The sequence below is a fragment of the Salinisphaera orenii subsp. orenii MK-B5 genome (assembly GCF_003788635.1).
In the GTDB taxonomy this organism is placed as follows: domain Bacteria; phylum Pseudomonadota; class Gammaproteobacteria; order Nevskiales; family Salinisphaeraceae; genus Salinisphaera; species Salinisphaera orenii.
The window spans coordinates 56,301-111,988 of sequence record NZ_AYKH01000042.1; the positions used below are offsets into that span (position 1 = coordinate 56,301).

Sequence of the window (55,688 nt, forward strand, 5' to 3'; positions counted from 1 at the left end):
CTGCACGACGTCGCCCCGGGCGAAGCCGTCGATCAACAGATCGCGCACCGCGCGCATGCGCGCCACCCGGCGCAGGTCGGGGTGGATCAAAAGCCAGAGATCGGTCGCGAGCGCCGCGATGGGCGCGCCGATGCGCACCAGCGTCGGATCGGCGTCGCCCAGATAACAGGGCAGTACGGCGCGTGCATCGCTGTGTCGCAGGGCGGACTGCATGGCCTGCACGGTGTCGAGGCGATAATCGCAGCGCGCGTGGGCGCCCTGGGCCTGCATCCAGGCGCTCAACGCCGGAAAACTCACGCTGTCGTCCAGGCCGATCCATTGCGAGGCTGCGTTTTCGTCCGCATCGCGCGCCCGGTAGACCGCCAGCGCCACGCGGGCCAGGCGGTAAGCGATCAGCGCCTCGGGCGGCTCGGCGATCGGCCGGATCGCCATATCCGCATCGCGACGCGATAGATTGAAGGTCTCGTTGGAGATCGCGACTTCGAGCGCGATCTGCGGATACTCGGCCCGGCAACGCCCGAGCATCGGCGCGACCAGACCCTCGAAGAGCGTATCGGTCGTGGTCAGCCGCACGGTGCCCGACGGGCGCAGGTCCCGGCCGACGGCGCGGCGCTCCACGCCTAGCACCTCCTGCTCCATGCGCGCGCCGGCGGCGGCCATATCCTCGCCGGCGGGCGTGGGCGTATAGCCGCCGCGTACCCGCTCGAACAGCCGCGTGCCGGTTCGTTTCTCCAGTGCCTTGAGGCGCCGAAAGATCGTGGCATGACTCACGCCGAGCGCCCGGGCGGCACCAGCCAGCGAGCCGGCGCGCACGATGGCCAGCGTCAGCCGCAGATCGTCCCAGCCCAGACTATCTTGCATTTTTGCAAACCCGGTTTGCGCTCATAAGCCATTTCATTGCACTGATGACAAGCCCATCGTTGCGGTCCCACGCCAACCGAACATGAACCGCCATGCATGCCCTGATCGTTCACAGCCACCCCGAGCCGCGCTCGTTCAACGCCGCCCTCACCGCGACGGCAAGGCAGACGCTCGCCGACAACGGCGCCCGCGTGACTGTATCCGACCTGTACGCCGAAGGCTTCGACCCGCTCGAAAGCCCGCGCCACTACGGCCCACGCGCCGATCCGAACTACTTCTCGGCGCTGACCGAACAACGCTATGCCGGCACCAGTCACAGCCGCCCCGCCGACGTGCAGCGCGAGATCGACCGGCTCGAAGCAGCCGATCTGGTCATCCTGCAATTCCCGCTCTGGTGGCATGCCCAGCCCGCGATCCTCAAGGGCTGGTTCGACCGCGTGTTCATCTACGGCGAGCTCTACACCGGGCGCAAGCGCTACGACGAAGGCCACTTCCGCGGCAAACGCGCCCTGCTGTCGGTGACCACCGGCGGTCCGGCCGAGACGTTTTCGCCCTATGGGCGCGGCGGGCCGATCGAGCGCCTGCTATGGCCCATCCACTACTCGCTGCACTACATGGGCTTCGACGTGCTGCCGCCCTTCGTCGCTCACGCCGTTCAGGGCGGCGGCATCAGCTACGCACAACGCGACGTTTTCGAACGCCATCTCGAAGAGCGCAAGAACGCATGGGCCGAACGCCTGACCGCACTCGACGAGGCAAAACCAATACCGTTCACCGGCTGGCGGGACTGGGATGACGACGGCGTGCTGCGGGCGGATCATCCGCTGCGTTGGGGGCCGTGACTAGCAGCCGAGGCGACGCCGTATTCAGGCGTATACGCACAGAACTAACGTGTTGCCGGCCGACACGCAGTACGTATAATCGTACGGACAGTCCGTACATCTAAATTCGAGAATGGATTCAATCAGCGTCAACCGCTTTCGCGACAATCTCAAGTCGCTGGTCGATCGCGTGACGACCGAACACAACCCACTCAAGGTCACACGGCGCGGCGGCGAAAGCTTCGTGGTCATCAGTGCCGAGGACTGGGAGCGCGAGCAGGAAAGTCTCTACGTGCTTCAGAACAGCGACCTCATGCGTCAGATTGGCGAATCGCTTGAGACGCATACGCAAGGCAAGGGCTATACGCCCAGCGCGGACGAGATGCGTGAGATCACTGGTCTTTGAAGGCCGCACTTGGCTCGCCTATGAAACGATGCGCGCCGAGGACAAGCGCCTGCATCGCAGGCTGTGCCGTATTCTCAAGGAACTGAACCGAACCGACGATCCCACGACCGGTACGGGCAAACCGGAGGCGCTCAAACACAACTTGAGCGGCCTTTGGTCACGGCGGCTGTCGCAGCAAGATCGCCTGATCTATCGCTTCGATGATGAAGCGATCTATATCCTTGCGATCGGCGGCCATTACGACCGTATCGACGGATGATCGATGACGCTGACGAATACCCCGCCGCAGGGGAAACCGCCCCGGCTAACCGGGGCGGCAGCGCTACGATCCGACCTGCCCCCGCGACAGGTCTTTTCAGATCAGGCGGCCCTGTCGCGCAGCTCGCGGGCGGCGTCGACCATGTGCCGCAGCGCGGGCTCGACCTCGGCCCAGCCGCGGGTCTTGAGGCCGCAGTCGGGGTTCACCCACACCCGCTCGGCGGGCAGCACCTTGGTAGCCTTTTTAAGCAGGTCGATCATCTCCTGCTTTTCCGGCACGCGCGGGCTGTGGATATCGTAGACGCCCGGGCCGATTTCGTTCGGGTACTGGAAGGCCACGAACGCATCCAGCAGCTCCATCTGCGAGCGCGAGGTTTCGATGGAAATGCAGTCGGCATCCATGTCGGCGATCGCCTCGATGATGTCGTTGAACTCCGAGTAGCACATATGGGTATGGATCTGGGTGTCGTCGGCCACGCCGCAGGACGCAATCCGGAACGATTCCACCGCCCATTTCAGGTAGGCATCCCAGTCCGCGCGGCGTAGCGGCAGGCCTTCGCGGAACGCGGCCTCGTCGATCTGGATCGCGGCCAGCCCGGCGGCTTCCAGATCCACCACCTCGTCGCGGATCGCGAGTGCGACCTGCTTGACGGTCTCGGACCGTGGCTGGTCGTCGCGCACGAACGCCCACTGCACCATCGTCACCGGGCCGGTGAGCATGCCCTTCATGGGTTTATCCGTTAGCGACTGGGCATATTTCGACCATTTCACGGTCATCGGCTCGGGCCGCGACACGTCGCCGAAGATGATCGGCGGCTTCACGTAACGCGAGCCGTAGCTCTGCACCCAGCCGAACTTGGTAAACGCATAGCCGGCCAGCTGCTCGCCGAAGTACTCGACCATGTCGTTACGCTCGAATTCGCCGTGTACGAGCATGTCGAAGCCCATGTCTTCCTGCATTTTCACGGCTTCGGCGATCTTGGCTTCCAGGAAGGCGTCGTACTCGGCATCCGACATGCGCCCCTTCTTGTGGGCGGCGCGGGCCTTGCGCACTTCCTGGGTCTGAGGAAACGAGCCGATGGTGGTCGTGGGATAGGCCGGCAGGTTCATCTTGGCGTGCTGTTTCTTCGCGCGTTCGGCGTAGGGCGAGCCGCGCTGGCGGTCCTTGTCGGCGACCGCGGCGGCGCGGCGCTTGACCGCGGCGTCGTGGATGCGCGCGGAGTCCGCACGATCGGCCATCGCCTGCTTGTTGTCCGCCAGCATGGTCTTGTCGAGCTTGCTGTCGGCGGCGTTGGCCAGGAACACGATCTCGTCGAGTTTTTCTTCGGCGAAGGCGAGCCAGTTCTTGAACTCGTCGTCGAGCTTGGTTTCGCTGCGCAGGGTGACCGGCGAATGCAGCAACGAACAGCTCGGGCCCACGATCAGACGCCCCGCGCCAATCTCGCCCTTGATGGTCTCGATCGTGGCGAGCGCGCGTTCCAGATCGGTCTTCCAGATATTGCGACCATCGATGATGCCGACGGACAGATATTTCTCGTCGTCCAGCCGCGCAGCGACGACTTCGGCCTCCTTGATACCGCGCACCGCGTCGATATGCAGTGCTTCGACCGGCAGCGACGTGAACAGCTCCATGTTGTCGGCAAGCTCGCCGAAGTAGTTCGCGACCATGATCTTGATGCCGTCGACCTGCGCGAGCCGCGCATAAGCCTTCTCGATGACCGCGCGCTGGGCGTCGTTCAGGTCCAGCGAAAAGATCGGCTCGTCGATCTGCAGCCATTCGGCGCCGTCCGCGGCCAGTTTCTCGGCGATCTGGACATAGACCTCGATCAGCGAATCGGCCAGATCGAACTTGTCCAGATTCGAGCCGTCGGTGACCTTGCCCAGCGTGAGGTAGGTGGCCGGGCCGACCATCACCGGCTTGGTGACGATGCCCTGTGCCTTGGCCTCGGCAAACTCGTCGAAGATCTTGGAGCCGACAAGATTGAACGACGTGTTCTGGGTGAACTCGGGGACGATGTAGTGGTAGTTGGTATCGAACCACTTGGTCATCTCGCAGGCGATCGCGCCCTGAGTGCCGCGCGCCATGTCGAAGGCGACGTCGATATTCATGTCGCGGCCGTTCCAGCCGAAACGCTCGGGCACGTTGCCGATCAGACACGACAGGCCCAGGACCTGATCGTAGAAGGAGAAATCGTTGGACGGGATCAGATCGATGCCGGCCGCCTGCTGCTTGGCCCAGTTGGCGCGGCGCAGTTCCGCGCCCGCGGCCTCGAGCCCGGCGTAATCGAGATCGCCCTTCCAGTAGGCCTCGGTCGCCTTCTTGAGTTCGCGGCGTTCGCCGATACGGGGGAAGCCCAGGTTGTGAGATACGGTCATAAGACCCTCTGCAGCGTGGCGTATCGAGCGCGCCGCGGCCACGAGTGGAGCCGAGAGCGCTCAGCAATGGAAGCGAACAGCGTAGTCTGTGTCATACATGAATAAAAATGCTTTATAATACTAGTTCAATTATATTCGCTCATATTTTGCCCGGCCATGATCGAACGCATGCACCTCAACATCCTGCGCCAGATCGAACGCGAAGGTTCGATCACGGCCGCGGCCCGCCGACTGCATCTGACGCAGTCGGCGCTCAGCCACGCGATCAAGAAACTGGAGAATCAGTCCGGCACGCGGATCTGGATGCGGGAGGGACGCCGCGTGCGTCTCACCGCCGCCGGCGAATACCTGCTGGCGGAAGCCGGCCGCCTGGTGCCGCAGTTCGAGCGCCTGGACGCCACGCTCGCCGAGTACGCGGCCGGCAAGCAGGGCGCACTGCGCGTCGGGATGGAATGCCACCCCTGCTATCAGTGGCTCCTGAAGGTCGTCGAGCCGTATCTGAGAGACTGGCCGGGCGTCGATATCGACGTTTTCCAACAGTTCCGGTTCGGCGGCATGGACGCCCTGTCCAATCACGACATCGACATCCTCGTCACACCGGATCCGGTGGACACGGCCGGCGTGCTGTTCGAACCGGTCTTCGACTACGAGCAGGTGCTGGCGGTGGCCCGCGATCATCCACTGGCGCGGCGCGAATTCATCGATGCGGCCGATCTCACCGACCAGGTGCTGTTCGCCTATCCGGTGAACCCGGCGCGGCTGGACATCTACACCTATCTGCTCACGCCCGGTGGCAGCGGGCCGCGCGAGCACAAGACGGTCGAATCCACTGACATCATGCTGCAGCTGGTCGCGGCCGGACGCGGCGTGGCCGCACTGCCGAAGTGGCTGATCGACGAATACGCGAACCGGCTGTCGATCGCCACGGTGCCTCTCGGGCGGCACGGCATCCCCAAGCAGATCCATCTGGGCGTGCGTGCGGCGGACCGCAGCAACCAGCATGTGGACGCATTTCTGGAACTGGCCCGCGAGACCGCGTAGGGCCGGCTAACGCTTCATGCGAGCCCGCACCAAGCGCTTTCTGAAATTGACTATGGGGGCAAGGCTAGGCGTCCTGCGCGCCGCGCAGTCATTCTGCGTCAGGGTGCGACAACGCTGGATTGCCGCGACAGCGCTCGGCTCGCCGGGTTGGGCCGCAGATGAACGATCGACCATGGGCACGCTGCGGCGTTGCGGCTTTGCCGGCCTCGACGATCGTGGCGCGCCACGATCAGCGACTCGCGCCGTGCCGCACACGATGTGCGGTCGCCGACGCGGCGTCCGCACGACGCGTCAACAGTCGCGAGACGACTCGAACCCCGGCACAAGGCCACGACGCAGCGGAAACCGTACCGGGTTCAGGCGTTGCAGACGGCGCGAAGGCTCGCCGCCCGCCGTGACGGTGCCGACCGCTGGGCGGCTCACCTCGCCGGCGAGGATGCTCGCACGGCGCCACGACAGATTTACGCTACGCCATCAAAAAGGCACGGCCACCGGACACGGCGCCGCGCCCCAACGCCGGAAGGCGGGCTACTTCTTGCCGCCGCCCATGCCGTAACGGCGACGGAAGCGCTCCACCTTGCCGGTGGTGTCCATGATGTTCTGCTTGCCCGTGTAGAACGGGTGGGTCGCGCTCGTGACCTCCAGCTTGACCAGCGGATAGGTGTTGCCGTCCTCCCACTCGATGGTCTCGTCGGAGGCGATGGTGGAGCGCGTCAGGAAGGCGAAGTCGCCCCCCATGTCCTTGAACACCACGGGGCGGTAGTTGGGGTGAATGTTTTTCTGCATGGCCTGCTATCTCGACTGTCGTGTCGTTCGTTGAAACTCTGGAGCCCGGATCCGTCTGCCCGCGCCCGACGCGTGCTCAGGACAGACGCGTCAGGGCCAGCGTGATGGCGGCGCCGTCGATCTCGAAATGCTCGACCACTTCGCCCGCCGGTTCGTTCTCGGCCACATAGGCGGTGGCCAGCGTCTCCCGCGTCAGCGTCGCGTCGTGCGCGTCGATGGCACGGGCCAGCCCGGCGTCCGCGCTGTACTGCACGCGGATGCGGTCGGCAACGTGGAAATCCGCCTGCTTGCGCAGCCGCTGTACCCGGTTGATCACTTCCCGCGCAAGACCACGCTCGCGCAGCGAATCGTGAAGTGTACTATCAAGTGCCACGGTAACGCCATCCTCGCGGCCCACCAGCCAGCCCTCGACGCCCTCGGCGGACACCACCAGGTCGTCCGGACCGAGCTCGATCGGCTCGCCGTCGGCCTCGATCGTGATCGCGCCGTCGCGCATGTAGGCGGCGATCGCATCGTCGTCCAGCGCGGCGACCGCAGCCGCCACCGGCTTCATGCGCTTGCCCAGCCGCTTGCCCAGCCCCCGGAAGTCCGGCTTGGCGCTGCGCCGGACCAGATCGCCCGTGCCGGCGACGAACTCGATGGCGTCGACGTTGACCTCCTCGCGAACGATGGACGCCACCGCGTCGATATCCGCCCGCGCCACGCCCGGCTCCTCGACCACCAGGATGCGCGCCAGCGGCTGGCGCACGTTCACACCGGCCTCGTTGCGCAGCGCGAGCACGTTGGCCACCACCGCGCGCGCCAGCCGCATGCGCCGCTCCAGCGCCTCGTCGACCAGCGTCTCGTCCGCGGTCGGATAGTCGGTCAGATGCACCGAAGCCGGTTCGGAAGCGCCGGCGACGCGGGCGTAGAGCCAGTCCGAGAAGAACGGCGCGATCGGCGCCATCAGGGCCGCCACGTCGCGCAGGCAGGTGCGCGTGGTGTGATAGGCCGCCCGCTTGTCGGCGACCGCCGCATCGTCTTCGCCGGCGTCATCGTCGGCCCGGGCACCGGCCCAGAACCGCGCCCGCGAACGCCGGATGTACCAGTTGGACAGCGCGTCCACGAAGCGTTCGACCGCGCGCGCCGCGCGCGTGGGATTGTAGGCGTCGAGCGCGGCGACCGCCTCGCCCGCGGTCGACTGCAGACGCGACAGGATCCAGCGGTCCAGCTCGGGCCGCTCGGCCACGGCCGGCGCCGGCATCGCGGTGTCGAAGCCGTCGATGTTGGCGTAGGTGGCGAAGAACGCATAGACGTTCTCCAGGGTGCCGAACACCTTGGTGCGCGTCTCGCGCAGGCCGCGATCGGCGTATTTGGTGTTGTCCCACGGCGGGCTGTTGGACAGCATGTACCAGCGGATGACGTCCGCGCCGTGGGTATCCAGGGCCTCGAACGGATCGACGGTGTTGCCCTTGGACTTGGACATCTTCTCGCCGTTGGCATCCAGCAGCAGGCCGTTGACGATGACGTTCTTATAGGCCGGCGAATCCTGGATCAGCGTGCCGATGGCATGCAGCGAGTAGAACCAGCCGCGGGTCTGGTCCACGCCTTCGCAGATGAAGTCCGCCGGGAAATTGGCCTCGAAGGTGTCCTTGTTCTCGAACGGGTAGTGCCACTGGGCGAACGGCATCGCGCCCGAATCGAACCAGACGTCGATGATCTCGGGCACGCGCCGCATGGTGCCGCCGTCGGCCGCGGTCCAGGTGATCTCGTCCACCTGCGGCTTGTGCAGATCCAGCGACTCGTCATCGGCCACCTGATCGCCCGCCCCTGCTTTTTCAGTTATGGCGCGCAGCTCGGCGATCGAGCCGATGACCACGATATCGGCCGGGTCGTTGTCGTTGACCCAGATCGGCAGCGGCGTGCCCCAGTAGCGATGCCGGGACAGCGCCCAGTCGACGTTGTTTTCCAGCCAGTCGCCGAAACGGCCGGTGCCGACATGGGGCGGGAACCAGTTGATCGCCTTGTTGTATTCGACCAGCTTGTCCTTGTGCTGCTGGGTCGCCACGAACCAGGACTCGACCGGGTAGTTCATCAAGGGCGTGCCCTTGCGCCAGTCGTGCGGATAGTTGTGCACCGTGACGCTCTGGTCGAACAGCAGGCCGCGATCCTTGAGATCGCGCGCGATCGGCTTGTCGGCGTCCTTGAACCACTGCCCGCCGACCAGCGGGAAATCGGCACGAAAATGCCCGTCGCGCTCGATCGGGTTGAACACCGGCATGCCGGCTGCGCTGGTGACATTGAAGTCGTCCGCGCCGAAGGCCGGGGCCTCGTGGGCGATGCCGGTGCCGTCGTCGGTGGTGATGAAATCCGCCGCGATCACGTACCAAGCGTTGTGCGCCTCGGGATGGTCGGCAAAACAGTCGTAGGGCGGCTTGTAGCGCCTGCCGATCAGCGCCTCGGCGCCGAAGGTCTCCACGATTTCGGCGTCGTCACCCAGCGTCGCGGCCACGCAATCCCTGGCGACGATATAGAGCGAACCGTCGGCCGCGCGGACCCGGGCATACTCGATGTCCGGCCCGACCGCGAGCGCGACGTTCGACGGCATGGTCCAGGGCGTGGTCGTCCAGGCCAGGATCGCCACGTCCGGCTCGTCGGCCAGGAAGAACTTCACCGTGATCGACGGATCCTGCACTTCCTTGTAGCCGAGGCTGACCTCGTGCGAGGACAGCACCGTGCCCGAGCCCGGCGAATACCAGTGAATCTTGTGGCCCTTGTAGAGCAACCCCTGCTCATGGAGCTGCTTGAGCAGCCACCAGACCGACTCGATATATTCGTTGGAAAAGGTGACGTAGGGCGCATCGAGATCGACCCAGTAGCCGATCCGGCGGGTGAGTTCGTCCCACTGATCCTTGTAGCGCAGCACCGACTCGCGGCAGGCCGCGTTGTAGGCGGCGATGCCGTAGTTCTCGATATCCTCGCGCGACTGCAGGCCGAGCTCCTTCTCGACCTCGATCTCCACCGGCAGGCCATGGGTATCCCAGCCGGCCTTGCGATCCACGCGATAGCCGCGCATCGTCTTGTAGCGGCAGAATGCATCCTTGACCGTGCGCCCGAGCACGTGATGGATGCCCGGCCGACCGTTGGCCGTGGGCGGGCCTTCGTAGAACGTAAAGACCGGCGCATCGGCGCGTCGGGCCGTGCTGGCCTCGAACACGCCGTCCGCCTGCCACCGGCGGCGGATCTCAGCGTCGAGGGCGGGCAGATTCAGGGACTTGTGTTCAGCAAAACCGGTCATGGCGGCGGCGGGGTCGGTGCGCGGGACGAGAGCGTCGAGCGCGACACTATAAACCCTGGCGCGCGCGGCTGCATCGCCCGCGGCGCGGGGGTCGACGGCCTAGCGTTCGCGTTCGGGCGGAACCGGATCAAAGCCACCCTCGCGCAGCGGATGACAGCGCACGATCCGGCGCAGCGCCAGCCAGCCGCCGCGGATCGGCCCGTGGCGCTCGAGTGCTTCCAGCGCATAGGCCGAACAGCTGGGCACATAGCGACAGCGCGGGCCCAGCAGCGGCGAGAGCGTATAGCGATAGATCAGTACCGGGAGCTGAAGCAGCCGCACCAGCATCCACCGAGCGCCATCGAATACACGCCGAAACGAACCGGGAATCTCCATGTGGGCAGTCTAACGCCGGCTCACCGGCAGAGGACTAGACGCCTACGCTGCCGCAGGCCGGAATCGCCAGGCGTACGGCGAGTCCGCCGCTTCCGCCTCGAGCGAGGTCGAAGTCGCCGCCGAGGGCGGCGACCCGCTCCTGTAGACCGGTCAGGCCGAGCCCCAGCGACGCCCCTTCAGTCATGCCGACGCCGTCGTCGGCCACTTCGATCTCGAGCCAGAGCACGTCATCCCGGACGGTCGACGACACCGCCACGGTCACGGCTGTGGCCCCCGAATGCCGGGCAGCGTTGGTCAGGCACTCCTGGACCGCCCGATAGACCGTGACCTGGACGGCATCATCCAGATCGTCGTCGACCGACCGCAACCGGGCCCGCCATGCCATCTGTGGGCAGCGCTCTCGCCAGTCCTCGACCAGATACATCAACGACTCGCGGAGACCAAAATCGTCCAGCACCGCCGGCCGCAGGCGACCCAGCATGCGGCGAACACGTTGCTGGATCAGGTCCACATGCGCCTGCACGGAATCGATACGCGCTTCGACGCCGTCTCTATCGTCGCGCGCAAGCGACCACGACAGCGCCTGCATGTCGGTGCGGATACCGAACAGATAAGGCGCCATCTCGTCGTGCAGTTCACGCGCGATCGCGCGCCGCTCTTCTTCCTGCATGGTCACCAGCTTCTGGGTGAGCAACCGCCGCTGGCGCGTACTCTCGCGCAGGGCATCCACGACGTGGTTGAACTTGCTCTGCGTATCGGCGAGTTCAGGCACGGCCGGTACGCCCACGGGACGACTGAAGTCGCCGGCGGCCAGACGGGCGAAGCCGGCATGGAGATCGCGTAGCGGTTTCAGTCCGAACCACAGCCCCAACCATGTCAGCGCGGAAACCGACACCATGAGCCAGGCCGCGAGCCAGAACAGGTCGTAGACATCACGCCAGACTTCGGCGACCTCATCGTCCGTCAGAGCGGTGATGCGGATGCGCCCCAACGAGCCGCCGCGCGTGATGCGAATGGTATCGAATACCTGCGACGGCGGAACGATCAGATGCTGAAACCAGACAGGTGCCGGTTCGGCGTGCGCGCCCGAGGTCAAGCGCAGCCATTCGCCCGTATCGCTCTCGATCTCGACCTGGACGTGCCGCAGATCCTCGAACGCCGCGGACAGTGCCGCGAGCGCATCCGGCGCAAGCGGCCGGTCAACGTCGGCGACGAGGAAACGCACGAGCTCCTGACTGAAATCGAGATTGGCCTCGATCTCCTCGATGGTCGCCGCCCGCGCATTATGCAGGATGATCGCGGCCGCACCGGCCAACCCGAGGCCGAGGATGCCGACGACGATGAACAGCAAACGAAGCTTGAGCGACAGGCGCCCTAGACGCATCGATACCCCCTGTGGCCAGAACGGCGAAAACGATTCAATGGCGAATGAATCGTCCGAAGCCCCTTGGGCCGGCGCCCACCGCGATCACCGCCGTCTCGCAGGCGCAATCGAGGTCCACGAGCGAGACGGTGTCGTCGAACCAGTTCGCCACGATCGCATGTCGACCGTCGCGGTCCACGGCGACGCCGTCCGGCTGACCGCCCACCGTGATCTCGCCGAGCCGACGTCCGGTGGCGACCTCGAACCGGGCGAGCAGCCCGTGGCGCTGTTCGGTGACGAGCAGCGTGCGGCCATTATCGGCCGTCGCCAGACCATAAGGAAAGATCCCGGTCTGGATCGTTCGCGCACTGGCGCTGGCACTCAGGTCGATCACGTGCACGTCGTCGCTGCGCACGCTCGCCGCGAACGCATACCGGCCGTTCGGCCCAGCCAGCACCGCGAAAGGTGCCTCTCCCACATCGATCTCGGCAGCCACCGTGTTGTCGGTCGCGGCGACGACCGACACGCTGTCACTCTCCCGGTTGGCGACCAGCACGGCCGATTCGTCCGGCGTGATCGCCACGCCGGCCGGCGCGCCGCCCACACCGACACGCGCCAGCCGCCGGCCGCTGTCGACGTCGTAGACGTCCAGGCGATTGCCCGCCCAGTCGGTCACATAGGCCTGCTGCGACGCGTCGGCCAGCGCGATGCCGAACGGCTCGCCGCCGACGTCCCAGGTGTCGGTCACGGCGCGGCGCTCGACATCGACCACACTGATCCGGCCGATTTCGGGATGGGTGATATAGACCCGTCTTTGGCCGACCGCCACGCCGACCGGACCTTCGGCGACGTCGATGCGCTCGACGATCTCACCTCGGCCGGTATCGATCGCGGCGAGCTGCGCAGCGCCCTGCACCGTCATCCAGGCGGTGTCAGCCCGCGCGACCAACGTACCAGCGAGCACGCCCAGCAATATCCAAAGAATCCGACGCGCAGCACCTCGCATCAACCGCCCTCGACCCGAGTCTTCAATGCCTCGAGGCCATTTCTAAAGAAACCGTGGATGGCCGCCTGCGCGGCCTCGTCGGTCTGCCCTTCTTCCGGAAAATTACCGGTATCGCCGCGATAGAAACGCGCCTTCCACACCACCTCGCTGCCACCATCGGCGACCTTCACCTCGATCGTGGCGGTGTAGAAACTCACGGGGAAAACCGAAGGGTCTTCCCGAAGAAGTCGATAGCCCATGTAACGGCGTTCCGGATCGTATTCGTCGACGCTTTCGGTGATCTCGCCGCCGCCATCGGCGAACACGAGCACACGTTCGGCGCCGGTCTCGTCGGCGATTCCATCATGGTTTTTGCTGGGATGAACCGCTGACAAGGCCGGCTGCCAGTCGGCCAGCGCCGAGACGTCGCCGACGATCTGCCAGACCTCGGCCGGCGGCGCATCGATATGAATACTCTCCTGTGCTTTCTGGGGCGTGGGTCCGTGCGCCAGTGCAGCGGTGGAACAGACCAGCAAGGCGCCAACGGTGAGGCGGTGGACCAACGACGAACGTCGATTCATGAAACACTCCTTCGGCTTGGGTGATCGGGAAAAACGAAACGCGCGCGACGGCGCAGATCCGAAATGACGGTGCCGGCGTGCACAAGCACGACAAAGACGAGCGCGAGCGCGGCGAACAGCCATCGGATATCGGTAGGTCGCTCGCGGATTTCGGCCCAGGCGCGAGGCGTGACGGCGCGATAGAACGCGGCGTCGTCATCGAGATGGAGGTAATCGAAATCGGCGGCGTCCGCCATCGACTGCAGATGCGCTTCACGCACTGCGGACAGATGCTCGTTGCCAAGCTTTTCGCTGCGCCCCCACGGCGCATTGCGCGGCACGTAGCCGTCGATCTCCTCCGGGTTCGCCGGTTGCCCGAAGTTGGCCGCCTGCGGCACGTCGTCGGCTTCGTAGACGCCGATGCGCTCGCCCTCGGCGTTGTATTTCGGAATCTCGACCGGCGTGTAACCACCCACACCCACGAGCAGCCCGTGCAGCGGCGGCGCATCGGCGGCGGCCGCTCCGGGCGCGCCCGGTTTTTTGCCGGGCACGAGAATCGCCGGGTCGGGCTCGTAGCGAGGATTGACCGGCGGCGCCTCGTGGCCGTCGGTGAGAAATACCAGGCTCGTGTGTTCGTCCAGCGCGCCGCCGGCGCGGGCGAGCTCGATCTTTTCCATCGCATCGACCAGGCCGCGGTTGACGTTGCTGTCCGCGGCCCAGGCGGCACGCCAATCGATCATGTCCACGCTGGCCTGCAGCGCATTGAAGCTTGCGCAGACCTCGATGGGCATCAGCGTGATGTTGACCGTGCGCTCGGAGAACAGCGCGAGGCCCACTCGCGAACCACAAGGCAGACGCGCGATTGCCGATGCAACGGCCTGCTTCGCCCGCGCCACACGGGTCACCGGCTCGCCGCCCGCGCGGTAATCGGCGACATTCATGCTGCGCGTGATGTCGACGACGAACAGCGTGGCGTAGACCGGCCGAGCGAGTGGCCAACGCGGCACCACGAAGGTCGCCAGCGTCAGGATCAACGCCAACACCAGCCCCCAGAGCTTCGGATCCGAGCGCTTGACCCTTCGCCACAGGCGGGCATATCCGGCCGTCACGTCAACCCATCCGGCGACCGGCGCCCGACAGCGCTCGTGCACTCGCCCGCAGAGATGTATTGCGCACAATCGATCGACGTGTAACGCTGCATCCAACGCTTATCCATCGGGAGCAACTCATGACCGTCGACAAAATTCTCTATGAAGCTGAGGCCACCGCGACCGGCGGGCGCGACGGACGCGCCGTCAGCTCCGACGGCACGCTCGACATGCGTCTGGCCACGCCCAAGGCGCTCGGCGGCGCGGGCGGCGACGGCACCAATCCGGAGCAGCTGTTCGCGGCCGGCTACTCGGCCTGCTTCATCGGGGCCATGAAGGTGGTGGCCGGCAAGCAGAAGATCGACATGCCCGCCGACCACAGCGTGACCGGCACGGTCGGCATCGGCCCGTCCGGCGAGGCGTTCGGCATCGCGGTCACCCTCGATGTCTCCCTGCCCGGCCTGGACCGCGAGACGGCCGAAACGCTGGTCGACCAGGCCCATCAGGTCTGCCCCTACTCCAACGCGACGCGCGGCAATATCGACGTCACGCTCAACGTCAGCGTCTGAGGCCGAAACCGCGCTCACGGGGCACCCCGCGGAAAACCCGGCATCTGCGACCAGACCTCCTCGGCCGGTTTTTCGCCCTCCTGGGGCTCGCCTTCGTGGACGGGCAGATCCCGCACGAGGCGCTGGGCGGCCTCGAAGTTGTGCTTCGCCGCCCAGTACCCCGGATCGGCCCGTAGCGCATCGCGATAGGCCTGTTTGGCCAGTTCCGCCATGGTTCGCGCACCGTCGATGTCGTATTCGTCGGCGGCGGCCACGGCGCGCTGCACGTAGAGATTGCCGAGGTTGTAGCGCGTCTTGGCCGCCAGCCCCTCCGGATCGCCGCGCGTCCCGCCGTCGGTACGAATCCAGATCGTCTGATAGGCGGCGCCGGCCTCGCGATAGCGATCCAGCTTCGATTCGGCGTAACCCTGCGCGAACAGCACCGGCAGCGGCGATTGCGGCGTGACGTCCCCGCTTTCGTGGGCGAGCGCGTTACGGATGGCATCGTTATCGCGGCTGTGGCCATACCAGAGCGCGGCCTGCCAGACACTCACGCTCGTCGCCACCGCCGCTGCGGCGAGAACGAGCCAGCCGAGAATCCGGCGCCGACTCATACCACGAGCTCCCGCTCGGCCGCCTTCGACGCCACGCCGAGCACCAGCATCACCGCGGCGAACGCGTACACCCAACCGCTCAGATCCCGTCTCGGCAGACGCTGCTCGTAGACCAACGGACGACGCTCCAGCCGGCCGATGTCCGAGATGGCCTCGGCCAAAGCGGCCGGATTTTCCGCCTCGTAGGCCTTGTACGGCGTGGACAGGCTCTGGAAGAATCGATGCAGGTAGCGCTCGGGCATGGCCTTGGCGTTGTCGTTGCGCGGTTCGTCCGGCGCGTCGAAGATGCCGGGACTGCCCGCGGTACGCAGGAAGATCCAGTACAGCGATACGTCGTACTCGGCGAAGCGCGCACGCAGGTGTTCGGCGCTGCGGAAATCGATCTCGGCGGCGCCGTCGGAAATGAGCACGATGGCGCGCGACGCGCTGGCCCGCGTGTCCTTGAAATAGGACAGCGACATGAACAGCCCCGCCGCGACGTTGGTGAACGCCAGACCGCGCGTGGCCGCAGCGGCCACTGCGGCCTGCGCCGCTCGGCGGTCGTCGGACAGCGGCACCACCGCCATCGGCCGGGTGCTGAACGACACCACACCGAAGAGGTCGTGATCGCGCTCGCCGATGAACTCGGTGAGCAGGCGGCGCGCGGTCTCGCTCTTGGATTCCTCCCCGCCCTGCGGATTCCGGCCGGCAAAGGTCTGGTCCATGCTCAGGCTGCGATCGAGCGTGAGCACGACATGCGCCCCGCGCGCGATTTTCTCGACGGTCTGGGCGCCGATGTACGGTCGGGCGAGGCCGGCGATGAGTGCGGCAATCGCCAGCGAAGCCGCGATTCGCAACCCGATATCGATACCGGTCGACAGACCGTCCGGCGGCCACATCTCTAGCCAGGCGTGCTCGCCGACGCGCAGCGGCAGCCGCCACCAGGGCAGCAGCGCGAGCACCAGCGCCACGAGCAATACCGGTCGATCGAACGCGATATTCATGCGCGGGCCTCCCGGCGCCGGCATTGCTCGGCCAGCCGCTGCAACTCCGTCAGCGTGTGTCTACGGTCGCCGTTCGACTCGACTCCGACGAAGAAGAAGCGTCGCGAGAAAGCGAAGAAGGTGTCGATTTCGTCGCGCAGATCGGCGAAGGCGGGATGTGCCGCCACGAACCCATCCAGATCCTCGGCGAACACCGCGCGACCGGCGGTCGCATCGAAGGCGCGGTGGAGCACCCGCAATGCACTGGGCGTCGCGGGCTCCGTGCCGCGGCGCAGTCGCTTGAGTCGCGCGGCGGCGAGCGCGAATGGACCGCGCTTGTACCCGGGCAGACGATCGCTGATCCATGCCCAGGCGAGCACCGCCACCCATGCGATGACGACACTGATCAGGGCAGTCCGGCGGGGCGCGGCGACATCGCGCAGGCCCGGCCGTTCGTCCGGCAGCATGATGTCGTTGTCCTGACTGCCGAATTCGGCTTCGGACTGCAGCTCGATCAACGGCGACATCGTGAACGCAAAGCCCGGCACACGGGCCTCGATGACGTCATCGTCGGGCCCGACCGCGCGTACCGTAAACGACGGCAGTTCCCGGCGGCCCGCCTGCAGCGGCGCATAGAACAATTGATAGACGAAGGTGGCCTCGACCCGACCACCACGTTCGTCCAGGGCGTCGAACGAAAGCGCGACCAGATCCAGCCAATAATTCAACTTGCCTTGCCCGGGCAGCGACGTCCGTTCGAGCCGGTAGCCGTCCGGTAGCGTGAAGCGTACGCCGCGCGTGAGCCGGTCGCCGACGACATGGCCGTAGGCACGCGGGTTCTTGACGGCCACGTCGATATCCGCGGCTCGAGCCGGCGTGACACCGATGGCGAGCGCAAGCATGAGCCCCAACAGCCACGAGGAACCGACAATGGCGCTAGAGTGGGTCATGCCGTACGTAGGAAATGATCGGTCAGGACGCTGGCATCGAAGCGTGCGCCAGCGAACAACGGCCGCCGGCCCTGGCGCATGAACTGGCGCGCCAGATACGCACGGCGCTCGGCGTAGGCTCGCCGCAGGCGTTCGGCGAGCCGCGGACGCATATACAGCGTGCGCCGCCGTCCGGTCTCCGGATCCTGCAGGCTCATCAGGCCGCGCCGCGGCAGCGCCGAATACTCGCGCTCGTGCCAGACGACAACCGGCACCACGTCGTGGCGCGCCAAGCCGTCGAGCACGCCGTCGAGCTCACGCGTCGTCCAGTGGAAATCCGATACCAGAAAGACAAGCGCGCGCTCGCGCGGCAGGCGCGTGGCAAGCGCGCGCGGCTCGCCCAGGCGCCGCCCGAGCGACGGTCCCTCTTGCAGGCACTCGATCACGCCTTGCGCAGCGCCGCGCTTGAAAGTCGGCGGCAGGTGCAATGCGCGAGCCCCATCGTCGAGCGTCAGCAGACCAAAGGCATCGCCGGTAGCGGTCGCCGAGCGCGCAGTCGCATCCGCGAACGCCGCCGTGAAGGCCGCTTTGTCGCCGAAGCGCATGGAGGCGGAGCGATCCACCAGCAGCATGACCGGGATGGCCGCGCGCTGTCGGAAGACCCGCGTATACAGCATGCCGTACGGGTCTCGTACGCTCGCATTCAGATCGAGGCGCCGCGGGTCGGGATGATCCAGCAGCGACGCATAGCCGGAGAACAGCTGCCCCATACCCGAGCGCTGGCTCGTGTGCGCACCCGGGCGCATGCTCTGTGGGCGCCAGCGAATACGGTAGACGAATTCGCGCTGGGTTTCGGCGATCATACTCACGGCGCGGCGATACGGGCGAGCGCCGCGTCGAGCAACCGTCCGATGATCTCATCGCGCCGCAGCTCGTAGATCGGATTGAAGAAGAGGCGGTGGCCGGCGGTCTCGGCGAACACGGCGCGTATGTCCTCGGGCACCACCATGTCACGCTCGGCGAGCCAGGCGTTCACGCGGGCCGCACGGATCATCATGCTCATGCCGCGCGGACTGCCGCCACCGGCGATCAGCGTGTTGACGTCGACATCGTCGAGCTGGATGCCCGCGGCGGCCGGATCGCGCATGGCCTGCCAGAGGTCCAGGGCATAGTTCTGGAGGGTTTCGCTGACGCTGATCGCGTTCTGCAGTTCGCTCGCGAAGGCGTTGAGCGCGGTGTAATCGACCAGCCCCTCGTCGACACTTTCGATCAAGGCGTCCGCGTCGTGGAACTTCGGATCGAACATCAGCGCGCGCCGGGCCTCGCGCGTTTCCGGCGCGGCGATACCGATCTCCATGAAGAACCGGTCGCGGGCCGCCGCCGGCAGCTCGAACGTTTCCTCACGCTCGACACGATTGCGATCCGCGAATACCAGCAGGTGCGGAAAGTGGTGCTCCCGGTTGAACGCATTCATGGACCGCTCGGCCATCAACCGCAGCAGCAGCGAGTGCACCTGCGGCCGGGCACGGTTGATCTCGTTGAAGAAAAACGTGGCCAGCGATTCGCCGTGGCGTAATACCGGCCCGGGCTCGACGCGCGGCTTGCCGTCTTCGTCGATATAGGTGTGATACGCCAGATCGGACGGCATGAGATCGACGGTGCCTTCGAGGCGCTCGTAGCCGCCGCCGAGACCGCGCGCCATGGCCCGCAGCAGCGTGGTCTTGCCAACGCCAACGTCACCTTCGAGCAGTACGTGGCCGCGCGCGAAGACCGCGATCAGCATGCGGCGGACGGCGTACGCCTGGCTCACCATCACACTGTTGACCTGTTCCTCGAGGCGCAGCGCACGGGCGCGCCAGTCCGCGAGGCGACTATCCCCTTGCATAAGCGTAATCCGATGTCGCGGACCTTGTGCCCCGTCCCGCAAGCAACCCCGACGTTTGCGCGTCACACGACGCCGCTGGCGGCGTGGCGACAGCTCGCCATAGTCTTCGCTACGACTCGCTTTAGGGCCTTGCCAGCCACGCCGTTTCGCGCGCGTTTCCATACGAGATTGACGGGACAGCACCGTAGCCCGGAAGAAAACGGCCCCGATACGGGATCGGGGCCGCGCCGCACAGAGCGCGCGCTGCGTCAGCTGCTGCTCTGTTCTTCGTCCATGGCCTGTTGCAGCTCCAGCTCATCGGTGTCGTACACCCAGTCGCCGGTCTCCTTGAAGTGCTTCACGCGCATGGCGTTACGCTTCTCCATGCCGCGTATGGATTCCTGCTGCTTGTTGAGCTCGCTTTCGCTGTGTTTCGGGTCGTACTTGCTGCCCTCGATCTTTTCCGGGTAACCCGGTTTCGGCTCCCAGCACATTCCGGGCTCTTCGCAATTGGTGCCGTCGTAGCCCAGCGCCGTCCCCGTACCGAGCAGACCGCCAGCCGCGACCAGCGTCGCACCGATGATGATTCGACGGTTTCGCATGATTGACTCTCCTTCGTTCGCCTTGGTTTTTGTCGTTTATCAACGCATTCGAGCGATCTGAAACGCGTTAGGCGTCGCCCTCGCCCTCCGATTGATCGCGTTTCCGTTCCTTGATCAGGGCCTTCTTGCCCTCCAGGTCCAGCCATTCAGCCTTGGAGGCCTTGCCTTCATAGATGTCGCGGAGGAACGCCATCGTCTCCAGCATCTCGGTCTTGGTCATGGACATGTAGTGCGGTCCCATCTGCGCCCGGGCGCCGCCGAATATGGTGGAGAACAGACCCTTGTCCTCGGCATTCGCTGGATAGGTCCAGTAATCGTCGATGAGCGACGGACCGAGCTTGCCCTTGGCGTGATGGCCATGGCAGCCCGCACAGGCCACTAGAAATTCTTCCTTGCCTTTCTCGATCGACCCCTCATCGCCGTTCAACGGGTTCTTGCCCGTCTGTTCGAACGTCTCGACCGCATCCGGCTTTTCTCCGGCCTGGGCCTTGGACAGGTCGAGTTCGGAGCCATCGACCGTATTGCGGAACGTTTCCGCCGCGGCAGCGATGGTCGCGACGCCGACGAGAAACGTGGCCAGAACGAGGATCACTCGGGCCGATAGACGATACTGTCGATGAATCATCAAGATGAGGCTCCTGTCGCTTGCGCCGCGCCGGCCGCGGCACGACTGGCGGCATCGAGATCATTCAGAGGAATGCCTTCGTCTTCCAGCACCGCACGAATCTGGTCGTGCTTTTTCTTGAGTGCCTGGTTGAGCGCATCCCTCAGTTCGGTCTCGTCCTCCCGGACCGCCATGGCCTGCGCGTAGCTGAACCGCAGCGCTTCACCACGACGTGTCGTGGTATCGGGCACGGGCTCCATCGCCAGCGGCTGATCGGAGGCCTGAACGTAGCGCGCCACCTCCGGTGCCCAGAGAATAGCGACATCGGCGTTGCCGTCGACCACCTCGCCGAGCAGCGTCTGCGGGTCATAGCGGACGTACTCGTTGCGTCGCGACTTGAAGCCGATCAATGAATACATGTAGTTCAGGTTGTCGTCCCATTTGTTCATGTCCCGCAGCTTCGGCTCGACCGGGCTGTACGGCGAAATGGCGAAACGCGTCATCTGCTTGAGATCGGGGCTGTCCCAGGAGTCGATCTCGATGTCTTCGTTGCTCGGGTACACGAAGACGTAGCTCGACCGATAATAGGGGTCGGTTGTGGCCACGCGCGGATCGTCGGCATCGACGCCGGTGATGACGTCGCACTTGTCCTTCTTGAGATAGTTGGGCACCAGATAGATACCCGGCTCATCGACATAGACGAACCGGGCGTCCCGATCCATGCCGTCGGCGACTATCTTCGCGATCTCGTTCTCGAAACCGTCGCCGCCCTGCTTCGAGAAGGGCAGCTCATCGGCCGCCGCACAGATGCGCAGCGGCTCGCTATTGGCGGCATGCGCCCAGGATGGCCCGATCAGACAGGTCACAGCCACGAGGCCGGCGCCCAACGGCTTGGTTAACGCTTTCATTGCAAACTCCGGATGGTTGGGGAAGACGGCGGACGCGCGCCACGCCCGCCGTCCGTTCTCCGCTGACTCGCGCTAGCGGCTGGCCTGACGGTCGTCGTTTCCGCCATCGGCCGCAGCCGATCCGCTATCGCTGTCCCCAGAGCCTGGGTTCGCCTGGTATTCGCCGGTGTTGATGTCCTTGGTATACGGACTCTCACCGTCGAGCGAGAAGGCGACGAAGCCGCCGCCCATCTGCGTGTGGTTGGCGAGCTCCTTGAACGCCCCCACCGCACCGAGGCCCGCGGACGGGTCGTTCAGGTCGAAGACCAGACCCACGCCCGGCCAGCCGCCGACGCCGTAGTTGATGCCGACGTACTGGGTGCCGTCATGCATATAGGTCATCGGATGGCCGATCACGCCCGAAGGCAGCTTGAACTTCCACAGCAGCTCGCCGGTACGCGAATCGCGGGCCTTGATGAATCCATCCAGCGTTCCGTAGAACACCAGATTTCCGGCGGTGGCGGTGGTGCCACCCCAGACCGCGAAGCGCTCCATGACCGACCACTTGAAATCGCCGGTCTTGGCGTCGTACGCCTTGACCTGGCCGGAACCCGTGCCTTCCTCGCGGTTGCCCTTCGGCCCCGGATAGGTCCAGACGTTGGCGCCCACGAAGAACTGGCCCGCACGGTAGGGCAGCATGTAGGGCTCCCAGTCCATGCACAGGTGGTTCATGCCGATGAAGAACAACTGCTGGTTGGGATCGTAAGAGTCCACGCCCTGGTTGTGATAACCCATTGCCGACGGACAGATGCCCTTCGAGCGATGATCCATGCGCGTTCCGTATTCGGGGTCGCGCACCGGAATGCCGGTCTCCATGTCGACGTGCTTCACCCAGTTGACGGTGTCGTCCATCTTGTCGGCCCGCACGAGATCACCGTTGGTGCGATCCAGGCTGTAGAGGATGCCGTTGCGGTCGGGATGGGTGAGCAGCTTGCGTTTCTCACCGTCGATCTCCTGTTCGGAGAGCATCATTACGTTGACGCCGGCGTAGTCCCACTCGTCGTGCGGGGTCTTCTGGTAAGCGAACTTGGCCTCGCCCGTCTCCAGGTCGCGCCCCATGATAGACATGGTCCACTTGTTGTCGCCCGGACGCATGGTTTCGTTCCAAGGCGCCGGATTGCCGGAACCGTAGTATACGAGATCCTCTTCCGGATCGTAGGCATACCAACCCCAGTTGGTGCCCCCGCCGATCTTCCAGGCATCGCCTTCCCAGGTCTTCACGCCCAGATCCTCCTGGCCGTAATGCGGATTCGCGGCGTTGAAGTCGTCGGCGAGCAGCAGATCCTCGTCCGGCCCGGTGGCATAGGCCCGCCATTCCTGCTCGCCGGTCTTGACGTCGAAGGCGGTGACCACGCCGCGCACGCCGAGCTCGGCCCCCGACGAACCGACGATGACCTTGTCCTTGACCACGTACGGCGACTGCGTGAGCGTCTGCCCCACGGCGGGGTCCATGACCTCGAGCTTCCAGTACATCTCGCCGGTCTCGGCATTGAGTGCCAACAGATGGCCGTCGAGCAGCGTCTCGATCACGAGCGGCGGGGTCTCGCCGTCGCCCGGATAGTAAGCCAACCCACGATTGACGACGTCGCAGCAGGCGACCGAGCGTGCCGCGGGGTCCTGCTTGGGCTTGTACTGCCACACGATCTCGTTGGGATCGTCGAGATCGAGTGCGAAGACATTGTTTGGAAACGGCCCGTTGATATACATCATGCCGTCCACGACGATCGGCGATCCTTCGTGGCCGTTGAGCACGCCGGTCGAGAACGACCAGGCGGGCGCCAGATTCTCAACATTGTCGGCATTGATCTGGGTGGACTCGCTGAAATGATTGCAGTCGTAGTTCTTGCACTGCATCGGCCAGTTCTCCTGGCTGGCCGCGAGTTCCTGAAGCTTGTCGTTGGCCCCCGCCGGAGCGGCGAGCGCGTAAATGGCGGTGGCCGCCAGGGCTAGTGCGCCCCGACGCACCGGTATGCGCCTCGTTCGTGGCATCGCTTCTCTCCTCTCGTTCGCTTTGTTCTGTGATGTTGTCTGGCCTGCACCGGAATCGGCGCGTTGACGCCTATATAGGTATAAGACAGTCCGGCGCTCAGCGATATGGCGCGGCACCCTGCTTCTGTCCTCGCAAAGCACTCAGAACGAATACATTATTTCCCATCCGAATTGAGGTTTTTTCCCATCTGCGAAACCGGACATGACGCCGGCAGACATCGAAAGCGGCACGGCGTTTCCGCATACCCGGATCGGGGCTCGGATCGGGAAGATATCCCGGGGGTTCTTCGGTTATCGTCGCTGTCGATCGAACACAGCCCCGCCGATTCACGTCGCCGGGCCACGGGGCCGACATGAACCCATCACTACTGCTGGTCGATGATCACGAGATCGTGCGTCGCGGATGCCGCGAACTGCTCACACACGCCGGGTACCACGTGGGCCACGAAGCCGCCACGGGCGAGGAGGCCTGGCGATTGTTTCGAGCCCATGCACCGCGACTGGTGATACTCGACCTCTCCATGGAGCACATGGGCGGCCTGGAGATCATCCGCCGCGTGCGCGCACACCGCGGCCACACCGCCGTACTGGTGTTTACGATGCACGACGAGCCAACCTACGCCACACGTGCTCTGAAAGCCGGTGCGCTCGGCTACATCACCAAGACGAGCCCGCCGGAAAGTCTGATAGAGGGCATCGAGCGCGTTCTAGGAGGTTCCGTGTATCTCAGCCAAGATATCGCGCAGGCCATCGCGTTGAGCGAGCTCTCCATCGACGCCGGGCCGGTGGAAACGCTGTCGGCGCGGGAATTCGAAGTGTTCCAGCTGCTGGTGGAGGGTCACAGCAATCCGCGGATTGCGGCCACCCTCTCACTGTCGCACAAGTCGGTATCGAACTATGTCGTGCGCATCAAGCACAAGCTGGCCGCCGACAGCGTGGCGGATCTCGTCCGGCTGGCGATCAATCAGGGACTGACCAAGCAGAATGTCGGCCCGCTGGTCGACGGGCCGGAATCGACGCCCCGACCGCTTGACTGACCCCGCCGCTGCCCCAATGCTTCACCACACACTGGTTTCCCATCGCAGGCCCGGGTGTCATGGACCCACAGATCGAGCAACTCAAGACCACCTTCGAGATGCTGCCGGACTGGGAGGAGCGCTATCGCTTCATCATCGATCTTGGCCGCAAGCTCGAGCCGCTCGCCGACGAGGAGCGCACCGAGGCCACCCGCGTGCGTGGCTGCATGAGCCAGGTCTGGCTGGTCGCCGACGAGGCCGATGACAGCGGCGCGCTGCGGTTCCGCGGCGACTCGGATGCCCACATCGTGCGCGGCCTGATCGGCGTGCTGCTGATGATCTATTCCGACAAGACGCCGCGGCAGATCGTGGATACCGACATCAATGCGCTGTTCGCCGATCTCAATCTCGAGCAGCACATCACCATGAACCGCCGAAACGGCCTCTATTCCATGGTCGAGACCATCCAGCGGCATGCCAGTCAACGCCTCGACGCCTAGCATTACACCCCTAGAGCACGGCCCGGCACGGCCATTGCAATGCATTTTCGGTTGACAGTCCGGCATGGAAAAGCCAAATTGTCGGATTAGCCGCTAAAGTTTCGCATAGCAGAATAAAATGAAAGAACATCCCGACCAGCCGGCCGGTGCCGAGAAAGACCGGAAATTCGTCACCGCCCTGGCCCGCGGGCTGGACGTGCTGCGCGCGTTCGAGCCACGCGACAACCTGCTGGGCAATCAGGAGATCGCGCGCCGAACGGGCCTGCCGAAGCCGACGGTCACGCGGTTGACCTATACCCTGACCAAGCTCGGTTATCTGTCCTACAACAAGGAACTGGAGCGCTACCAGCTCGGCATGGGCGTGCTGGCGCTGGGCTACGCGACCCTGGCCAACTTCGGCATCCGCCAGATCGCCCGCCCCTACATGCAGGATCTGGCCGAGGAGGTGAACGCCTCGGTCGCGCTGGGGGCGCGCGAACGGCTGTCGATGATGTATCTCGACCATCGCCGCGCCAGCGGCGAAGTCACGCTGCGTCTCGATATCGGCTCTCGCATTCCGCTGGCCACCACGGCCATGGGACGCGCCTTTCTCGCCGCGCTTCCGGAAGTCGAGCGCGGCTATCTCATGACCCATCTGGAAAAACGCACGGGGCCGGAGAAATGGCCGGCAGTTCGGCGCGGTATCGAGACCGCCTGCGAGCAGTACGCCACCCACGGTTTCGTGACCACGGTCGGCGACTGGGAAAAGGAAGTGAACGCGGTCGGGGTTCCGTTGATTGAAACAACCAACGGCGACGTCTTCGCCTTCAACTGCGGTGCGCCCTCCTTCCTGCTCGCCCCCGATCGGCTGGAAAGCGAGGTCGGCCCGCGGCTGAAGTATCTGGTGCAGAACGTTCAGGCCGCCATCAGCCGGATCTGACGCGCCGTCGGCAGCCGTTCGCGGGGCGTCTACATCCCCGCGGGCAACGGCTGCTGCAGTGACCGACGGCTCATGTCGTCGAGACGCGCCACCCCGGACAGCGCCATGGAGAGGTCAGTGTCGGCCAGCAGACGCCGCAGCACTTCCTCGACACCGGCCGCGCCGTCACAGGCCAGCCCCCAGGCGTAGGGGCGCCCGACCAGCACCGCATCAGCGCCCAGCGCGATCGCCTTGAGGACGTCGGCGCCGCGGCGGATACCGCTGTCGAAGAGCACGTCGATCTGGTCACCGACCGCATCGACCACGCCCGCCAGCGCGTCGATCGCGGCGATGCTGCCGTCGACCTGGCGGCCGCCGTGATTGGACACGATCACGCCGTCCATGCCGGCCGCACGCGCGGCGAGCGCGTCCTCCGGATGGAGCACGCCCTTGAGCACCAGCGGCAGATCGGTGGCCGCGCGCAGGCGGGCGAGATCCTCCCAGGTGCGTGCGGGCGCGGCGAACACGTTCGACCAGTGCTTGACCGCCGCCCGCATATCGGCTTCCGGCGGCTGTTCCAGCCCGGCCCGGAAGACCGGATCACTGAAGTAGTTCGCCAGGCCCTGCCCCTGCAGGAACGGCAGATACGCGCCCTCGAGATCGCGTTCGCGCCAGGCCAGCATCTTGGTGTCGAGCGTGATCACGATCGCCTCGTAGCCCGCCGCCTCGGCGCGCTGGACCAGGCTGGTGGCCAGGGCGTCGTCGTTGGGCCAGTAGAGCTGGTACCAGCCGCTGGTCGCACCGAGCGCCGAACGGACCTCCTCCAGCGCGAACGAGGACACGGTGGACAGGATCATCGGCACGTCGACGGCCGCGGCGGCCTCGGCCACCGCCAGCTCGGCCCGCTCGTGGATGATCTCCTGCACGCCGAGCGGCGCGATCATCAGCGGCGTCGGCTGACGCTTGCCCAGCACGGTGCGGCCGAGATCGCGCACGCTGATGTCGGTGAGCATGCGCGGGACCAGCCGATAGCGGTCGAAGGCGTCCCGATTGGCAGTCATCGAAGATTCGCCGGCGCCCCCAGCGACGTACCAGTAGGCCTCGTCGGACAGCATCTGGCGGGCGCGCGCCTCGAGATCGACGTAGCGCAGCGGCAGATCGGGGCGACGGCCCTTCAGGCCGCCGGCGTAGATGCTCAGCTGATGGTTGCCATATGGGGTGGTCAAGACCGGTCTCCTCGCACGATGCCAAGTGCCCGCCGCCGGCCGACGGACGGGGCCGGCCGACGCGGGGCCGGCCGGAATCAGAACAGCATCGCGGCCCCGGCGCAACCCGGGCGGGGCCGCGCGGCGGCGATCATTCCAGACCGTAGCGCTTGCGACCGCCCTCCTTGTTCCAGGGACGATCGTTGGAGGAGTCGCTCTTCATGACCGCGTCCCGATTGGGCGCCCTGGCCTCGGTCTTGGGCCCGGCGTCCGACTGCGGCGCGTCGGTCGCCGCGCGGCTGTCGCCCGCGGCCGCCGCCGGCTTGTCCTCGCGTCCGGCGGCCGATTCCCCGGATGCCCCGCTGTCCTCGTCCCGGGTGATCGCCTCGGGCCGCGGCGGCGGCGTGACCTGACGCTCGGGATGGATGTCGGCCAGCTTCTCCGCACCCTCGGCCATGTGCTGATACATGTCGCGATAGTCCTCGACCATCCGCGACATGATCGCCGAGGTCTGTTCGAAGTGCTCGCGCACGTCGTTCTTGTAGCTGTCGTGCTTTTCCTGGGCCTCGCGCATGGCGACCGATTTCTTGCCGCCGAAACGGCTGCCCAGAAAATAACCGACCAGCAGGGCGACGACCGCGCAGGCGACGACGATCAGAACCAGTGCGACAGGACTCAGGTTGACCATGGATGCGTAACTCCGTCTCGAACAGGCGTGTGATTCCGGCCCATACTGTGCGGTCGGCCGCTGCGCGGCAAGTCGACCATCGACGCAGGCGCGCGCGGTCGCCGTGTCCGGTCGTACAAAGCCCGGCCGGGAACGGCTGGGACGCGATCGCGACTTTACGGCTCCGGCATGAATACGGTATACAGTCGACTCGCACACGCCGAGCCGCGCGATCCGTTCGCGCGCTCGCGCCCACCGAGAGCAAGGCAGACATCGCATGACACGAGAGGTAGTGATCGCCGGCATTTCCGAAGCCGGCCTCGACAAGGGCGTGTTCGCCGAGCCGGTCTCCGTACTCGACGTCCAGGCCCAATGCGCCACCCGCGCGGTCGCCGACGCCGGCCTGACCATGGCCGATGTGGACGGCGTACTGACCGCCGGCCTCTGGGGCATGCCCGGCGCGGGCACTTTGATGCCACTGTCGGTGGTCGAGCACCTGGGCATCAAGCCGCGGTTCATCGACGGCACCAACATCGGCGGCTCGGCCTTCGACGCCCATGTGGCCCATGCCGCCATGGCGATCGAACGCGGCTACTGCGACGTGGCCGTCATCACTTATGCCAGCGACCAGCGCAGCGCCTCCGGGCGCAATCTGGCCGGCAAGCCGCCGCATCTGAACATGCAGTTCGACTCGCCCTTCGGCCTGCTCACCCCCATCGGCAGCTACGCGCTGGCCGCGCATCGCCACATGCACGAATACGGCACGACCTCCGAGCAGCTCGCCGAGATCGCGGTGGCCGCGCGGCGCTGGGCCCAGCTCAACCCGGCCGCCACGAAGCGCGACGAGCTGAGCGTCGACGACGTGCTGGACAGCGCGATGATCAGCGACCCGCTGCACAAGCTCGACGCCTGTCTGGTCACCGACGGCGGCGGCGCCGTGGTCGTGACCACGCCCGAAAAACTCGGCACCGACGCCCGCAAGAAAGCGGTCTATGTGCGCGGCTACGGCGAATCGGTCTCGCACTGGACCATCAACAGCATGCCGGATCTGACCACCACGCCCGCGGCCCACAGCGGCCCCGCGGCGATGCGGATGGCCGGGGTGAGCCACGACGATTTCGACGTGGTCCAGATCTACGATTCGTTCACCATCACCGTGCTGCTCACGCTCGAGGCACTGGGTTTCTGCAAGCCCGGCGAAGGCGGCGAGTTCGTCTCCGGCGGCCGCATCGCACCCGGCGGCGCCTTCCCCATGAACACCAGCGGCGGCGGCCTGTCGTGCTCGCATCCCGGCATGTACGGCATGTTCCTGCTGTTCGAAGCGGTCCGTCAGCTGCGCGGCGATGCCGGCGAACGCCAGCTGGACAAAGCCACCACCGCGCTGGTCAACGGCACCGGCGGCGGCCTGTCGAGCACCGCGACCTGCGTGCTGAGCAACCGCTAAGGAGCATCGAGATGAGTCAGGACGCATCCACCCCGAGCCGCCCGGTCCCGATCACCGATCCGGCGACCGCGCCGTTCTGGAAGGCCGCCAGCCAGGGCGAGCTATCGCTGCCGCGCTGCGAGGACTGCCGGCGCGTGCACTATTATCCACGCGCCGTCTGCCCGCACTGCAGCAGCGAATCGCTGTCCTGGGAGACCCTCAGCGGGCGCGGCACCATCTATTCCTGGACCGTTTCGCGCCGCCCGGCGGGCGCCGGCTTCAAGCCGTACGTGCCCTACGTGGTCGCGCTGATCGACCTCGACGAGGGCGCGCGCATGCTCTCGAACGTCCGCACCGACGATGTCGACAGCGTGGCCATCGGCCAGGCCGTGCGCGTGGATTTCGAGGACATGGCCGAGGACATCGCACTCCCCGTCTTCCGCCCGGCCTGAGCGATCGACACGCGGCCGCCGCGTCGTGGCGTGCCACGACCCAGGCTTGCAACGCCGCCGGGCGCCCCTAGTCGTTTTTATGGGCGGCCCAACCCTTCGGGACAATCGCTGTTGTGCGGCAATCCAGCGTTGTAGCACGCTGGTGCAGAATGACTGCACGGCGCGCACTACGCCTCGTCTTGCCGCACAACAGCGATTGGCGCGGGCTCGCATGAAGTGCTAACAGGCCCTAGTCTTCGCGCGCCGGCCACTCGAACGCCGGCGGGCGTTTGTCCAGAAAGGCGTCGACCGCGTCGCCGTGTTCGGGCGTGGCGAAGGCCACGCTCTGGCTGGTCAGCTCCATGTCGAGCATGGTCCTGAAGTCGTTGAGCTGCGAGACGTTGAGCGCGCGCTTGCTGAGCATGAACGCGGTCGGCGAGGCCGCCGCCAGGCTCGTGGCGATGGCCCGGGCCCGATCCGGCAGCGCCTCGGCCTCGACCGCCTCCAGCGCGATCCCCAGCGACACCGCCTCGTCGGCCGCGACGGTGCGCGCCGAGTAGATGATCTCCTTGGCGCGCTGCAGGCCGACGATGCGCGGCAGGGTGTAGAGCGCGCCGAAGTCGGGCACCAGCCCGATCTTCATGAACGCCATCGAGAACTTCGCCCGGGTGCTCGCGATCACCAGGTCGGCGGCCAGGGCCAGACCGAAGCCGGCACCGAAGGCCGCACCGTCGACCGCGGCGATGACCGGCTTGTCGAGATGCACGAGCTGCTCCAGCCAGCGGTGATGAAAGCGCATTCGCGCCTGACGCGCGGCCGGATCGTCGCGGTTGGCCAGCATGGCCTTGATGTCGCCGCCGGCACAGAAGGCCCCGGCCGCGCCGGTGATCACCAGGGCGCGTATGTTGTCGTCGTCGCGTACCGTGGCCACGGCCTCGGCGAGCTCGCCGGTCATCGCGCCGTTGATGGCGTTCTTCTGCTGCGGCCGGTCGAGGGTGATCGTCGCCACGCCGGCTGCGACGTCGAATCGAATCGTCTCCATCGCTGTCTCCTTTTCGGATGCAGCGGGCGCGGCATTCCGCGCCCGCCGCGGGGGCTCACTCGGGGCGGATGTGGGCGGTCGCCTCGTCCTCGATCCGCTGCCAGATCTCCACGCCCATGGGATTTTCCGACTCCTCGAGGATGTGGCCGACCAGCCCGATGGCGCGCGCCATCACGCCGAAGCCGCGCACGATATGGCCGGGGAAACCGAATTCGCAGCAGATCGCCCCGATCGCGCCGGTGGCGTTGATCGGCAGCTGCTTGCCCGAGGCCGCTTCGGCCTCGACCTGGATCCTGCCCATGAGCTCGACATAGCGTCCGGCCATGCCGTTGTCCTCGGCAATGGCGAACAGCCGCGGGGTGCGCGGGTCCACCGGCTTGTGCAGCGGGTGCCCCAGACCGGGAATGATCTGCTTGCGCGCGCGGTAATCGGCCACCGTCTGCTTCGCGATCGCGTCCAGGTCGGCATCCGCCGGCGCATCCGTGGGCAGCACCTCGTAGAGCATCTTCGCGGCACCTTCCATGCTGCCCACGAAGACCGTGCCCAGCCCGCACAGGCCGGCGGCGACCGCGGCCTGCAGCGACTCCGGCGCGCCGGCATAGGTCAACCGCGCGGCCAGTGCGGAGGGGGTGATCCCATGCTCGACGAGCGTGATGACGATCGCGTTGAAGACACGCGACTCGGCCTCGGTCGGCGTCTTTCCGGTGAGCTGCAGGTAGGCCAGATCGCCCAGGTTGAAATGCCCGAGGATCTCGTCGGGCAGGCTCTTGCCGCGCACCTCGATGCGGTCGCGGGTGCTCCAGGCGATGTCGGAACGAATGGGTCTGGGTTCACGGCTCATGGGTTGTCCTCGATGTGAGCAAATGAAGGTTCCGGGGTTGGTCGAAACGTGTTGCGAACGCGGCGCCGGGCCCCGCGCATCGCGTGCCGCGAGACGCGAATCGTCGATCGTGGCGCGCCACGCTCAGGGCTGCACCGCCCTGGGCCGTTCACGGTCAATATCCATGGGCGGCCCCGCCGTCCGGGCCCTGCGCCGTTGTGCGGCGATCCAGCGTTGTCGCACGCTCGTGCCGTGTGACTGCGCGACGCGTACGACGGATCGTCTTCCGCCCACAGTCAATTTTCAGAAAGACCCTGGGGCGAGCTTGCATGACGTGTCGACGGGCCCTAGTCGGCGCGGTGACGCGGCTGATCGCGCAGGGCGAAAGAGCCGCGACCGGTGGCCAGCTGGCGCCGTTCGGCGTCGAACACGTCGGCGACGCCGACCACGATCTGGCGGCCCTTCTTGACGATGGACGCGCTCGAATAGATGCGGCCCTTGCCGGCCGGGCGCAGGAAGCTGACGTTGAGATCGATGGTCAGCGGGCCGATGTCGTGCTGATAGGCCGAACGCACGGCCGTGCCGAGCACCGTGTCGATGAGCGTGCAGTAGATGCCGCCGTGCACCATGCCGTAGGCCTGCACCAGGTTGTCGTTGATCTCGAGTGCGATCTCGCAGTCGCCGCTGCCGTCGGTGCTCACGCGTTCTATGGCCACGCCGAGATGCATGCGGAAGGGGTTGCGCTCGGTCCAGGCGATCTCGTCTTCCAGGGTCCAGGCCATGCGGGCTTATCCTTGTGCTCGTCGGGCGGTGTCGGGGGCCATCAGCGGCGCGTCGGTGACGTTCTGAACGGTGTCGAAGTCGTTGCCGGCCAGCAGTTCGATCACCTGCAGCCCGGCGTCGGTGACCGCGATCACGGCCAGATCCGTATAGATGCGGCTGACCACGCCCGCGCCGGTCAGCGGATAGCTGCAGCGCTCGACGATCTTGGGCGTGCCGTCCTTGAGCGTATGCCGGGTGATCGCGAACAGCTGCTTCGCGCCCACCACCAGATCCATGGCGCCGCCGACCGCCGGCGGATAGGTCTCGCTGCCGGTCGACCAGTTGGCCAGATCGCCGTTGGCCGCGACCTGATAGGCGCCAAGCACCGAGATGTCGATATGGCCGCCGCGCATCATCCCGAAGGAATCGGCGTGGTGGAAGAACGAACCGCCCGGGCGCATGGTGATGTGCTGCTTGCTGGCGTTGATCAGCTGCGGGTCCTCCTCGCCGGGCGCGGGGGCGGCGCCGAAGCCGAGCACGCCGTTCTCGCTGTGGTAGATGACCTCGCGATCCGCCGGCACGTGATTGGCCACCTCCGTGGGCATGCCGATGCCGAGATTGACGTAGGCGCCGTCGGGGATGTCGGCCGCGCAGCGGGCGGCGACCTGTTCGGGGGTGAGACGGTTCATGCGACGGCCTGTTCGGTTTCGATGACGTGGTCGACGAAGATGCCCGGCGTGACCACCTGCTCCGGGTCGATGTCGCCCAGCGCGACGACCGCCGAGACTTCGGCGATCACCGTGCGCGCGGCCGTGGCCATGATCGGATTGAAGTTGCGGGCGGTCTTGTAATAGACGAGATTGCCCCAGCGGTCGGCCCGTTCGGCCTTGAGCAGGGCGACATCGGCGGACAGCGGGGTCTCGAAGACGTGCCCGACGCCGTCGATGATCTCGGTGCGCTTGCCTTCGGCCAGGGCGGTGCCGTAGCCGGTGGGCGTGTAGAAGCCGCCGAGGCCGGCACCCGCGGCCCGGATGCGCTCGGCCAGCGTGCCCTGGGGCACCAGCTCCAGCTCGATGGCGTTCTCTTCGTAGCGGCGCTCGAACCAGACCGAGCCCGGCGAGCGCGGATAGGAGCAGATGACCTTCGCGACGCGATTCTCGGCGAGCAGCCGGGCGATGCCGGTCTCGCCCACGCCGGCGTTGTTGGCCACGATCGTCAGATCGCGCGCGCCGTGATCCAGCAGCGCATCCATCAGATTGAAGGCGACTCCGGAGCTGCCGAAGCCGCCACACATGAGGGTGTCGCCGTCGGCGACACATGCGATCGCCTCGGCGATCGAATCCCTGATTCGATTGATCATTCCGGGTTGTCCTGCAGAAGAGGGAAAAGTTGCCGGCGGATGCGGACGCACCCGCCGGCATCGGCATCAGAGCGCGTCGAGCGCGGCCTGACGCTTGTCCTCCCAGACGGCCTGGAAGTCCTCGCCGGTCTTGTCGCCGGCCTCTTCCTTGGTCTCCTGCCAGGCCGCCTGCAGGGCTTCCAGACGTGCGAGGCGCTTGTCGTTCCACTCCTGCATGTCGTCGGTCCAGATACCTTTTTCCTTCAGGTACTTGATTGCGCCCGGATGGAACGGCGCATCGATCGGCGGGGTACCCGATTCACTCAGCTTCCAGCGCGGCATCACCGAGGTGGCATCCTTGTACATGCCGAAGGTGTCGTCCATGGCCTTGGTGAAGTCGTAGACCGCCTGATCGGACATGTCGGCGCGCACGGTCAGCACCGGGTAGCGATAGGCCATCAGCGGCACCGGATTATCCTCGCTGATGCCCGCGCCCACCGTTTCTTTATACGGCTTGAAGAACGGCGCAACCTCGGTCACACGCTTCCAGCCCTTCTCGTCGGAAGCCGGCAGTGGCACCCAGTAGATCCCGCGCGGGGACTCGGCCAGTTCGTACATCTGGCTGGGCGTGGTCGTGGTGCAGGTCGCATCGGCCTGGCCCTGGGCGAGCGAGCTCATCGCCGCGCCGTAGGTCGGGAACATGCGCGCATCGACGTCGTCGCGGGTCAGCCCGGCGAAGGCCAACAGCGCATCGCACTTGACGTTGACCGACGGGTTGCCGGCCACATAGGCCACGCGCTTGCCTTCCACATCGGCGAGCTCGCGGATATCGGCGTCCTCGGCCGTGGGCATGCCGAATGAGGACGGCCGGCCGGCGACCACGCGCAGATCCTGCGGGCCCCAGCGCGGGTCGGCGAAGTCGTAGAGTCCTTCGGTGGCGAAGAAGGTCTCGGTGGCGAGGAAGCTGTAATCGGCCCGTTCCTGCAGCAGCGGCTGCAGCCGACCGATCGCCGACCCGGACGGCTGAATGCGTATGCGGGTGCCGTATTCCTTGCCGAAGGCGTCGGCCATCGCCGAAGCCTCGGCATAGCCGGCCGAGCCGACATCATACGACGACCAGGTCATGGTATCCGGCAGGTCCTGCGCCAGCGCGCCGGACGCGCCCAGCGCGCAGCCGGCCGCCAGGACCGCGCTCGCCGCAGCGGTTCGTGTCTTATTAAGCATGGTGCTCTCCTCCTCGTGGTGCGCTTGATGCGCTCTTGATTATCCGATCACTCGTTATCGTCGTCGCCGGACTCGAGCGCGGCGATCGTGTTCCGCCGGGCCTCGGCCCAGGCTTCGGCGAAGGCTTGGTCGTCGGCGTCTTCATTGGCCGCGAGCGCGTCCTTCCAGGCCGCACGCAGGGCCTCGAGCCGCTTCAGGCGTCGATCGTTCCAGGCCTGATCCGCCTCGGTCCAGATACCCTGCTCTTCAAGATACTTGATCGCACCGGGATGGAACGGCGCATCGACCGGCGGGTGGCCGGCGCGCTCCAGATCCCAGCGCGGCATCGACGCGGTGGCGTCGTTGTAGAGATCGAAGGTCTCGTCCAGCGCCTTGATGTAGTTGTAGACAGCCTCCTCGCTCTGGTCGGCGCGCACGACGATCATCGGATAGCGATAAGCCATCATCGGAACCGGCTCGTCCTCCGAGATGCCCGCGCCGACGGTCTCCTCGAACGGCGCGAAGAACGGTGCCAGCGCCTGCAGACGCTGCCAGCCCTGTTCGTTGTCGGGCGGCAGCGGCACCCAGTGAATGCCGCGCGGGGACTCGGCCAGCTCGTACATCTGGCTCGGCGTGGTCAGGGTGCAGGTCGCATCGGCCTGGCCCTGGGCGAGCGAACTCATCGCCGCACCGTAGGTCGGGAACATGCGCAGGTCGACGTCGTCGCGATCCAGCCCGGCGAAGGCCAGCACGGCGTCGCACTTGACGTTGATCGAGGGATTGCCGGCGACATAGGCCACGCGTTTGCCGGCCACGTCGGCGACCGTATCGATGTCCGCGTCCGCGGCCGTGGGCATGCCGAACGACGACGGCCGGCCGGCGACCACGCGCAGATCCTGCGGGCCCCAGCGGCGGCTGGCGAAATCGAACACGCCCTCGGTGGCGAAGAAGGTCTCGGTCGCGAGATAGCCGTAGTCGACGCGGCCCTGCAGCAAGGGCTGCAGCCGGCCGACCGCCGACCCGGAGGGCTGGATGCGCACGCGGGTGCCGTATTCCCGGCCGAAGGCATCCGCGATGGCCGACGCCTCGGCGTAGCCGGCCGAGCCGACGTCATAGGATGACCAGGTCATCGTGTCCGGCAGCGTCTGCGCACCGGCGGTGCCGAACGCCGCACTCAGCATGGCCGCAACGAGCGCCTGTGTTTTCTTTTTCATCTCCGCCCCTCCTTGTTTCACAACCCTATCAGTATTCCGTATTCCGTCGACGGCCTTGCCATGGACGCAAGTCGGCGGCTCCCGGCAATGCCGGGCCACAGACCCGTCGTAGCGGCCGGTCGCTCACCGGCCGCCGCGGCGCGTATCAGCGGATCTTGCCTTCCTTGCTCGCCACGTAGTCGTAGAGCGCGCGCCCGGCCGTGGCGATGTGCTCACGCATGGCCGAGCCGGCGGCATCGGCGTCGCGTTCGCGCAGTGCGCTCAGGATGCCGCGGTGCTCACGCGCCGCCTGCACCAGCCGATTGTCGATGGCCATCGGCGTGAGCGGCGGCAGGCCCTGCCAGAGGCCGTAGATCATGCGTGACAGTCGCGGCTGATCGGCACTGTCGTAGAGTTCGCGATGAAACTCCTGGTTGAGTTCCACATAGGTCTGCTTGTCGCCGGCCTCGGCCGCGGCCTCGATGTCGCCCTGCAGCCGCTCGAGCTCATCGATCTCCTCATCGGTGAGCTGCGCGGTGGCCTTGACCACGGCCTGAGCCTCGAGCATCTCGCGGAGCGAGTAGATCTCCTCGACATCCTCGAGCCCGAAGTGGCTCACGCGACACACGCCGCGCTCGTCTGCATCGACCAGGCCGTCGAAGACGAGCCGTTTGAGGGCGTCGCGCACGGGAATCCGGCTGGTGCCGAAACGGCTGGCCAGATCCTCGTGCACCAGCCGCTCTCCACCCTCGATCTCGCCCTTGAGGATGGCCTCGCGCATGCGCATGTACACCTCGTCCTCGATCGAGCGACGACGTACCGGGCCGAAACTGGATTTGCTGCTCATGATCCTTGCGCTTCGCTGCTTGAGTCGACTGGAAAACTATCACACCGCTTTCGACGCGTCGGCGCCGACGCGCGTCAGAACAGGTCCCACAGGCTGCGCGACCAGGTCAGCTGGTCGGGCGTGGCCTCGTGGATGATGCGTCCGCCCTTCATCAGATAGACCCGATCGGAGACCGCGAGCGCCTGGCCGACGTTCTGCTCGACCAGCAGCACGCTCAGGCCCTCCTCCTCGCGCAGCCGCGTCACCAGCGCCATGATGTCGTCGACCAGATTCGGCGCCAGGCCGGTGGAAGGTTCGTCCAGCAGCAGCAGCTTCGGCCCCGCCAGCAGTGCCCGGCCGATGCTCACCATCTGCTGTTGCCCGCCGGACAGCTCCCCCGCCCGATCGTCCTTGCGCTCGTCCAGAATCGGCAGATAGCCGAGCGTTCGCGCCAGGCGCCGGTCGTATTCGGCACGCGCGGACTCGCCGCTGGCCCAGAAGCCCATGCGCAGGTTCTCGGCGACGGTCAGGCTCGGGAAGACGCCGCGCTCCTGCGGCACCAGCACCATGCCGCGGCGCATGAGCGAGCGGGTCGAGGCTCCGGCGACGGCGGCGTCGTTGAAACGCACCTCGCCCCGGCAGTCGCCCAGCACGCCGAACACGCCCTTCATCAGGGTGGACTTGCCGGCGCCGTTATGGCCGAACAGCGAGACGATCTCGCCGCGTTCGACGCGCAGCTCGGCGCCGGAGACCACCGGCACCGAGGGATAGCCGGCGTGGAAGTCATGGACGCTCAGCATGACGCGGCCTCCGCGGGACGCCCCGCCGTGCCGAAATACAGATCCGTGAGCCGCTCGTTGGCGAATATGCGCTCGGGCGTATCGAAGGCCATGACCTCGCCCTTGTTGAGAAAGGCGATGCGATCGGAGACCTCGCGCACGATATCCAGATTGTGTTCGATCAGCAGCACCGTATGGCCTTCGTCCTTGAGGGACTGCAGGAGCGTGTGAAAAGTGGTGCGCGACGGGCCGTCCAGCCCCGAAGCCGGCTCGTCGAGGAGGAACAGATCGATGTCGAGCGCCATGATCCGAGCGAGATTGAGGAACTTGCGCTCGGCGTAGGACAGATCCATGGCACGCGTATCGCGCTTGTCGGCCAGACCGACGCGCTCGAGCACGGCGTCGGTGTGCCGACACGCGGCCGCCCGGGTCCAAAGCCTGAAGCTCGATTCCTGGGCGACCAGCACATTCTCGAACACGGTCATCTCGTTGAACAGGCGCAGGTCCTGGAACGAGCGCGCGATGCCGAGCCGGGTCACGCGCTGCGGGGACAGCCCGACCAGGTCGCTGCCCTTGTAGTGCACCGAGCCCGCGTCGGGCCGCAGGAAGCCGGTGATCAGGTTGAACAGGGTCGTCTTGCCCGCGCCGTTGGGCCCCACCAGCGAGGTGATCAGCCCCGGCTCGAGCGCCAGGGTCACGTCGGGGATGATGACGTTGCCGCCGAAGGCCTTGCGCAGGCCGTGGATATCGAGTGCCGCCATGACTAGCGCTCCGTACCGCCGCCGGCCGCCTGCACCGGGCGGCGCGGTCGCAGCAACCGCCAGATGCTGGCCAGCCCGTTCGGCCAGAAGACCATCAACAGCACGATCGAGGCGCCGTAGATGAGCTGCTCGACCGGCCCGACGTAGCGGCTGGGCATTTCGATGAAGTTCAGCAGTGCCGGAAAGGCGGTGATGAACACCGCGCCGACGATCGGCCCGGCCAGCGACCCCGCACCGCCGATGATCACCATGGCGAGGATCATCACCGAATAGTCGAGGGTGAAGCTTTCGGGGTTCACGAAGGACACGTGAAACGCGTAGATCGAACCCGCGACCGCGGCGAGCGCGCCCGAGATCGTGGTGGCCGCCACCCGCAGCGCAAGCGGATCCTTGCCCAGCGCCGTCGCCGCGACCTCGTCGTCGCGAAAGGCCTTGAGCGCGCGACCGAACGGCGATTTCACCAGCACCGCGATGAAGGCCAGCACGAGGACCATGCAGACCGCGGTCAGGATCAGATACTCGACCGGCGAAGTCAGCTGCCAGCCGAGCACGCGGGCCGGCGGGATGCCCGCCAGGCCGCCCATGCCGCCGGTGACCGCGTGCCAGCTCGTGAAAATCGTCGACGCGACGACCTGAAAGCCGATCGAGGCCACCACGAAGTATTCCTCGCGCACCCGCAGCACCGGCACGGCCAGCAGAAAGGACACGGCGCCGGAGACGAACATCGCCACCGCAGTCGCCAATAGAAAGGAGTCGGTCACCCCGAGCGCGATCTTGGCCGCCGCATACGCGCCCACGCCGTAGAACACCGCATGCGCCACCGAGAAGATGCCGGCGTAACCGACCATCAGGTTCAGCGACGACGCCAGAATGACGGCGATTCCCAGCAGCACGCCTAGGTTGGCGATATAGGCGATCATGAGCGTCGCGTGGCTGCGCCGAGCAGCCCGTCCGGCTTGAACATCAGAAATATCAGCAGCACGCCGAACGTGATCGCCGGCTTCCAGGTCGAGGACAGCTGCCAGACGCCGACGTTCTCGGCGATGCCGAGCAGCAGACCGCCCAGCGCCGCCCCCCAGAGATTGCCGATGCCGCCGACGATCGCGCCCGCGATCGCCAGCAGCGTCAGCAGCGCGCCCATCGACGGCTGCAGACCCGCGTTCAGGCTGGTGAGAATGGCCGCGGGCGCCACCAGCGCGGAACCGATCGCGAACGCGATCATGCCGTAGCGCCGATCGCCGAGACCGAACACGCCGACGAGCGCGGCGTCATCCATCATCGCGCGCAGTATCACGCCGGTGCGCGTCCGCCGCATGAACCACTGCAGCGCCGTGATCGACACCAGGGCGACGGCCACGGACAGGAGATTGACCCACGACAGATACAGCGGCCCGACCAGAAACCCCCGGCTCAACGTCGAATCCACGCTGTAGAAGCTGTTGCCGAACAGCAGCACGACCACGTTGGTCGCGACGATCAACAGGCCGAACGAGGCCGCGAAGATGGTGAGAAAGGACGCATCGGTACGCCGCATCGGCTGATAGACCAGCCGCTCCACGCCGACGCCGAACGCCACGGCCACTGCTACGGCCAGCGCCACCGCGAAAACCGCCGGCCACTGCCAGACCGTGACCGCCTGATAGAAGGCGTAGGCCGCGAGCATCATCGTGGCGCCGTGGGCGAAATGGAACGTGCGCGTGGTGGCGTAGATCAGCGCGAACCCGACGGCGGCCAGCGCATAGAGGCTGCCGGCCGCCACGCCTTCCACGAACATCTGGAAGAGAACGATCACGACGCCCCTCCCGTCCCGTTTCGAAACGCGACGCGCCGGCTCATTCGGTCAGCTCCACCGTCTCGAGCACCTCGGACTCGCCGTCCGAGATCCGGTTGATCTCGATGGGCATGCGGACGGTGCCGTCCTCGCGGAAGCTGATCTTGCCGCCGACGACGTCGAACGAGCCCATCTCCTGGAGCGCGGCGCGCAGGTTCTCGCCGGTGACCGCCTTGTCCTGCGACTGCAGATGCGCGATCAGATCCGCGTAGATCAGCACCGCGTTGTAGTAGTTGACCTGGTAATAGTTGGGCTCCTCGCCGTACTCGTCCTTGAAGCTGGACAGGAAATCGCGCGTGAGCTCGTCGGCGTCGTAGTCAATGTGCTCGGAGGTGTAGACCGCGCCATCGGCCGCCCCCAGCGCCTGCGTGGCGGGAATGCCGAAGGCCGAATAGCTCAGCAGCTGGGACCGGATGCCGCCGTCGCGAAGCTGTTTGGCGATCACGTTCTGCTGCTGGCCGTAGGAGGCGATGTAGATCGCATCGGCGCCGGCCGCCCGCAGCTTGACCGCCTCCGAGCGGAAGCTCGTCGCCGAGGGGTCGATGCCGATCTCCGAGACGACCTCGCAGCCCAGCTCGGCACAGCGCTCCTTGATCACCCGATTGACGCCGTTGCCGAACGGATCGTTGACATGGATCACGGCGATCCGCTCGATGCCCATCTCCTCGACCGCATAGGGCAGAAGCGCATTGACCTCGTCGTCCGACAAGGGGATGTCGTTGAGGAAGTAATCGCCGATCGCCAACTCCGGGCTGACGCCGCCGCCGTTGACCATGAGCACGTGTTCGCGGTTGCCGATCGGCGCGATCGCCTTGCTCACGCCGGAGAACGCCGAGAGCACGAAGTTCACCTTGTCGACGTTGACGAGCTTGTTCATGCCCACGACCGCCGGCTGGGGCAGGGCCTGGCTGTCCGCGTGGACGATGTCGAGCCGGCCGTCGATCTCGTCGCTGTCGTTGACGTGCTCCACCGCGAGATCGGCGCCCTCGCTGAACAGCTTGCCGTAGACCGCATTCGGGCCGGTCAGCGGAAACAGCGCGCCCACCTTGAATACCGGCCCCGAGTCGTCGGCCGCGACCGCACCGGCCGCACCGAGCGTCAAGGCCGCGGCCGCGGCGATGACAACGGCGCGCACGCGCCGGCGATGATCCTGGATCGACTTCATCTGTTGCTCCTCCGATGGCGCTTTTCCAGCGCTCTGGCACGGCCGTTGTCCGGGCGGTCTCCGGACACGCCCGCTGGACCGCGGTGTTTTCAGATCAGATTATCTATGTATACAGTACCCAGTCAACGATACGAAAGTCGCAGGCTAGAGCCTATCTCCCGGCTCGCCGGCGACCTCGAGCACGAGCCGGCCGGACGCCGTGTTGGCCTCCATCCGGCGGTGCAGCTCGGCCGCCGCCGACAGCGGCAGCGCCTCGCCGACATCCACGGCCAGCTCGCCGGCCGAGATCATGGCCAGCGCGTCCGCGAGTTCGGCCGTGGTGCAGGATTTCGTGCCGACCAGGCTGATTTCCTTGAGGATGAAGTGGGCCGGCCGGATCTCGGCGGGCAGCCCTTCCACATTGCCGAGCATCACCACCCGGCCGCCGTTGCGTACGGCATGGATGGAGGCCGATAGCGTCGCGGCACCGACGATCTCGATGACGGCGTCCGCCCCGCGCCCGCCGGTCAGCCGCTTGACCTCGCGGGCGAAATCCAGCGCCGGGGCGACGACCACGTCGTTCGCGCCCGCCGCCTCCAGATCGGCGCGGCGACGGGCGCTCGACGTGACCGCGATCACGCGAACGCCGAGCTGTCTCGCGAGCCGCATCGCGTGGATACCGACGCCGCCACTAGCGCCCGTGAGCACCACGGTCTCGCCGCGCTGCAGCCGCGCGCGCGTGACCAGGGCGTGATAGGCGGTGCCGACCGTGCAGATGACCACGGCGGCGGCCTTCAGGCTCACGCCGTCGGGCACCGGCACGAGGGTATCGGCGCGCACGCGCACGTATTCGGCATAGCCGCCATCGACGTCCTCGCCGAGAAAACGCGGCCGCTCGTCGAGACACAGGGCCTGATTGCCGGCATCGCAGGCGGCACAGCCGCCGCAGCCGGTGTAGATCATGCTCATCACGCGCGCACCCTCGGCCACGCCGGCGACCGCGTCGCCCACGGCCACCACGTGGCCGCTGACCTGATGGCCGAGGATGACGGGCAGATCGATCCTGGGGAACGCACCGGCCCGGGTGAGCAGATCGTGCCGGCAGACGCCGCAGTAGGCCACCCGTATCAGGACGTCCTGCGCGCCCAGGCTCGGCAGCGGCACGCGCACGCTCTCGAGAACCTCCGGCCCGCCGAACCGCGCCATGCGCACGGCCGCCATGGTCTCGGGCAGCGTCGCCGCGCTCATGACGACACCCCCGCGTCGATCTCGGCCTGCGCCTGCTCGCGCAGCTTGGCCTTCTGGATCTTGACGCCGTTCGCGCTCGGCGTGGTCGGAAACGCCTCGGTCGCGATCAGCCGGACTGGCACCTTGTACTTGGCCATGTCCGCCTGGCAGGCGGCGATGATCGACTCCGCATCCAGATGATGGCCCTCGGAGACGATCACCCAGGCCACCGGCCGCGGCCCGCGTTCGGTGTCCACGGCGACCACCTGGGCCTGGTCGATCGCATCGAAGGACTCCAGATAGGCCTCGATCTCGCGCGGGTTCACCAGAAACCCGCCGAGGCGCAGCGTGTCGCCCAGCCGGGCCAGATAGACGAAGGTGTCGCCTGACTCCATATAGCCGAGATCGCCGGTGCGCACGAAGCCGTCGTCGGTGAAGGTCTTGGCGTTCGCCTCGTCGTTGCCGAGATAGCCGACCATGACGTGCGGCCCGCCCACCTCGATCTCGCCCGATTCGCCGGGGCCGAGCAGCCGGCCGGTCTCGGTGTCGCGCACGCGCACACGCGTGTCCGGCGAGGACGGCGTGCCACCACCCACCGCCCAGCGCTCCGGTCCCGAGCCCGCCGCCGCATAGACCATCAGCGCCTGCACCTCCGAGGCGCCGTAGGTCTGAAACAGCTTGATGCCCAGCGCGTGGGCCCGATCGACCAGCGCGGCGGCGTCGGCGCTGAAATTGGCGAAGGCCCCTTCCCGCAGCGTGGCGATGCGCGAGACCGGCTCGGCCGCGTCGAGGATGCGCCGGAACATCTCGTCGGCACCGTTGGTGTGCGTGACGCCGTGACGCTCGATCGCCGCGACCGCCGCCCCGGCCTCGAAGGCGGGCAGCAGCACGGTGGGCCGGCCCGCCGCGAACGCGCCCATCACGGTGTTGAACCCGAACACGCCGCAGTACGGCAGCATCGCCAGGACCACGGTATCGGCCGCACCGCGATAGCCGAAGGCATCCGCCGCCGCGAGCGCGTGGTGGACGAGCGCGGCCTGCCGGTGGGTGACGAGCTTGGGCGCCGAGGTCGTGCCCGAGGAGGTGAAGATCATGCAGGGCGCATCCGGCGTGCCCTCGTCGCGCGCATGCTCGCCATGCGCGTCGAGCGCGGCGTAGCTCGCAAGGCTGCGTCCCGCGTAGCAATCGCCCGCCGGCGTCTCGCCGACCAGCACGAGGGTCTCGAGTGCGGCCAGCGCTTCGTCGTCGCAGTCGGCGATCAGCGCGAGGCAATCGATCTCGCCCAGCGTCGGCGGCAGCACCAGCGCGCGTGCGCCAGAGCGACCCACGATGTCCTCGACCTCGTGGCGCCGGTACTTGGTGTTGATCGCCACCGCCACCGCGCCCAGGCGCGCCAGCGCGAATTCGAGCTCGATCCACGCCGGATCGTTGCCCAGCCAGACCGCCACCCGGTCGCCGGGACCGATGCCGAGCCGCGCCAGGCCCGCGGCCACGCGGCGCACCCGGGCCGCGACCTCGGCGTAGGTGATGCGAGTGTCGCCCTGGATCAGGGCGGGGTCGTCGCCGCCGTCCGCCACGCGGGCGTCGAGCAGCTCGTTCAGCGTTCCGGCGTGCGCCGTGCCTACTGCCATATCCTCACTCCGATATCTCGCACGGGCCGGGCTTCGTTGTGATTGGTTCGCCCGTGGCCCCAATGAAGACGGCCGGCGCAGCGGCCGGCCGTCGATCGGTCACACCGGATCCCAGGAGAAGACTTCGCCGGAGACCTCCAGCGGATAGAACTGGCCCTGGAGCGCCGGCATGGCCTCGCTCGCGATGGTCTCCGGGTCCCAGCCCTCGCTGCGATGGATGCCGCGCAGCGGCCGGCTCTGGCCCATCAGGAAGATCTCGTTGCCGCGGGCGGCGAAGATCTGGCCGGAGACATCGGCCGCCCGGTCGCTGGCCAGATAGGTCGCCAGCACCGCGACCTTGTCCGGGGTCATGGATTTGAGCTTATCGACGCGCGCCTGCTGCTCCGGCGTATCCGTCGGGATCGAGCCGATCATGCGCGACCAGGCGAAGGGGCTGATGCAGTTGGAGCGGACGTTGAAGGCGGCCATGTCGAGCGCGATGGACTTCGACAGCGAGGCGATCCCGGCCTTGGCGGCCGAATAGTTAGCCTGACCGCGGTTGCCGATCAGCCCCGACGTCGACGTCATGTGCACATAGGCGCCGGCTTCCTGCTGACGGAAGATCGGCGCGGCCGCCCGGGAGACGTTGAAGGTGCCGTGCAGATGCACGTCGATGACCGCCTTCCACTCGTCCGGATCCATCTTGTGGAACATGCGGTCGCGCAGGATGCCGGCGTTGTTGATCACCGCGTCCAGCCGGCCGAAGGTGTCCATGGCAGTGGCGATGATGTTCGAAGCACTTGCATAGTCGGCCACGTTGTCGGTGTTGGCCACCGCCCGGCCGCCGGCGGCCTCGATCTCGTCGACCACGGCCTGGGCCGCGGACTGGTCGGTGCCGTCACCCGACACGCTGGTGCCGAGATCGTTGACCACCACGGCCGCGCCGTCGGCGGCCATCTCGAGCGCGATCGCCTTGCCGATGCCGCCGCCGGCACCGGTGACCACGGCCACGCGTTGTTCGATCGGATCCGTCATGTTCTCTCCTCGATTGGAAAAGCGGTTGCGGTGAGCCGCGCCGTCACTCCGGCAGTCGCAGGACCTGCTTGGCCAGAATGTTGCGCTGGATTTCGTTGGAGCCGCCGTAGATGGTGGTAGGCAGGCAGCCGAAATAGAGGTTGAGCACGTCGACCGACGCGTCCTCGCCGATCGCCTGGCCCTCGACGAGCGGCGCCTCGCCGTCGGCGGCCTGGACCGCGAGCTCGGCGATCCGGCTGTAGGTTTCCGTGCCCCAGATCTTCAGCCAGGAGATATCAGCCCCCAGCGTCTCGCCGCCGCGCACCTGGGCGGCGAACGACTCGAAGGCCTCGGAGAGGTCGGCCACATCGAGGGCCAGCTTCGTGAACTCGGCGGAGAACGCCGGATCGTCGTGCAGCCCGCGGGCTTCGGCGAAGGCATCCAGCCGGCCGAGCGCGTTCTGGGACTGCTTGGGGCTGCCCAGGAACAGCCGCTCGAAGCCGAGCAGCGCCTTGGCCATGGTCCAGCCCTCGTTGACGTTGCCGACGAGGTTGTCCTTGGGCACGCGGACGTTGTCGAAGAAGACCTCGCAGAATTCCTCGTGGCCGGCGATGTTCTCGATCGGCCGGATGGTGATGCCGGGCGTGTCCAGATCGACCAGCAGGAAGCTGATGCCCTGCTGCTTGCGCTCGGCCTGCGGGTCGGTGCGGGCCAGCAGGAAGATATGGGTCGCATCCTGGGCCAGCGTGGTCCAGGTCTTCTGGCCGTTGACCACCCAGTGGTCGCCGTCGTCGTCGGCCTGGGTGCGAAGACTGGCCAGATCGGAACCCGAGTTCGGCTCGGAATAGCCCTGGCACCAGATGTTGTCCCAGCTCAGGATCTTCGGCAGGTACTTCTCGCGCTGCTCCGGGGTGCCGTAGCGGATCAACAGCGGGCCGACCATGACCACGCCCTGATCGGGCGCGCGGGCCACGCCGATGCGCTCCTGCTCCTCGGTGAAGATGAGCTGCTTGGACGGCGACAGACCCACGCCGCCGTGCTCGGCCGGCCAGCCGGGCGCGGTCCAGCCGGCCTCGGCGCGCTTGAGATACCAGTCGCTGACTTCGTGCCAGCGCAGCCGGCGCGAGGGATGGCGCAGCGCCTTCGGGTACTCGGCTTCCAGATAGGTACGGATCTCGCAGCGGAAGGCCGCGTCGTCCATGGCGTTCCAGTCGGTCATCTCGTTCTCCTTACGCGGCCGCGCGGGTCAGGCGGGCGTATTCGCGGCGCTGGGCGTCGGCATTGCCGAGCCAAGCGGCCAGCGACAGCACGCGGCGCAGGTAGACGCCGACGTTGGCCTCCTCGGTGTAGCCGATCGCCCCGTGCAGCTGCACGGCCTGGCGTCCGATGATCAGCGCAGCCTCCGAACAGCGCGCCTTGGCGCGGGCCGCCGCACGCTGCAGATCGACCGGGTCGGCGTCGCTGTCGAAGGCGCGCACCGCCTGGCGCAGCGCGTTGCGCATCAGCTCGCGCTGGATGTACAGATCGACCGCGCGATGGCGCAGCGCCTGAAAGCTCGACAGCGCCTGACCGAACTGCTTGCGCGAGGCGAGATAGTCCTGGGTCTGTTCGAACAGCGCGCCGGCCAGACCGAACAGTTCGGCACTGGCCGCGACCCGGGCCACGCTCAGCCCGCGCGTGAGTGCGCCATCACCCGCGCCGACGCCGGCCAGCCGGCGCGCGTCGTCGAGCGAAACGCCGTCGAACGTGAGTGCGAGCACGGCGTGGCCATCGACCCGGGGCTGCGTCTCGACCGACAGGCCCGGCGCGTCGCGCTCGATGGCGTACAGGGCCACGCCGTCGGGCCCGCCCACGGCGACGACGAAGACATCGGCCTCGGCCGGGGTCACCAGAGCACGCCGGCCCGTCAATCGACCGGAGCCGCCGTCGGCCGGCACGCTCGCCGGGCCTTCCTGCCCACGCGCCTGGGCCTCATCCTGCCAGGCGACCGCCACCAGGCGTTCGCCGGACGCGGTCGCCGCCAGCAGCTCGCCGGCATGGTCGGCGTCGCATCCGGCCAGCACGGCCTGGGCGAAGACGGTATCGACCAGCGGCTCGGGGGCACAGTCGCGCCCCAGCCCCTCGGCGACCACCGCGAGTTCGCCCACGCCGAGGCCGAGCCCGCCGGCGGCTTCGGGCACGAGGATGCCCAGCCAGCCGAGATCGGCCATCTCCGACCAGGCCGCGCGGTCCAGCCCGGCGGCCTCGGCCTTGAGCCGGCGCGCCCGGGCGATGCCGCGGCCCTCGCCGGCGAAGCCGGCCACCGAGTCGGCGAGCATCCGCCGTTCGTCCTGCGAATCATCCATCAGTGCGCTCATGCGGGCGACATCCTCCAGAGCTGGAACGGGAACGCCGGGGCGGCGTCGCCGAATTGTCTATGCGTATACCGTGTACAGAAAGCCGACTTTAGGCGCAGGCGGGCTCGGGCGCCAGTGACAGCGCCTGGTCGCGGCTCATCGGCGCCTCGGCCAGCAGGCACTGCACGAGCTCGGCGTCGGGCGCGTCCACGGCCAGCGGATCGCGCGGCAGGACCCGGTGCGTGAGCACCAGCCACGCGAGCGCGAGCCGGCGCCAGTCGCCTTCGCTGCGGCTGGCCTCCCAGGCCAGGAACACCGCGGAGGCGACGTGATACAGCCCGCTGGCCGCCACGCGCGTATCGATGGTGGCGTCCTTGTTCTCGACCACGCGCATCACCGCCCGCTCGGCGCGCTCGAGCGCGTCGTCAAAGACTCCGCGCGCCGCCGCCGGCAGCTCGACCGCATCGAGGCACTCGTGCAGATAGGGCACGAGTGTGGCCAGCGTGTCCTCGCGTTTGATCGAGCGGATCACGTCGAGTGCGACGATGTTGCTGGTGCCCTCCCAGATCGAGCCCAGATGGGCATCGCGCAGCACCCGCGCATCGGAGAACTCCTCGATGTAGCCACAGCCGCCGCGCACTTCCATGCCGTCGCCGGCGACCTTGCGCGCGTCGCGGGTGGTGCGGAATTTCATCAGCGGCGTCAGGATGCGCAGCAGTTTCTGCGCACGGGCATCGCCGCCGTCCGCCCGGCGCAGCACGTCGGCGGTGTGGAAGGCCATGGAGCGGCCCTGCTCGGCCGGCGTCATCAGCTTGAGCAGCGTGCGCCACATCAGCGGCAGGTCGACGAGCTTGTGGCCGAAGGCCTCGCGGTGGCGGGCGAAGAACAGCGCCTCGTTGAGCGCCCGCCGCATCAGCCCCGCCGAGCGCACGCCGTTGGACAGACGCGACATGTTGATCATGTCGGTCATCTGCTTGAAGCCGCTGCCCGGCTCGCCGACGACATACGCCTCGGCGCCGTCGAGGGTGATCTCGCCGCTGGCCATCGAGCGCGTGCCGAGCTTGTCCTTGAGCCGGATCAGGCGATAGTCGTTGAGTTCACCGTCGGCCTTGTGCCGCGGCAGCAGGAACAGTGTCAGGCCTTTCGTGCCCTCGCCACCGTCGACCGGACGGGCCAGCACCATGGCCAGGCCGGCGTCGGCGTTGGAGCAGAACCACTTGTCGCCGTAAAGCTTCCAGACGCCGTTCTCCTCGCGCGCCTCGGTGGAGATGCGGCCGACGTCCGAACCGGCGTCCTGCTCGGTCATGAACATCGCGCCCTGGCACAGGGCCTCGAAATCCTGCGTGGTCAGATCGTCGAAGAAACGATCGACCAGCGCCGGGTCGCCGAACTTGGCCAGCGTACGCGTGAGCGCGTCGGTCATGCTCAGCGGACAGCACAGCCCGAACTCGGCCTGCACGAACAGGTAGGTCAGGCCGTACTTGACGATCGGCGGCCACTTCTCCGGCCAGTCGAACACGCCGGGCCGGTGCGACATGGCGGCGAGGCCGAAATGCTCGAAGGCATAGCGCTCGAGCTGCACGTAGGCCGGGTGCTTGTCGATGCCGTTGCGCGGCGAGGCGTTACGGTGGCGCACCGCGAGCGTCGGCTTGTGCTTGTCGGCGGTCAGCGCGAGCTGCTCGAGCTCGTCGCCGACCAGCGCGCCGAGCTCCTCGAAGCGCGGCTCGACGTGGGCCACCTCCGCCGGGCGCGCGTAGATGCGCAGCAGCCGGGCGAAGTCCGGGTCGGCAGCATAAGCGTTCTCGCCCGCGCTGTCGGGAATGTTTCGGTAGATCGCCTGCGCCATGGTCTGCTCGCTCGTCGGTACGGCCGATGAAGGTCAAGACAACGCGCACCGTCGCCGCAACGCGGCAGCGGGCATGCGGACTCGCTGTCATTGCCATCCAATTTATGTATACGGTACACTGTGTTCATATTCAGGGCAATAGCGTGCATCATGAGTCACTGGCGCACGATCGGATTGCCGACCACCGAGGCCCGGCACAGGCTTCACGCAGCACAGGACCGCCCCGACCCATGAGCACAGACAACCCCCGCGACTGGATCGGCAACGGCGAACGCTGCGAGGACGACCTCGCCCCCGCGCTGGCCGACCGCATCGCCGCCACCTTCGGCGCGCCGCGGCCCGAGCCCGGCCAGGCCCTGCCGCATCTGTGGCACTGGGCCTTCTTTCAGATCCCGGTCGACGCCGAAGGCCTGGGCGCCGACGGCCATCCCGCCCGGGGCGGCTTTCTGCCGCCGGCGCACGGCCGCAACCGCATGTGGGCCGGCGGCCGGCTGTGGTTTCACGCGCCGCTGTGGGTCGGTGAGCCGGCCGTGCGCGAATCGGAGATCACCGACATACAGGAGAAGCAGGGCCGCAGCGGCGCCCTGCTGTTCGTGACCGTGCGCCACCGCTATCGCCAGGCCGCAGCGGTCGCCGTCGAGGAAGAGCAGGACATCGTCTATCGCGAGCCGAGCGCGCCGCGACTGAGCCTCGACCGGCCCATGCCGGACCCCGACTGGTCGGAGACGATCACGCCGGACCCGACCCTGCTGTTCCGCTATTCCGCGGTGACCTTCAACAGCCACCGGATCCATTACGACTGGCCCTACGTCACCGACGCCGAAGGCTATCCGGGGCTGGTGGTGCACGGCCCGCTGATTGCCACCACCCTGCTGCACGCCTTCGCCCGCGCCCATCCGGGCGCGCGCATCGACACGTTCGCCTTCCGCGGCCTGCGTCCGCTGATCGCACCCGCGCCGTTCATGGCCCGGGGCGTGATCGAATCCCCGGGCGCGGCGCGGCTGTGGGCCGCCAACGACAACGGCCCCGCGCACGAGGCCGAACTGACCTTCACGGAGCAGACCCAAGATGATTGACCAGGAATCCCTCGATGCCATCCGCGACGGCGTACGCGGCCTGTGCGCCGACTACGGCGACGCCTACTGGCGCGACATCGACGCCCAGCGGGCGTTTCCCGAGGCCTTCGTCAACGCCCTGACCGAGGCCGGCTGGCTCGCGGCCATGATCCCGGAGGAGTACGACGGCTCCGGGCTCGGCCTGGCCGAGGCCTCCGCGATCCTCGAGGAAGTCAACCGCTGCGGCGGCAACGCCGGCTTCGTGCACGGGCAGATGTACAACATGTTCACCCTGCTGCGCCACGGTTCGGAGGAACAGAAGAAGCAGTATCTGCCCAAGATCGCGGCCGGCGAACTGCGGCTTCAGGCCATGGCCGTGACCGAGCCGACCACCGGCACGGACACGACCAAGATCAAGACGAATGCCGTGCGACGGGGCGACAAATACGTCATCAACGGACAGAAGGTCTGGATCTCCCGCGTCCAGCATTCCGACATGATGATCCTGCTCGCGCGCACGACGCCGCTGGACCAGGTCGAGAAGAAGTCCCGCGGGATGTCGATCTTTCTGGTCGACCTGCACGCGGCCATCGGCAACGGGCTGTCGGTGAACCCGATCGGCAACATGGTCAACCACGAGACCAACGAGCTGTTCTTCGACGATCTCGAGATTCCCGCCGAGAACCTGATCGGCGAGGAGGGCATGGGCTTCAAGTACATCCTCGACGGCCTCAACGCCGAGCGCACGCTGATTGCCGCCGAGTGCATCGGCGACGGCCGCTGGTTCGTCGACCGCGCCACCGCCTACGCCAACGAGCGCCGTGTCTTCGACCGGCCGATCGGCCAGAACCAGGGCGTGTCGTTCCCGATCGCCGAGTCCCACATCGAGGTCGAGGCCGCCGACCTGATGCGCTGGCGCGCCTGCGAGGAGTACGACGCCGGCAAGCCGGCGGGGGCGTCGGCGAACATGGCCAAGTATCTGGCCGCCAAGGCCTCCTGGGAGGCCGCCAACGCCTGCCTGCAGACCCACGGCGGTTTCGGCTTCGCCCACGAGTACGACATCGAGCGCAAGTTCCGGGAGACGCGGCTGTACCAGGTCGCACCGATCTCGACCAACCTGATCCTGTCCTACGTCGCCGAGCATCTGCTCGGCATGCCGCGCTCGTTCTAGGAGCCCGCCATGACCGACAGCACACGCCAGCTCGCCGATTTCTGCGCCAACCTGCGTTTCGACGACCTCCCCGCGCACGTCGTCGCCCGCTGCGAGGACCTCTGTCTGGACTGGCTGGGCTCGGCCCTGGCCGGCTCGCGCCAGCATCCCACCGCCGCCTTCGAGCGACACGCCGCGGCGATGGGCCCGGCCCGGGGCGATGCCGAGATCCTGTCCAGCCGTGCCACGACCTCGCCCTATTTCGCCGCCTTCGTGAACGCGGCGTCCTCGCACGTGGTGGAGCAGGACGATCTGCACAACAGCTCGGTGCTGCACCCGGCGACGGTCGTGTTCCCGGCCGTGCTCGCACTAGCCCAGGCCCGCGGCGCCTCGGGGCGTGATCTGATCACCGCCAGTGTGGCCGGCTACGAGGCCGGCGTGCGCGTGGGCGAGTTTCTCGGCCGCTCGCACTATCGCGTGTTCCACACCACGGGCACCGCGGGCACGCTGGCCGCGGCCGTGGCGGCGGGCCGGCTGCTGAACGTCGACACCGACACCATGATCCACGTGCTCGGCAATGCCGGCACCCAGGCCGCCGGCCTGTGGGCGTTCCTGCGCGACGGCGCCGACTCCAAGCAGCTGCACACCGCCAAGGCCGCCGCGGACGGGCTGCGTTCGTCGGTCATGGCCGCGGACGGGCTGACCGGCGCGCAGGACATCTTCGGCGGCAGCCAGGGCATGGCGGCCGGCATGTCGACCGACGCCGACACGTCGAAACTCGCCGCCGGGCTCGGCTCGCGCTGGGCGCTGGCCGAGACGTCGTTCAAGTTCCACGCCTCCTGCCGGCACACGCATCCGGCGGCGGACGCGCTGCTCGCCGTCATGGCCGAGCACGAGCTCGCCGCGAACGACATCGAACAGGTCGTGGCGCGCGTACATCAGGGCGCGATCGACGTGCTGGGCGCGGTGGACGTGCCGCGCACCATCCATCAGGCCAAGTTCTCGATGGGCACCGTGCTCGGGTTGATCGCGGTGCACGGCGCCGCGGGCCTGACCGAATTCGACACGCGGGCGCTGACCGACGACACGGTCGCGGCCTTTCGTGACCGCGTCGCGATGCAGCTGGATGCCGACGTCGATGCGGCCTATCCGAGACGCTGGCTCGGGCGCGTGGACGTGACCACCACCGACGGCCGCCGCTTGACCGGCGCCATCGACGAACCGAAGGGCGATCCGGGCAACACGCTGTCCCGCGCCGAACTGGAAGACAAGTTCGCGCGGCTCGTGCGCTTCGCCGGGGCCGCCGACGAGACGGAAACGAGGCGGATGATCGACACGATCTGGGGACTGGCGACACTCGATCGCGTGCCGCTGCTGCGCGCGTCGTAGACCAGGAACACAAGGGAGCCATACCATGACCGACCCGGCCCACACGCCGCGCCCGCTCGACGGCATCACCGTCGTCAGCTTCGAGCACGCCATCGCCGCGCCCTTCTGCACGCGCCAGCTGGCCGATCTGGGAGCGCGCGTGATCAAGATCGAACGCCCCGGCGTGGGTGATTTCGCCCGCGGCTACGACAACCGCGTGCGCGGTCTGTCCTCGCACTTCGTCTGGACCAACCGCTCCAAGGAGAGCCTGACGCTCAACCTCAAGCACGATGAGGCGCTGACCGTTCTCGAGCGGCTGCTGGCCGATGCCGATGTGCTCGTGCAGAACCTCGCCCCGGGCGCCGCGGCACGTCTGGGCCTGTCCTTCGACGATCTATGCGAGCGTTTCCCGAAGCTGATCGTGTGCAACATCTCCGGCTACGGCGAGACCGGCCCGTACACCGACAAGAAGGCCTACGACCTGCTCATCCAGAGCGAGGGCGGCGTGCTCTCGACCACCGGCGGGCCCGGCGAGGACGAGATGGCCAAGGTGGGCTGCTCGATCGCGGACATCTCGGCCGGCATGTACGCCCAGAACAGCATCATGGCCGCGCTCATCCAGCGCGGAACCACCGGCCGCGGCACCTCCATCGACGTCTCCATGCTGGAATCGATCGTGGAGTGGATGGGCTATCCCATGTACTACGCCTTCGAGGGCCAGTCGCAGCCGCCGCGCGCCGGTGCGGCGCACAGCACCATCTATCCCTACGGCCCGTTCGCCACCGGCGACGGCAAGAGCGTGATGCTCGGCCTGCAGAACGAGCGCGAATGGCAGGTCTTCTGCGAGCAGGTGCTCGAGCAGCCCGCACTGGCCGGGGACGCGCGCTTTGCCACCAACAGCGATCGCTCGGCCAACCGCGAGGCACTCGCCGCGCTCATCCACGAAGCGTTTGCCGAGCTGACCGCGGCGCAGGCGATCGCGCGGCTGGACGAAGCCAAGATCGCCAATGCCCACGTCAACGACATGGCCGGCGTCTGGGCCCATCCGCAGCTGGCCGCCCGCGACCGCTGGCGCACCGTCGGCAGCCCCGAAGGCGCGCTGCCGGCGCTGCTGCCACCGGCGATCAACCGCGATTTCGAGCCGCGCATGGATCCCGTGCCCGATCTCGGCGAACACACGCGTCGGATCCTGTCCGAACTCGACTACGACCCGGCCACCATCGAGCGTCTGGCCGAGGCCGGCGCGATATGACAGGCCACAAGGAGCCCACCGGCATGGCCACATCCCTGCGCTGTCCGCTGTTCGTACCCGCCACTCGGGCCGGCCTGATCCCCAAGGCGCAGGCCAGCGGCGCCGATGCGGTGATCGTCGATCTCGAGGACGCCGTCGCCATGGACCGCAAGGACGAGGCCCGCGACGCGCTCGCGGCCTTCCTCGCGGACGACCCCGAAGCCCGGGTGATCGTGCGCATCAACGCCGCGGACAGCGGCGAGCTGGATGCCGACCTCGCCCTCTGCGAAGGCCACGCGGGCATCGCCGGCATCATGTCCCCCAAGGCCGAGTCGCGCGGCGCACTGGAACGCGTGGCCCGCCTGGGCAAGCCGGTCTGGCCGCTGCTGGAGACGCCGGCGGGCGTGCTCGCCCTGGAGTCCCTGACCCGTGTGGCCGGCGTCGAACAGTTCGCCTTCGGCGCGCTCGACTTCGCCTTCGAAGCGAATCTGACGCCCGACAGCGACGGCGGCCGCGCGGTGCTCGACTATGCCCGCCACCAGCTGCTCATGCACTCGCACGCGGCCGGCCTGATGCCGCCGCTGGAAAGCGTCTACCCCGACTTCAAGAACCCCGAACGCCTGCACGCGATCGCGCTGCGCGCACGCGACATGGGCTTCGGCGGCATGCTCTGCATCCACCCGGCCCAGATCGAGACCGTGCGCACCGCCTTCTCGCCCAGCGAGGACGAGCTCGGCTGGGCCCAGCGCGTCATGGACGCCAGCCGCCGGAACAGCGGTGCCTTCCAGGTGGACGGGCAGATGGTCGACGCCCCCGTGCTGGCGCGGGCGCAGCGCATTCTGGCGCTGAACTAGACGCCGGATCGTTACGTTACAACATAACAACAATGACTTAGCATAAAGCGATTGACGCAGCCCCCGGCCGCGCCAATTCTTGTCCCATGGGGGCACGCCGACTTCAACTCGTTCTGCTGCTCGCAGCGCTGGTCTGCAGCCAGACGTTGGCGTTCGCGCATGGCTTCGATCACCCGCTCGACACACCACACGCCGGCTTCCACTGCCTGAGCTGCCCGCATGGCGGCCACGGCGGCAGCGCCCCCCTGCCGCCCGCCGCCGACCTGTCGATCGCGCCGCCGCCGCACCAGACGGCTCCCGTGGGCCCCATCGTCGTGGATCGCCGCGACGGCGTTCGTCTGGCCTATCGCAGCCGCGGACCGCCGCACGCACTCGTCTGACCCGCGAATGACATCGCTCCGCGGCGCGACCCGCCGCGGTCCGAAAGCGCGCGTCGCTTTCGCATCACGACGAGCTTCAACACCATGCGTTATCTGTCTTTTCTCGCATGCGCGACCGGCGCCTGCGCGTTCGGTCTGTGCACTCCCGTTTCGGCCCAGAACGACAACGACGCCCCGGAATCGGCCGGGAGTCTGGGCGCCATCTCCGTCGAGGCCCTGGCCTTTGATGACCGCAGCCCCGACCAGGCCATCGAACCCGCGGCCGTGGTCGGCGGCCGCGAACTGATCCGCAAACGCGGCCAGACGCTCGGCCAGAGCCTGGCCGAGACCCCCGGCATCAGCACCGCCGACTTCGGCGCCGGCGTCGGCCGGCCGGTGATCCGCGGCCTGTCCGGCGCCCGCGTTCGGGTACAGGAAAACGGCATGTCCTCGGCCGATGTCTCCACGCTGAGCCAGGACCACGCCGTGTCGATCGACCCCTACGCCGCACGCCAGATCGAGGTTCTCAAGGGCCCCTCGAC

The 55,688-nt window shown here is 67.1% G+C and carries 56 protein-coding genes (2 of these 56 cut by a window edge); 17 read left to right on the forward strand and 39 right to left on the reverse strand.

The window, feature by feature from the left end; genetic code table 11:
* A protein-coding gene (locus SAOR_RS14855) for a LysR family transcriptional regulator (protein ID WP_123632116.1) crosses the window boundary here: on the reverse strand, positions 1–861 show its 5' portion. Its footprint begins 42 nt before the window's first position; the window shows 861 of its 903 coding nt (coding positions 1–861); the start codon lies at positions 859–861; its stop codon lies beyond the left edge, outside the window.
* Between the two features lie 92 nt (positions 862–953).
* On the opposite strand from SAOR_RS14855, the gene SAOR_RS14860 reads away from it, so the two are divergent.
* The 3 genes from SAOR_RS14860 (at position 954) to SAOR_RS14870 (ending at position 2,347) form a co-directional block, all read left to right on the forward strand.
* A complete protein-coding gene (locus SAOR_RS14860) occupies positions 954–1,703 on the forward strand; it encodes an NAD(P)H-dependent oxidoreductase (RefSeq protein WP_123632117.1) in 750 nt (249 codons plus the stop codon).
* A 112-nt stretch (positions 1,704–1,815) separates the two neighbouring features.
* Positions 1,816–2,088 (forward strand): type II toxin-antitoxin system Phd/YefM family antitoxin, encoded by a 273-nt coding sequence (locus tag SAOR_RS14865; RefSeq protein WP_123591384.1) that lies wholly within the window; start codon positions 1,816–1,818, stop codon positions 2,086–2,088.
* Positions 2,069–2,347, forward strand: a complete 279-nt coding sequence (locus SAOR_RS14870; RefSeq protein WP_123632118.1) for a Txe/YoeB family addiction module toxin — start codon at positions 2,069–2,071, stop codon at positions 2,345–2,347. The genes SAOR_RS14865 and SAOR_RS14870 overlap by 20 nt, the downstream gene beginning before the upstream one ends.
* Positions 2,348–2,448: 101 nt before the next feature.
* On the opposite strand, the gene metE is transcribed toward SAOR_RS14870, so the two are convergent.
* Positions 2,449–4,722, reverse strand: coding sequence for a 5-methyltetrahydropteroyltriglutamate--homocysteine S-methyltransferase (gene metE, locus SAOR_RS14875; protein WP_123632119.1), 2,274 nt, complete (start codon positions 4,720–4,722; stop codon positions 2,449–2,451).
* 156 nt (positions 4,723–4,878) lie between these two features.
* On the opposite strand from metE, the gene SAOR_RS14880 reads away from it, so the two are divergent.
* Positions 4,879–5,763: a LysR family transcriptional regulator gene (locus tag SAOR_RS14880; RefSeq protein WP_123591387.1), complete on the forward strand. Its 885-nt coding sequence runs from the start codon at positions 4,879–4,881 to the stop codon at positions 5,761–5,763.
* A gap of 528 nt (positions 5,764–6,291) precedes the next feature.
* On the opposite strand, the gene SAOR_RS14885 is transcribed toward SAOR_RS14880, so the two are convergent.
* The 7 genes from SAOR_RS14885 to SAOR_RS14915 all read right to left on the reverse strand — a co-directional run bounded on the left by SAOR_RS14885 (position 6,292) and on the right by SAOR_RS14915 (position 14,218).
* Complete coding sequence (locus tag SAOR_RS14885; RefSeq protein WP_123591471.1) at positions 6,292–6,549, reverse strand: type B 50S ribosomal protein L31; 258 nt, start codon at positions 6,547–6,549, stop codon at positions 6,292–6,294.
* A gap of 76 nt (positions 6,550–6,625) precedes the next feature.
* On the reverse strand, positions 6,626–9,826 hold the full coding sequence (ileS, locus tag SAOR_RS14890; RefSeq protein WP_123632120.1) for an isoleucine--tRNA ligase: 3,201 nt from the start codon (positions 9,824–9,826) through the stop codon (positions 6,626–6,628).
* Positions 9,827–9,925: 99 nt separating this feature from the next.
* The gene (gene yidD, locus SAOR_RS14895) at positions 9,926–10,201 is read right to left on the reverse strand and encodes a membrane protein insertion efficiency factor YidD (RefSeq protein ID WP_123591473.1); all 276 of its coding nucleotides are present in this window, start codon (positions 10,199–10,201) and stop codon (positions 9,926–9,928) included.
* 34 nt (positions 10,202–10,235) lie between these two features.
* Positions 10,236–11,585: a HAMP domain-containing sensor histidine kinase gene (locus SAOR_RS14900; RefSeq protein ID WP_123632121.1), complete on the reverse strand. Its 1,350-nt coding sequence runs from the start codon at positions 11,583–11,585 to the stop codon at positions 10,236–10,238.
* A gap of 34 nt (positions 11,586–11,619) precedes the next feature.
* Positions 11,620–12,528, reverse strand: coding sequence for a YncE family protein (locus SAOR_RS14905; protein ID WP_245965495.1), 909 nt, complete (start codon positions 12,526–12,528; stop codon positions 11,620–11,622).
* Between the two features lie 41 nt (positions 12,529–12,569).
* On the reverse strand, positions 12,570–13,112 hold the full coding sequence (locus tag SAOR_RS14910; RefSeq protein ID WP_245965496.1) for an SRPBCC family protein: 543 nt from the start codon (positions 13,110–13,112) through the stop codon (positions 12,570–12,572).
* Between the two features lie 14 nt (positions 13,113–13,126).
* Positions 13,127–14,218 carry a vWA domain-containing protein gene (locus SAOR_RS14915; RefSeq protein WP_245965497.1) on the reverse strand — a complete coding sequence of 364 codons (1,092 nt, stop codon included), beginning with the start codon at positions 14,216–14,218 and terminating at the stop codon, positions 13,127–13,129.
* 119 nt (positions 14,219–14,337) lie between these two features.
* Between SAOR_RS14915 and SAOR_RS14920 the strand changes: the two genes are divergently transcribed.
* A complete protein-coding gene (locus SAOR_RS14920) occupies positions 14,338–14,766 on the forward strand; it encodes an organic hydroperoxide resistance protein (protein WP_123591477.1) in 429 nt (142 codons plus the stop codon).
* 14 nt (positions 14,767–14,780) lie between these two features.
* Here SAOR_RS14920 and SAOR_RS14925 read toward each other — a convergent pair whose 3' ends face one another.
* The 9 genes from SAOR_RS14925 to SAOR_RS14965 all read right to left on the reverse strand — a co-directional run bounded on the left by SAOR_RS14925 (position 14,781) and on the right by SAOR_RS14965 (position 23,256).
* Positions 14,781–15,359: a hypothetical protein gene (locus SAOR_RS14925; protein ID WP_123591478.1), complete on the reverse strand. Its 579-nt coding sequence runs from the start codon at positions 15,357–15,359 to the stop codon at positions 14,781–14,783.
* Entirely contained in the window at positions 15,356–16,342 is a 987-nt protein-coding gene (locus tag SAOR_RS14930) for a vWA domain-containing protein (RefSeq protein WP_123632123.1), read from the reverse strand. Before SAOR_RS14930 ends, SAOR_RS14925 begins: the two co-directional genes overlap by 4 nt.
* Complete coding sequence (locus tag SAOR_RS14935; protein ID WP_123632124.1) at positions 16,339–17,271, reverse strand: nonribosomal peptide synthetase MxaA; 933 nt, start codon at positions 17,269–17,271, stop codon at positions 16,339–16,341. Before SAOR_RS14935 ends, SAOR_RS14930 begins: the two co-directional genes overlap by 4 nt.
* On the reverse strand, positions 17,268–18,113 hold the full coding sequence (locus tag SAOR_RS14940) for a DUF58 domain-containing protein (protein ID WP_123632190.1): 846 nt from the start codon (positions 18,111–18,113) through the stop codon (positions 17,268–17,270). The genes SAOR_RS14935 and SAOR_RS14940 overlap by 4 nt, the downstream gene beginning before the upstream one ends.
* 2 nt (positions 18,114–18,115) lie before the next feature.
* Positions 18,116–19,135, reverse strand: a complete 1,020-nt coding sequence (locus SAOR_RS14945; RefSeq protein WP_123632191.1) for an AAA family ATPase — start codon at positions 19,133–19,135, stop codon at positions 18,116–18,118.
* A 248-nt stretch (positions 19,136–19,383) separates the two neighbouring features.
* The gene (locus SAOR_RS14950) at positions 19,384–19,716 is read right to left on the reverse strand and encodes a methanol dehydrogenase [cytochrome c] subunit (RefSeq protein ID WP_123591482.1); all 333 of its coding nucleotides are present in this window, start codon (positions 19,714–19,716) and stop codon (positions 19,384–19,386) included.
* Positions 19,717–19,783: 67 nt separating this feature from the next.
* Positions 19,784–20,341: a cytochrome c(L), periplasmic gene (moxG, locus tag SAOR_RS14955; protein WP_123591483.1), complete on the reverse strand. Its 558-nt coding sequence runs from the start codon at positions 20,339–20,341 to the stop codon at positions 19,784–19,786.
* On the reverse strand, positions 20,341–21,228 hold the full coding sequence (gene moxJ / locus SAOR_RS14960) for a methanol oxidation system protein MoxJ (protein WP_123591484.1): 888 nt from the start codon (positions 21,226–21,228) through the stop codon (positions 20,341–20,343). The genes moxG and moxJ overlap by 1 nt, the downstream gene beginning before the upstream one ends.
* A gap of 72 nt (positions 21,229–21,300) precedes the next feature.
* A complete protein-coding gene (locus SAOR_RS14965) occupies positions 21,301–23,256 on the reverse strand; it encodes a methanol/ethanol family PQQ-dependent dehydrogenase (protein ID WP_123591485.1) in 1,956 nt (651 codons plus the stop codon).
* Between the two features lie 353 nt (positions 23,257–23,609).
* Here SAOR_RS14965 and SAOR_RS14970 point away from each other — a divergent pair, with 353 nt between their 5' ends.
* The 3 genes from SAOR_RS14970 (at position 23,610) to SAOR_RS14980 (ending at position 25,691) form a co-directional block, all read left to right on the forward strand.
* Entirely contained in the window at positions 23,610–24,293 is a 684-nt protein-coding gene (locus SAOR_RS14970) for a response regulator (RefSeq protein ID WP_123591486.1), read from the forward strand.
* 59 nt (positions 24,294–24,352) lie between these two features.
* On the forward strand, positions 24,353–24,772 hold the full coding sequence (locus tag SAOR_RS14975) for a SufE family protein (protein WP_123591487.1): 420 nt from the start codon (positions 24,353–24,355) through the stop codon (positions 24,770–24,772).
* Between the two features lie 118 nt (positions 24,773–24,890).
* On the forward strand, positions 24,891–25,691 hold the full coding sequence (locus tag SAOR_RS14980) for an IclR family transcriptional regulator (protein ID WP_123591488.1): 801 nt from the start codon (positions 24,891–24,893) through the stop codon (positions 25,689–25,691).
* 29 nt (positions 25,692–25,720) lie between these two features.
* Here the strand turns inward: SAOR_RS14980 and SAOR_RS14985 are convergent, their stop codons facing one another.
* Together SAOR_RS14985 and SAOR_RS14990 are read right to left on the reverse strand one after the other, a co-directional pair.
* Entirely contained in the window at positions 25,721–26,896 is a 1,176-nt protein-coding gene (locus SAOR_RS14985; protein ID WP_123632125.1) for an alpha-hydroxy-acid oxidizing protein, read from the reverse strand.
* A 130-nt stretch (positions 26,897–27,026) separates the two neighbouring features.
* A complete protein-coding gene (locus tag SAOR_RS14990) occupies positions 27,027–27,563 on the reverse strand; it encodes a Z-ring associated ZapG family protein (protein ID WP_123632126.1) in 537 nt (178 codons plus the stop codon).
* Between the two features lie 256 nt (positions 27,564–27,819).
* On the opposite strand from SAOR_RS14990, the gene SAOR_RS14995 reads away from it, so the two are divergent.
* Positions 27,820–28,986 carry an acetyl-CoA acetyltransferase gene (locus tag SAOR_RS14995; RefSeq protein ID WP_123632127.1) on the forward strand — a complete coding sequence of 389 codons (1,167 nt, stop codon included), beginning with the start codon at positions 27,820–27,822 and terminating at the stop codon, positions 28,984–28,986.
* An 11-nt stretch (positions 28,987–28,997) separates the two neighbouring features.
* Positions 28,998–29,417, forward strand: a complete 420-nt coding sequence (locus SAOR_RS15000; RefSeq protein WP_123632128.1) for a Zn-ribbon domain-containing OB-fold protein — start codon at positions 28,998–29,000, stop codon at positions 29,415–29,417.
* 229 nt (positions 29,418–29,646) lie between these two features.
* On the opposite strand, the gene SAOR_RS15005 is transcribed toward SAOR_RS15000, so the two are convergent.
* From SAOR_RS15005 to SAOR_RS15095, 19 genes are all read right to left on the reverse strand, one after another.
* On the reverse strand, positions 29,647–30,438 hold the full coding sequence (locus SAOR_RS15005) for an enoyl-CoA hydratase/isomerase family protein (RefSeq protein ID WP_123632129.1): 792 nt from the start codon (positions 30,436–30,438) through the stop codon (positions 29,647–29,649).
* Between the two features lie 55 nt (positions 30,439–30,493).
* On the reverse strand, positions 30,494–31,279 hold the full coding sequence (locus tag SAOR_RS15010; RefSeq protein WP_123592678.1) for a citryl-CoA lyase: 786 nt from the start codon (positions 31,277–31,279) through the stop codon (positions 30,494–30,496).
* Positions 31,280–31,605: 326 nt separating this feature from the next.
* Positions 31,606–32,040: a PaaI family thioesterase gene (locus SAOR_RS15015; protein ID WP_123592679.1), complete on the reverse strand. Its 435-nt coding sequence runs from the start codon at positions 32,038–32,040 to the stop codon at positions 31,606–31,608.
* A gap of 6 nt (positions 32,041–32,046) precedes the next feature.
* Positions 32,047–32,709, reverse strand: a complete 663-nt coding sequence (locus SAOR_RS15020; protein ID WP_123632130.1) for a 3-oxoacid CoA-transferase subunit B — start codon at positions 32,707–32,709, stop codon at positions 32,047–32,049.
* Positions 32,706–33,380, reverse strand: a complete 675-nt coding sequence (locus SAOR_RS15025; protein WP_123592681.1) for a 3-oxoacid CoA-transferase subunit A — start codon at positions 33,378–33,380, stop codon at positions 32,706–32,708. Before SAOR_RS15025 ends, SAOR_RS15020 begins: the two co-directional genes overlap by 4 nt.
* A gap of 66 nt (positions 33,381–33,446) precedes the next feature.
* Positions 33,447–34,583, reverse strand: coding sequence for a TAXI family TRAP transporter solute-binding subunit (locus SAOR_RS15030; protein WP_123632131.1), 1,137 nt, complete (start codon positions 34,581–34,583; stop codon positions 33,447–33,449).
* Between the two features lie 47 nt (positions 34,584–34,630).
* The gene (locus SAOR_RS15035; protein ID WP_123632132.1) at positions 34,631–35,776 is read right to left on the reverse strand and encodes a TAXI family TRAP transporter solute-binding subunit; all 1,146 of its coding nucleotides are present in this window, start codon (positions 35,774–35,776) and stop codon (positions 34,631–34,633) included.
* 145 nt (positions 35,777–35,921) lie between these two features.
* Entirely contained in the window at positions 35,922–36,602 is a 681-nt protein-coding gene (locus SAOR_RS15040) for a GntR family transcriptional regulator (RefSeq protein ID WP_123591642.1), read from the reverse strand.
* Positions 36,603–36,676: 74 nt separating this feature from the next.
* A complete protein-coding gene (locus SAOR_RS15045) occupies positions 36,677–37,381 on the reverse strand; it encodes an ABC transporter ATP-binding protein (RefSeq protein WP_123632133.1) in 705 nt (234 codons plus the stop codon).
* Positions 37,375–38,121: an ABC transporter ATP-binding protein gene (locus SAOR_RS15050; RefSeq protein ID WP_123632134.1), complete on the reverse strand. Its 747-nt coding sequence runs from the start codon at positions 38,119–38,121 to the stop codon at positions 37,375–37,377. Before SAOR_RS15050 ends, SAOR_RS15045 begins: the two co-directional genes overlap by 7 nt.
* Positions 38,122–38,123: 2 nt before the next feature.
* A complete protein-coding gene (locus tag SAOR_RS15055) occupies positions 38,124–39,041 on the reverse strand; it encodes a branched-chain amino acid ABC transporter permease (protein ID WP_123632135.1) in 918 nt (305 codons plus the stop codon).
* On the reverse strand, positions 39,038–39,913 hold the full coding sequence (locus tag SAOR_RS15060; protein ID WP_123632136.1) for a branched-chain amino acid ABC transporter permease: 876 nt from the start codon (positions 39,911–39,913) through the stop codon (positions 39,038–39,040). The genes SAOR_RS15055 and SAOR_RS15060 overlap by 4 nt, the downstream gene beginning before the upstream one ends.
* A gap of 40 nt (positions 39,914–39,953) precedes the next feature.
* Positions 39,954–41,117, reverse strand: a complete 1,164-nt coding sequence (locus SAOR_RS15065; RefSeq protein ID WP_123632137.1) for an ABC transporter substrate-binding protein — start codon at positions 41,115–41,117, stop codon at positions 39,954–39,956.
* Between the two features lie 144 nt (positions 41,118–41,261).
* On the reverse strand, positions 41,262–42,344 hold the full coding sequence (locus SAOR_RS15070; RefSeq protein WP_123632138.1) for an alcohol dehydrogenase catalytic domain-containing protein: 1,083 nt from the start codon (positions 42,342–42,344) through the stop codon (positions 41,262–41,264).
* Positions 42,341–43,954, reverse strand: coding sequence for an AMP-binding protein (locus SAOR_RS15075; protein ID WP_123632139.1), 1,614 nt, complete (start codon positions 43,952–43,954; stop codon positions 42,341–42,343). Before SAOR_RS15075 ends, SAOR_RS15070 begins: the two co-directional genes overlap by 4 nt.
* Positions 43,955–44,053: 99 nt before the next feature.
* Entirely contained in the window at positions 44,054–44,968 is a 915-nt protein-coding gene (locus SAOR_RS15080; protein ID WP_123632140.1) for an SDR family NAD(P)-dependent oxidoreductase, read from the reverse strand.
* Positions 44,969–45,011: 43 nt separating this feature from the next.
* Positions 45,012–46,166, reverse strand: a complete 1,155-nt coding sequence (locus tag SAOR_RS15085) for an acyl-CoA dehydrogenase family protein (protein WP_123632141.1) — start codon at positions 46,164–46,166, stop codon at positions 45,012–45,014.
* 10 nt (positions 46,167–46,176) lie between these two features.
* A complete protein-coding gene (locus SAOR_RS15090) occupies positions 46,177–47,304 on the reverse strand; it encodes an acyl-CoA dehydrogenase family protein (protein ID WP_123632142.1) in 1,128 nt (375 codons plus the stop codon).
* A gap of 88 nt (positions 47,305–47,392) precedes the next feature.
* Positions 47,393–49,129, reverse strand: a complete 1,737-nt coding sequence (locus tag SAOR_RS15095) for an acyl-CoA dehydrogenase family protein (protein WP_123632143.1) — start codon at positions 49,127–49,129, stop codon at positions 47,393–47,395.
* Positions 49,130–49,359: 230 nt separating this feature from the next.
* Between SAOR_RS15095 and SAOR_RS15100 the strand changes: the two genes are divergently transcribed.
* From SAOR_RS15100 to SAOR_RS15130, 7 genes are all read left to right on the forward strand, one after another.
* A complete protein-coding gene (locus SAOR_RS15100) occupies positions 49,360–50,205 on the forward strand; it encodes an HTD2 family dehydratase (RefSeq protein WP_123632144.1) in 846 nt (281 codons plus the stop codon).
* Positions 50,198–51,355: an acyl-CoA dehydrogenase family protein gene (locus SAOR_RS15105; RefSeq protein ID WP_123632145.1), complete on the forward strand. Its 1,158-nt coding sequence runs from the start codon at positions 50,198–50,200 to the stop codon at positions 51,353–51,355. Before SAOR_RS15100 ends, SAOR_RS15105 begins: the two co-directional genes overlap by 8 nt.
* 9 nt (positions 51,356–51,364) lie before the next feature.
* Positions 51,365–52,723 (forward strand): MmgE/PrpD family protein, encoded by a 1,359-nt coding sequence (locus SAOR_RS15110; RefSeq protein ID WP_123632146.1) that lies wholly within the window; start codon positions 51,365–51,367, stop codon positions 52,721–52,723.
* 25 nt (positions 52,724–52,748) lie between these two features.
* Positions 52,749–53,954, forward strand: coding sequence for a CaiB/BaiF CoA transferase family protein (locus SAOR_RS15115; RefSeq protein ID WP_123632147.1), 1,206 nt, complete (start codon positions 52,749–52,751; stop codon positions 53,952–53,954).
* 23 nt (positions 53,955–53,977) lie between these two features.
* Complete coding sequence (locus SAOR_RS15120) at positions 53,978–54,787, forward strand: HpcH/HpaI aldolase/citrate lyase family protein (RefSeq protein WP_123632148.1); 810 nt, start codon at positions 53,978–53,980, stop codon at positions 54,785–54,787.
* Positions 54,788–54,873: 86 nt separating this feature from the next.
* A complete protein-coding gene (locus SAOR_RS15125; RefSeq protein WP_123632149.1) occupies positions 54,874–55,167 on the forward strand; it encodes a hypothetical protein in 294 nt (97 codons plus the stop codon).
* 84 nt (positions 55,168–55,251) lie between these two features.
* A protein-coding gene (locus tag SAOR_RS15130; RefSeq protein ID WP_123632150.1) for a TonB-dependent receptor crosses the window boundary here: on the forward strand, positions 55,252–55,688 show its 5' portion. 1,594 nt of this gene lie beyond the right edge of the window; 437 of the gene's 2,031 nt are visible here — the first part of the coding sequence; the start codon lies at positions 55,252–55,254; its stop codon lies beyond the right edge, outside the window.

What these genes read in the sequence shown, in the direction of transcription:
- SAOR_RS14860 (WP_123632117.1), top strand. Translation starts at nt 954, where the DNA reads ATGCATGCCCTGATCGTTCACAGCCACCCCGAGCCGCGCTCGTTCAAC.
- SAOR_RS14865 (WP_123591384.1), top strand. Translation starts at nt 1,816, where the DNA reads ATGGATTCAATCAGCGTCAACCGCTTTCGCGACAATCTCAAGTCGCTG.
- metE (WP_123632119.1), bottom strand. Translation starts at nt 4,722, where the DNA reads ATGACCGTATCTCACAACCTGGGCTTCCCCCGTATCGGCGAACGCCGC.
- SAOR_RS14880 (WP_123591387.1), top strand. Translation starts at nt 4,879, where the DNA reads ATGATCGAACGCATGCACCTCAACATCCTGCGCCAGATCGAACGCGAA.
- SAOR_RS14885 (WP_123591471.1), bottom strand. Translation starts at nt 6,549, where the DNA reads ATGCAGAAAAACATTCACCCCAACTACCGCCCCGTGGTGTTCAAGGAC.
- ileS (WP_123632120.1), bottom strand. Translation starts at nt 9,826, where the DNA reads ATGACCGGTTTTGCTGAACACAAGTCCCTGAATCTGCCCGCCCTCGAC.
- yidD (WP_123591473.1), bottom strand. Translation starts at nt 10,201, where the DNA reads ATGGAGATTCCCGGTTCGTTTCGGCGTGTATTCGATGGCGCTCGGTGG.
- SAOR_RS14900 (WP_123632121.1), bottom strand. Translation starts at nt 11,585, where the DNA reads ATGCGTCTAGGGCGCCTGTCGCTCAAGCTTCGTTTGCTGTTCATCGTC.
- SAOR_RS14920 (WP_123591477.1), top strand. Translation starts at nt 14,338, where the DNA reads ATGACCGTCGACAAAATTCTCTATGAAGCTGAGGCCACCGCGACCGGC.
- SAOR_RS14925 (WP_123591478.1), bottom strand. Translation starts at nt 15,359, where the DNA reads ATGAGTCGGCGCCGGATTCTCGGCTGGCTCGTTCTCGCCGCAGCGGCG.
- SAOR_RS14930 (WP_123632123.1), bottom strand. Translation starts at nt 16,342, where the DNA reads ATGAATATCGCGTTCGATCGACCGGTATTGCTCGTGGCGCTGGTGCTC.
- SAOR_RS14935 (WP_123632124.1), bottom strand. Translation starts at nt 17,271, where the DNA reads ATGACCCACTCTAGCGCCATTGTCGGTTCCTCGTGGCTGTTGGGGCTC.
- SAOR_RS14940 (WP_123632190.1), bottom strand. Translation starts at nt 18,113, where the DNA reads ATGATCGCCGAAACCCAGCGCGAATTCGTCTACCGTATTCGCTGGCGC.
- SAOR_RS14945 (WP_123632191.1), bottom strand. Translation starts at nt 19,135, where the DNA reads ATGCAAGGGGATAGTCGCCTCGCGGACTGGCGCGCCCGTGCGCTGCGC.
- SAOR_RS14950 (WP_123591482.1), bottom strand. Translation starts at nt 19,716, where the DNA reads ATGCGAAACCGTCGAATCATCATCGGTGCGACGCTGGTCGCGGCTGGC.
- moxG (WP_123591483.1), bottom strand. Translation starts at nt 20,341, where the DNA reads ATGATTCATCGACAGTATCGTCTATCGGCCCGAGTGATCCTCGTTCTG.
- moxJ (WP_123591484.1), bottom strand. Translation starts at nt 21,228, where the DNA reads ATGAAAGCGTTAACCAAGCCGTTGGGCGCCGGCCTCGTGGCTGTGACC.
- SAOR_RS14965 (WP_123591485.1), bottom strand. Translation starts at nt 23,256, where the DNA reads ATGCCACGAACGAGGCGCATACCGGTGCGTCGGGGCGCACTAGCCCTG.
- SAOR_RS14970 (WP_123591486.1), top strand. Translation starts at nt 23,610, where the DNA reads ATGAACCCATCACTACTGCTGGTCGATGATCACGAGATCGTGCGTCGC.
- SAOR_RS14975 (WP_123591487.1), top strand. Translation starts at nt 24,353, where the DNA reads ATGGACCCACAGATCGAGCAACTCAAGACCACCTTCGAGATGCTGCCG.
- SAOR_RS14980 (WP_123591488.1), top strand. Translation starts at nt 24,891, where the DNA reads ATGAAAGAACATCCCGACCAGCCGGCCGGTGCCGAGAAAGACCGGAAA.
- SAOR_RS14990 (WP_123632126.1), bottom strand. Translation starts at nt 27,563, where the DNA reads ATGGTCAACCTGAGTCCTGTCGCACTGGTTCTGATCGTCGTCGCCTGC.
- SAOR_RS14995 (WP_123632127.1), top strand. Translation starts at nt 27,820, where the DNA reads ATGACACGAGAGGTAGTGATCGCCGGCATTTCCGAAGCCGGCCTCGAC.
- SAOR_RS15000 (WP_123632128.1), top strand. Translation starts at nt 28,998, where the DNA reads ATGAGTCAGGACGCATCCACCCCGAGCCGCCCGGTCCCGATCACCGAT.
- SAOR_RS15005 (WP_123632129.1), bottom strand. Translation starts at nt 30,438, where the DNA reads ATGGAGACGATTCGATTCGACGTCGCAGCCGGCGTGGCGACGATCACC.
- SAOR_RS15010 (WP_123592678.1), bottom strand. Translation starts at nt 31,279, where the DNA reads ATGAGCCGTGAACCCAGACCCATTCGTTCCGACATCGCCTGGAGCACC.
- SAOR_RS15015 (WP_123592679.1), bottom strand. Translation starts at nt 32,040, where the DNA reads ATGGCCTGGACCCTGGAAGACGAGATCGCCTGGACCGAGCGCAACCCC.
- SAOR_RS15020 (WP_123632130.1), bottom strand. Translation starts at nt 32,709, where the DNA reads ATGAACCGTCTCACCCCCGAACAGGTCGCCGCCCGCTGCGCGGCCGAC.
- SAOR_RS15025 (WP_123592681.1), bottom strand. Translation starts at nt 33,380, where the DNA reads ATGATCAATCGAATCAGGGATTCGATCGCCGAGGCGATCGCATGTGTC.
- SAOR_RS15030 (WP_123632131.1), bottom strand. Translation starts at nt 34,583, where the DNA reads ATGCTTAATAAGACACGAACCGCTGCGGCGAGCGCGGTCCTGGCGGCC.
- SAOR_RS15035 (WP_123632132.1), bottom strand. Translation starts at nt 35,776, where the DNA reads ATGAAAAAGAAAACACAGGCGCTCGTTGCGGCCATGCTGAGTGCGGCG.
- SAOR_RS15040 (WP_123591642.1), bottom strand. Translation starts at nt 36,602, where the DNA reads ATGAGCAGCAAATCCAGTTTCGGCCCGGTACGTCGTCGCTCGATCGAG.
- SAOR_RS15045 (WP_123632133.1), bottom strand. Translation starts at nt 37,381, where the DNA reads ATGCTGAGCGTCCATGACTTCCACGCCGGCTATCCCTCGGTGCCGGTG.
- SAOR_RS15050 (WP_123632134.1), bottom strand. Translation starts at nt 38,121, where the DNA reads ATGGCGGCACTCGATATCCACGGCCTGCGCAAGGCCTTCGGCGGCAAC.
- SAOR_RS15055 (WP_123632135.1), bottom strand. Translation starts at nt 39,041, where the DNA reads ATGATCGCCTATATCGCCAACCTAGGCGTGCTGCTGGGAATCGCCGTC.
- SAOR_RS15065 (WP_123632137.1), bottom strand. Translation starts at nt 41,117, where the DNA reads ATGAAGTCGATCCAGGATCATCGCCGGCGCGTGCGCGCCGTTGTCATC.
- SAOR_RS15070 (WP_123632138.1), bottom strand. Translation starts at nt 42,344, where the DNA reads ATGAGCGCGGCGACGCTGCCCGAGACCATGGCGGCCGTGCGCATGGCG.
- SAOR_RS15075 (WP_123632139.1), bottom strand. Translation starts at nt 43,954, where the DNA reads ATGGCAGTAGGCACGGCGCACGCCGGAACGCTGAACGAGCTGCTCGAC.
- SAOR_RS15080 (WP_123632140.1), bottom strand. Translation starts at nt 44,968, where the DNA reads ATGACGGATCCGATCGAACAACGCGTGGCCGTGGTCACCGGTGCCGGC.
- SAOR_RS15085 (WP_123632141.1), bottom strand. Translation starts at nt 46,166, where the DNA reads ATGACCGACTGGAACGCCATGGACGACGCGGCCTTCCGCTGCGAGATC.
- SAOR_RS15090 (WP_123632142.1), bottom strand. Translation starts at nt 47,304, where the DNA reads ATGAGCGCACTGATGGATGATTCGCAGGACGAACGGCGGATGCTCGCC.
- SAOR_RS15095 (WP_123632143.1), bottom strand. Translation starts at nt 49,129, where the DNA reads ATGGCGCAGGCGATCTACCGAAACATTCCCGACAGCGCGGGCGAGAAC.
- SAOR_RS15100 (WP_123632144.1), top strand. Translation starts at nt 49,360, where the DNA reads ATGAGCACAGACAACCCCCGCGACTGGATCGGCAACGGCGAACGCTGC.
- SAOR_RS15105 (WP_123632145.1), top strand. Translation starts at nt 50,198, where the DNA reads ATGATTGACCAGGAATCCCTCGATGCCATCCGCGACGGCGTACGCGGC.
- SAOR_RS15110 (WP_123632146.1), top strand. Translation starts at nt 51,365, where the DNA reads ATGACCGACAGCACACGCCAGCTCGCCGATTTCTGCGCCAACCTGCGT.
- SAOR_RS15115 (WP_123632147.1), top strand. Translation starts at nt 52,749, where the DNA reads ATGACCGACCCGGCCCACACGCCGCGCCCGCTCGACGGCATCACCGTC.
- SAOR_RS15120 (WP_123632148.1), top strand. Translation starts at nt 53,978, where the DNA reads ATGGCCACATCCCTGCGCTGTCCGCTGTTCGTACCCGCCACTCGGGCC.
- SAOR_RS15125 (WP_123632149.1), top strand. Translation starts at nt 54,874, where the DNA reads ATGGGGGCACGCCGACTTCAACTCGTTCTGCTGCTCGCAGCGCTGGTC.